Source organism: Deinococcus aquaedulcis (assembly GCF_019693445.1).
Classification (GTDB): domain Bacteria; phylum Deinococcota; class Deinococci; order Deinococcales; family Deinococcaceae; genus Deinococcus; species Deinococcus aquaedulcis.
On sequence record NZ_JAHRBL010000002.1, the window covers coordinates 112,931 to 167,960 of the forward strand.

At 68.7% G+C, this 55,030-nt stretch carries 55 protein-coding genes and 1 pseudogene (2 of these 56 cut by a window edge); 22 read left to right on the forward strand and 34 right to left on the reverse strand.

Going from position 1 to position 55,030, the window contains the following annotated elements; translation table 11 throughout:
• On the forward strand, positions 1–157 hold the final stretch of the coding sequence (locus KMW22_RS03480; RefSeq protein WP_221088643.1) for a hypothetical protein. Its footprint begins 254 nt before the window's first position; 157 of the gene's 411 nt are visible here — the last part of the coding sequence; the start codon falls outside the window, past its left edge; it ends in the stop codon at positions 155–157.
• Positions 158–400: 243 nt separating this feature from the next.
• Here KMW22_RS03480 and KMW22_RS03485 read toward each other — a convergent pair whose 3' ends face one another.
• The 5 genes from KMW22_RS03485 to KMW22_RS03505 form a co-directional block, all read right to left on the reverse strand.
• The gene (locus KMW22_RS03485) at positions 401–1,492 is read right to left on the reverse strand and encodes a sensor histidine kinase (protein ID WP_221088644.1); all 1,092 of its coding nucleotides are present in this window, start codon (positions 1,490–1,492) and stop codon (positions 401–403) included.
• 49 nt (positions 1,493–1,541) lie between these two features.
• The gene (locus KMW22_RS03490; RefSeq protein WP_221088645.1) at positions 1,542–2,210 is read right to left on the reverse strand and encodes a winged helix-turn-helix domain-containing protein; all 669 of its coding nucleotides are present in this window, start codon (positions 2,208–2,210) and stop codon (positions 1,542–1,544) included.
• A gap of 115 nt (positions 2,211–2,325) precedes the next feature.
• Positions 2,326–2,907 carry a DUF305 domain-containing protein gene (locus tag KMW22_RS03495; RefSeq protein ID WP_221088646.1) on the reverse strand — a complete coding sequence of 194 codons (582 nt, stop codon included), beginning with the start codon at positions 2,905–2,907 and terminating at the stop codon, positions 2,326–2,328.
• A gap of 63 nt (positions 2,908–2,970) precedes the next feature.
• A complete protein-coding gene (locus KMW22_RS03500; protein WP_221088647.1) occupies positions 2,971–3,879 on the reverse strand; it encodes a complex I NDUFA9 subunit family protein in 909 nt (302 codons plus the stop codon).
• Positions 3,876–4,835: a MerR family transcriptional regulator gene (locus KMW22_RS03505; protein ID WP_235692548.1), complete on the reverse strand. Its 960-nt coding sequence runs from the start codon at positions 4,833–4,835 to the stop codon at positions 3,876–3,878. Before KMW22_RS03505 ends, KMW22_RS03500 begins: the two co-directional genes overlap by 4 nt.
• A gap of 115 nt (positions 4,836–4,950) precedes the next feature.
• Between KMW22_RS03505 and KMW22_RS03510 the strand changes: the two genes are divergently transcribed.
• Genes KMW22_RS03510 through KMW22_RS03520 form a run of 3 tightly spaced genes read left to right on the forward strand, consistent with a single transcriptional unit; the run spans position 4,951 to position 9,158 of the window.
• Positions 4,951–5,832 carry a UbiA family prenyltransferase gene (locus tag KMW22_RS03510; protein ID WP_221088649.1) on the forward strand — a complete coding sequence of 294 codons (882 nt, stop codon included), beginning with the start codon at positions 4,951–4,953 and terminating at the stop codon, positions 5,830–5,832.
• Positions 5,829–7,202 (forward strand): phytoene desaturase family protein, encoded by a 1,374-nt coding sequence (locus tag KMW22_RS03515; protein ID WP_221088650.1) that lies wholly within the window; start codon positions 5,829–5,831, stop codon positions 7,200–7,202. Before KMW22_RS03510 ends, KMW22_RS03515 begins: the two co-directional genes overlap by 4 nt.
• An 18-nt stretch (positions 7,203–7,220) precedes the next feature.
• Positions 7,221–9,158 (forward strand): hypothetical protein, encoded by a 1,938-nt coding sequence (locus KMW22_RS03520; RefSeq protein WP_221088651.1) that lies wholly within the window; start codon positions 7,221–7,223, stop codon positions 9,156–9,158.
• Positions 9,159–9,425: 267 nt separating this feature from the next.
• On the opposite strand, the gene KMW22_RS03525 is transcribed toward KMW22_RS03520, so the two are convergent.
• The 6 genes from KMW22_RS03525 to KMW22_RS03550 all read right to left on the reverse strand — a co-directional run bounded on the left by KMW22_RS03525 (position 9,426) and on the right by KMW22_RS03550 (position 16,371).
• Positions 9,426–11,186 (reverse strand): S8 family serine peptidase, encoded by a 1,761-nt coding sequence (locus tag KMW22_RS03525; protein WP_221088652.1) that lies wholly within the window; start codon positions 11,184–11,186, stop codon positions 9,426–9,428.
• A 510-nt stretch (positions 11,187–11,696) separates the two neighbouring features.
• A complete protein-coding gene (pruA, locus tag KMW22_RS03530) occupies positions 11,697–13,268 on the reverse strand; it encodes an L-glutamate gamma-semialdehyde dehydrogenase (protein WP_221088653.1) in 1,572 nt (523 codons plus the stop codon).
• A complete protein-coding gene (locus KMW22_RS03535) occupies positions 13,265–14,140 on the reverse strand; it encodes an SDR family oxidoreductase (RefSeq protein WP_221088654.1) in 876 nt (291 codons plus the stop codon). The genes pruA and KMW22_RS03535 overlap by 4 nt, the downstream gene beginning before the upstream one ends.
• Positions 14,140–15,072 (reverse strand): proline dehydrogenase family protein, encoded by a 933-nt coding sequence (locus KMW22_RS03540; RefSeq protein ID WP_221088655.1) that lies wholly within the window; start codon positions 15,070–15,072, stop codon positions 14,140–14,142. Before KMW22_RS03540 ends, KMW22_RS03535 begins: the two co-directional genes overlap by 1 nt.
• Positions 15,069–15,722, reverse strand: a complete 654-nt coding sequence (locus KMW22_RS03545) for a GntR family transcriptional regulator (protein ID WP_221088656.1) — start codon at positions 15,720–15,722, stop codon at positions 15,069–15,071. The genes KMW22_RS03540 and KMW22_RS03545 overlap by 4 nt, the downstream gene beginning before the upstream one ends.
• Positions 15,723–15,900: 178 nt before the next feature.
• The gene (locus KMW22_RS03550) at positions 15,901–16,371 is read right to left on the reverse strand and encodes an MgtC/SapB family protein (protein ID WP_221088657.1); all 471 of its coding nucleotides are present in this window, start codon (positions 16,369–16,371) and stop codon (positions 15,901–15,903) included.
• 210 nt (positions 16,372–16,581) lie between these two features.
• Between KMW22_RS03550 and KMW22_RS03555 the strand changes: the two genes are divergently transcribed.
• Entirely contained in the window at positions 16,582–16,851 is a 270-nt protein-coding gene (locus KMW22_RS03555; RefSeq protein ID WP_221088658.1) for a cold-shock protein, read from the forward strand.
• A 75-nt stretch (positions 16,852–16,926) separates the two neighbouring features.
• Here KMW22_RS03555 and KMW22_RS03560 read toward each other — a convergent pair whose 3' ends face one another.
• Positions 16,927–17,346 carry a hypothetical protein gene (locus tag KMW22_RS03560; RefSeq protein ID WP_221088659.1) on the reverse strand — a complete coding sequence of 140 codons (420 nt, stop codon included), beginning with the start codon at positions 17,344–17,346 and terminating at the stop codon, positions 16,927–16,929.
• An 86-nt stretch (positions 17,347–17,432) separates the two neighbouring features.
• On the opposite strand from KMW22_RS03560, the gene recO reads away from it, so the two are divergent.
• Both recO and KMW22_RS03570 read left to right on the forward strand, forming a co-directional pair.
• The gene (gene recO / locus KMW22_RS03565; protein WP_221088660.1) at positions 17,433–18,161 is read left to right on the forward strand and encodes a DNA repair protein RecO; all 729 of its coding nucleotides are present in this window, start codon (positions 17,433–17,435) and stop codon (positions 18,159–18,161) included.
• Positions 18,162–18,506: 345 nt separating this feature from the next.
• Complete coding sequence (locus KMW22_RS03570; RefSeq protein ID WP_221088661.1) at positions 18,507–19,358, forward strand: hypothetical protein; 852 nt, start codon at positions 18,507–18,509, stop codon at positions 19,356–19,358.
• A 179-nt stretch (positions 19,359–19,537) separates the two neighbouring features.
• On the opposite strand, the pseudogene KMW22_RS03575 reads toward KMW22_RS03570, so the two are convergent.
• The 3 genes and pseudogenes from KMW22_RS03575 to KMW22_RS03585 form a co-directional block, all read right to left on the reverse strand.
• Positions 19,538–20,305, reverse strand: a pseudogene (locus KMW22_RS03575) (IS5 family transposase).
• A 98-nt stretch (positions 20,306–20,403) separates the two neighbouring features.
• A complete protein-coding gene (locus tag KMW22_RS03580) occupies positions 20,404–21,054 on the reverse strand; it encodes a 16S rRNA (uracil(1498)-N(3))-methyltransferase (RefSeq protein ID WP_235692589.1) in 651 nt (216 codons plus the stop codon).
• A gap of 50 nt (positions 21,055–21,104) precedes the next feature.
• Positions 21,105–21,917, reverse strand: a complete 813-nt coding sequence (locus tag KMW22_RS03585) for a 50S ribosomal protein L11 methyltransferase (RefSeq protein ID WP_221088662.1) — start codon at positions 21,915–21,917, stop codon at positions 21,105–21,107.
• Between the two features lie 80 nt (positions 21,918–21,997).
• Between KMW22_RS03585 and proC the strand changes: the two genes are divergently transcribed.
• The 3 genes from proC (at position 21,998) to KMW22_RS03600 (ending at position 24,880) form a co-directional block, all read left to right on the forward strand.
• The gene (gene proC, locus KMW22_RS03590; protein WP_221088663.1) at positions 21,998–22,789 is read left to right on the forward strand and encodes a pyrroline-5-carboxylate reductase; all 792 of its coding nucleotides are present in this window, start codon (positions 21,998–22,000) and stop codon (positions 22,787–22,789) included.
• Between the two features lie 474 nt (positions 22,790–23,263).
• A complete protein-coding gene (locus KMW22_RS03595; RefSeq protein WP_221088664.1) occupies positions 23,264–24,319 on the forward strand; it encodes a LacI family DNA-binding transcriptional regulator in 1,056 nt (351 codons plus the stop codon).
• A 6-nt stretch (positions 24,320–24,325) separates the two neighbouring features.
• Positions 24,326–24,880, forward strand: a complete 555-nt coding sequence (locus KMW22_RS03600; RefSeq protein WP_221088665.1) for a hypothetical protein — start codon at positions 24,326–24,328, stop codon at positions 24,878–24,880.
• 241 nt (positions 24,881–25,121) lie between these two features.
• On the opposite strand, the gene KMW22_RS03605 is transcribed toward KMW22_RS03600, so the two are convergent.
• Positions 25,122–25,772, reverse strand: a complete 651-nt coding sequence (locus KMW22_RS03605) for a glycosyltransferase family 2 protein (protein ID WP_221088666.1) — start codon at positions 25,770–25,772, stop codon at positions 25,122–25,124.
• Between the two features lie 125 nt (positions 25,773–25,897).
• On the opposite strand from KMW22_RS03605, the gene KMW22_RS03610 reads away from it, so the two are divergent.
• Entirely contained in the window at positions 25,898–26,398 is a 501-nt protein-coding gene (locus tag KMW22_RS03610; RefSeq protein WP_221088667.1) for a hypothetical protein, read from the forward strand.
• 176 nt (positions 26,399–26,574) lie between these two features.
• Here the strand turns inward: KMW22_RS03610 and KMW22_RS03615 are convergent, their stop codons facing one another.
• On the reverse strand, positions 26,575–28,359 hold the full coding sequence (locus KMW22_RS03615; RefSeq protein WP_221088668.1) for a hypothetical protein: 1,785 nt from the start codon (positions 28,357–28,359) through the stop codon (positions 26,575–26,577).
• Between the two features lie 234 nt (positions 28,360–28,593).
• On the opposite strand from KMW22_RS03615, the gene KMW22_RS03620 reads away from it, so the two are divergent.
• The 4 genes from KMW22_RS03620 (at position 28,594) to KMW22_RS03635 (ending at position 32,899) form a co-directional block, all read left to right on the forward strand.
• The gene (locus KMW22_RS03620) at positions 28,594–30,678 is read left to right on the forward strand and encodes a protein kinase domain-containing protein (protein WP_328774582.1); all 2,085 of its coding nucleotides are present in this window, start codon (positions 28,594–28,596) and stop codon (positions 30,676–30,678) included.
• A gap of 12 nt (positions 30,679–30,690) precedes the next feature.
• The gene (locus KMW22_RS03625) at positions 30,691–30,963 is read left to right on the forward strand and encodes a glutaredoxin family protein (protein ID WP_221088670.1); all 273 of its coding nucleotides are present in this window, start codon (positions 30,691–30,693) and stop codon (positions 30,961–30,963) included.
• 175 nt (positions 30,964–31,138) lie between these two features.
• Positions 31,139–32,095: a signal recognition particle-docking protein FtsY gene (gene ftsY, locus KMW22_RS03630; RefSeq protein WP_221088671.1), complete on the forward strand. Its 957-nt coding sequence runs from the start codon at positions 31,139–31,141 to the stop codon at positions 32,093–32,095.
• 249 nt (positions 32,096–32,344) lie between these two features.
• Positions 32,345–32,899 carry a hypothetical protein gene (locus KMW22_RS03635; protein ID WP_221088672.1) on the forward strand — a complete coding sequence of 185 codons (555 nt, stop codon included), beginning with the start codon at positions 32,345–32,347 and terminating at the stop codon, positions 32,897–32,899.
• 514 nt (positions 32,900–33,413) lie between these two features.
• On the opposite strand, the gene KMW22_RS03640 is transcribed toward KMW22_RS03635, so the two are convergent.
• The 10 genes from KMW22_RS03640 to KMW22_RS03685 form a co-directional block, all read right to left on the reverse strand.
• A complete protein-coding gene (locus KMW22_RS03640) occupies positions 33,414–34,181 on the reverse strand; it encodes a serine aminopeptidase domain-containing protein (RefSeq protein ID WP_328774583.1) in 768 nt (255 codons plus the stop codon).
• On the reverse strand, positions 34,178–34,744 hold the full coding sequence (locus KMW22_RS03645) for a DinB family protein (RefSeq protein WP_221088673.1): 567 nt from the start codon (positions 34,742–34,744) through the stop codon (positions 34,178–34,180). Before KMW22_RS03645 ends, KMW22_RS03640 begins: the two co-directional genes overlap by 4 nt.
• A gap of 15 nt (positions 34,745–34,759) precedes the next feature.
• Positions 34,760–35,287, reverse strand: a complete 528-nt coding sequence (locus KMW22_RS03650; protein ID WP_328774584.1) for a histidine phosphatase family protein — start codon at positions 35,285–35,287, stop codon at positions 34,760–34,762.
• On the reverse strand, positions 35,284–36,735 hold the full coding sequence (locus tag KMW22_RS03655; protein ID WP_221088674.1) for an FAD-dependent oxidoreductase: 1,452 nt from the start codon (positions 36,733–36,735) through the stop codon (positions 35,284–35,286). The genes KMW22_RS03650 and KMW22_RS03655 overlap by 4 nt, the downstream gene beginning before the upstream one ends.
• A gap of 28 nt (positions 36,736–36,763) precedes the next feature.
• A complete protein-coding gene (locus KMW22_RS03660) occupies positions 36,764–37,108 on the reverse strand; it encodes a hypothetical protein (protein ID WP_221088675.1) in 345 nt (114 codons plus the stop codon).
• Complete coding sequence (locus tag KMW22_RS03665; RefSeq protein ID WP_221088676.1) at positions 37,105–37,461, reverse strand: hypothetical protein; 357 nt, start codon at positions 37,459–37,461, stop codon at positions 37,105–37,107. The genes KMW22_RS03660 and KMW22_RS03665 overlap by 4 nt, the downstream gene beginning before the upstream one ends.
• A 13-nt stretch (positions 37,462–37,474) precedes the next feature.
• Positions 37,475–38,011, reverse strand: coding sequence for an NUDIX domain-containing protein (locus KMW22_RS03670; protein ID WP_221088677.1), 537 nt, complete (start codon positions 38,009–38,011; stop codon positions 37,475–37,477).
• Entirely contained in the window at positions 38,011–38,943 is a 933-nt protein-coding gene (locus KMW22_RS03675; RefSeq protein ID WP_221088678.1) for a carbohydrate ABC transporter permease, read from the reverse strand. The genes KMW22_RS03670 and KMW22_RS03675 overlap by 1 nt, the downstream gene beginning before the upstream one ends.
• Positions 38,936–39,868 carry a carbohydrate ABC transporter permease gene (locus KMW22_RS03680; RefSeq protein WP_221088679.1) on the reverse strand — a complete coding sequence of 311 codons (933 nt, stop codon included), beginning with the start codon at positions 39,866–39,868 and terminating at the stop codon, positions 38,936–38,938. Before KMW22_RS03680 ends, KMW22_RS03675 begins: the two co-directional genes overlap by 8 nt.
• Before the next feature lie 89 nt (positions 39,869–39,957).
• The gene (locus tag KMW22_RS03685; protein WP_221088680.1) at positions 39,958–40,191 is read right to left on the reverse strand and encodes a hypothetical protein; all 234 of its coding nucleotides are present in this window, start codon (positions 40,189–40,191) and stop codon (positions 39,958–39,960) included.
• Between the two features lie 356 nt (positions 40,192–40,547).
• Between KMW22_RS03685 and icd the strand changes: the two genes are divergently transcribed.
• Positions 40,548–41,804, forward strand: coding sequence for an NADP-dependent isocitrate dehydrogenase (gene icd, locus KMW22_RS03690; protein ID WP_221088681.1), 1,257 nt, complete (start codon positions 40,548–40,550; stop codon positions 41,802–41,804).
• A gap of 167 nt (positions 41,805–41,971) precedes the next feature.
• Here the strand turns inward: icd and KMW22_RS03695 are convergent, their stop codons facing one another.
• Positions 41,972–43,207: a serine hydrolase domain-containing protein gene (locus KMW22_RS03695; RefSeq protein ID WP_221088682.1), complete on the reverse strand. Its 1,236-nt coding sequence runs from the start codon at positions 43,205–43,207 to the stop codon at positions 41,972–41,974.
• Between the two features lie 33 nt (positions 43,208–43,240).
• Here KMW22_RS03695 and KMW22_RS03700 point away from each other — a divergent pair, with 33 nt between their 5' ends.
• Positions 43,241–43,720, forward strand: a complete 480-nt coding sequence (locus tag KMW22_RS03700; protein WP_221088683.1) for a hypothetical protein — start codon at positions 43,241–43,243, stop codon at positions 43,718–43,720.
• A 206-nt stretch (positions 43,721–43,926) separates the two neighbouring features.
• On the opposite strand, the gene nadA is transcribed toward KMW22_RS03700, so the two are convergent.
• From nadA to KMW22_RS03715, 3 genes are all read right to left on the reverse strand, one after another.
• Positions 43,927–44,931 carry a quinolinate synthase NadA gene (gene nadA, locus KMW22_RS03705; RefSeq protein WP_221088684.1) on the reverse strand — a complete coding sequence of 335 codons (1,005 nt, stop codon included), beginning with the start codon at positions 44,929–44,931 and terminating at the stop codon, positions 43,927–43,929.
• Positions 44,928–45,770 (reverse strand): carboxylating nicotinate-nucleotide diphosphorylase, encoded by an 843-nt coding sequence (gene nadC, locus KMW22_RS03710; protein WP_221088685.1) that lies wholly within the window; start codon positions 45,768–45,770, stop codon positions 44,928–44,930. Before nadC ends, nadA begins: the two co-directional genes overlap by 4 nt.
• A gap of 100 nt (positions 45,771–45,870) precedes the next feature.
• Positions 45,871–47,409 carry an L-aspartate oxidase gene (locus KMW22_RS03715; RefSeq protein WP_221088686.1) on the reverse strand — a complete coding sequence of 513 codons (1,539 nt, stop codon included), beginning with the start codon at positions 47,407–47,409 and terminating at the stop codon, positions 45,871–45,873.
• Between the two features lie 90 nt (positions 47,410–47,499).
• Between KMW22_RS03715 and KMW22_RS19270 the strand changes: the two genes are divergently transcribed.
• The 4 genes from KMW22_RS19270 (at position 47,500) to KMW22_RS03735 (ending at position 50,460) form a co-directional block, all read left to right on the forward strand.
• Entirely contained in the window at positions 47,500–47,814 is a 315-nt protein-coding gene (locus KMW22_RS19270) for a hypothetical protein (protein WP_235692550.1), read from the forward strand.
• Between the two features lie 97 nt (positions 47,815–47,911).
• Positions 47,912–48,400, forward strand: coding sequence for a Panacea domain-containing protein (locus KMW22_RS03725; RefSeq protein ID WP_221088687.1), 489 nt, complete (start codon positions 47,912–47,914; stop codon positions 48,398–48,400).
• Between the two features lie 2 nt (positions 48,401–48,402).
• A complete protein-coding gene (locus tag KMW22_RS03730) occupies positions 48,403–48,813 on the forward strand; it encodes a hypothetical protein (protein WP_221088688.1) in 411 nt (136 codons plus the stop codon).
• Between the two features lie 114 nt (positions 48,814–48,927).
• Complete coding sequence (locus KMW22_RS03735) at positions 48,928–50,460, forward strand: B12-binding domain-containing radical SAM protein (protein WP_221088689.1); 1,533 nt, start codon at positions 48,928–48,930, stop codon at positions 50,458–50,460.
• Positions 50,461–50,698: 238 nt separating this feature from the next.
• On the opposite strand, the gene KMW22_RS03740 is transcribed toward KMW22_RS03735, so the two are convergent.
• From KMW22_RS03740 to KMW22_RS03750, 3 genes are all read right to left on the reverse strand, one after another.
• Complete coding sequence (locus KMW22_RS03740; RefSeq protein WP_221088690.1) at positions 50,699–51,202, reverse strand: hypothetical protein; 504 nt, start codon at positions 51,200–51,202, stop codon at positions 50,699–50,701.
• Positions 51,203–51,522: 320 nt separating this feature from the next.
• A complete protein-coding gene (locus KMW22_RS03745; RefSeq protein WP_221088691.1) occupies positions 51,523–52,827 on the reverse strand; it encodes an erythromycin esterase family protein in 1,305 nt (434 codons plus the stop codon).
• Positions 52,828–52,948: 121 nt separating this feature from the next.
• Positions 52,949–54,307 (reverse strand): esterase/lipase family protein, encoded by a 1,359-nt coding sequence (locus KMW22_RS03750; protein WP_221088692.1) that lies wholly within the window; start codon positions 54,305–54,307, stop codon positions 52,949–52,951.
• A 330-nt stretch (positions 54,308–54,637) separates the two neighbouring features.
• On the opposite strand from KMW22_RS03750, the gene KMW22_RS03755 reads away from it, so the two are divergent.
• On the forward strand, positions 54,638–55,030 hold the start of the coding sequence (locus KMW22_RS03755) for a 3-isopropylmalate dehydratase large subunit (RefSeq protein ID WP_407928420.1). Its footprint extends 834 nt past the window's final position; only the first 393 of its 1,227 coding nucleotides appear in the window; it begins with the start codon at positions 54,638–54,640; its stop codon lies beyond the right edge, outside the window.

Here is a 55,030-nt window from a genome sequence, read left to right on the forward strand (position 1 = left end):
CGGCGCCTACCCCCACCTGAAACTGCAAGGCGGCGGGCAGGAGGTGGCGGCCGTGCAGGACTGGAGCAACATGGGCATGGTGTTTGTGCGCCCCGGCTACGAGCGCGCCGAGGAACTGCTGCGGCGCCTGCGGGACGTCCTGGCGCCTCAGGGCTGAACCCAGGGCGGCTCCGGGGAGAGCCACGAGAGCGCCTGCGAACAACAGCAGCGTGGGCGGAATGGAGGGGCCGCTTTTCGGCCCCAAGGTGCAACGGCCAGCCACGGTCAGAGTGAAGCCCGGAGCCGCCTCGGAGAGAAGCCGGGGCGGCTCTGGCACGGATAGAGAGGGGCTGGAGTGGCGTTGAGCGGCGGCTTACTGGTACCAGGGTGGAACAGACGGCTGTTCCCAGGACCCCGCCTGTCAGGCCCCCTCGGCCGCTGGCAGGGTCAGGGTAAAGGTGCTGCCGCCGGGGCCAGAGGTCACCTGCAGGTCCCCGCCCATCTGGTGGGCCAGCCCCCGGGCAATCGTGAGGCCCACGCCGCTGCCGTCGCCCCGGGTGCGGGCGGGGTCCACGCGGTAAAAGCGCTCGAAAATGCGCTCCAGGTGCTCGGGGGGAATGCCGCTGCCGGTATCCGTCACCTGCAGGGCCACCTGGGCGGGGTGGGCGTGCGCGCTGAGGGTCACGCGGCCTCCGCCCGGCGTGGCGCGCAGGGCATTGGCCAGCAGGTTGGACAGCACCTGCAGCGTCCGTTCAAAGTCAGCGTGCAGGGGCGGTGGGCGGGGTGGCAGGGGTGCCACCTCCAGGGCCACGCCCCGGGCCTCGTAGGCGTCGGCAAAGCGCTCGGCTGCCGCCTGTAACAGCTCGGCGGCGCTGAAGGTGCCCGGCTGCAGCGCCACCTGCCCCGCTTCCACCCGCGACACCAGGCTCAGGTCGGCGGCGAGGCGTTCCAGGGCGCGCAGCTCGCGGGTCATGGCGGGCGCGGCCTGTTCAGGGGGCAGCACGCCGTCGCTCAGGGCCTCGGCGTAGCCGCGCAGGGCCGCCAGTGGCGCGCGCAGTTCGTGGCCTACATTGCCAATCAGGGCCACCCGGTCCTGCTCCACCCGGTCCAGCGAACCGGCCAGCACGTTGAAGTGGTGGGCCAGTTGCGCCAGTTCGTCGCGGCCCCCTTCCGGCAGGCGCCGGGCATAGTGGCCGGCCGCCAGCGCCTGACTGCCCGCCGAGAGCAGCCGCACTGAGCGCACAATGCGCTGCGAGGTCAGCAGGGCCGTGATGGCCGCCACCAGCGCGGCAAACGGCAGGGCCGCCAGCAGGGCGCTGGTGAGGGTGCCGCGCATCCCACGTTCCAGATCCGGTTGCAGTGCCCGCCCTTCCGGGCCCAGCAGCGCCACCATCTGCTCGACATGGTGGCGGTAAAAGGCCGGCGCGCTCAGTTCGGCCAGAGCCAGCAGGGCACCCAGCGCCACCACGGTCACCAGCAGGTGCCCCAGAAACAGGCGGGCGAAGAGGTTCATGTGGGCGTCCGCCGGGTGAGCGGCCCTGCCGGCGCCCTCCCCGCCGCGCTCATCCGTCCTCCCGGAAGCGGTAGCCCACCCCACGCACGGTCTCGATAAAGCGCGGCTGGTCGGGCTGCTCGCCCAGTTTGCGGCGCAGGGCGGCCATATGCACGTCCACCACGCGCTCCACACCTGGAAAATCCGGGCCCCACACCCGTTCAAGTAAGCGGGCGCGCGACCACACGAAGCCGGGGTGGCGCGCCAGGGTCAGCAGCAGGTCGAATTCCAGCCGGGACAGGGGCAGGTCCTGGCCGTCCAGCTGGGCGGCGCGCCGCCCTTCGTCCAGCGAAAGCCCGGCCACCGCCACGCTGGGCCCCAGGCGGGCGCGGCGCAGCAGGGCGCGCACCCGGGCCACCACCTCGCGCGGCGAAAAGGGCTTGGTGACGTAGTCGTCGGCGCCGGCGTCCAGGCCGCGCAGGCGGTCTTCTTCCTCGCCCCGGGCGGTCAGCAGCAGCAGCGGAAAGTCCGGCTGCGCGCGCCGCTGCTGCCGCGCCAGTTCCAGCCCGCTCTGGCCCGGCAGCATCCAGTCCACAATCGCCAGATCCGCGCCCGGCAGTTCGCGCTGGGCGTGCAGACCGTCGCGGGCTTCGAGCACCGTGTGGCCGTCGGCGCGCAGGTAGGCCCCCAGGATGTCCAGAATCGCGGGGTCGTCGTCAACAATCAGGATGCGGGCCATGCGTGTGTCCCCAGAGTAAGGCCGGGGGTGCTCCCCCAGGCGAAAGGGCGGCGCAGGTGGGGGCCACGTGCCCACCATCCTGGCCGCCGCAGCGGACGTCTGGCCGGAACTCCTTTTACTTCTGGCGCAGCAGCCACACCTGAAAGGCGTACATCTCGCCGGCCTGCGCCGTGACGATGTCGCGCGAGAGTTTCAGGATGCGGCTGTCCCCGCTTTTTTGCAGGGCGAGGCTGGCCATCTCCAGCGCCGAGGCGTGGTGGGGACGCATGCCCTGCACGAAGGCGCGGTCTGGGTTGGCGGCCGTTTTCAGGGGCGTGACCATGCTCTTCATGTGCCCGGCCATCTGGTCGCGCCGCGCGGTGTCCAGGCCACCCAGTGGGGCGAGCCAAGCGGTCATGGTGGCGATCTCCTTGTTCTGGTCGCGAATCACGGCGGCCACCCAGGCTTTCACCTGCGCGTCTTTCACCCGGCCCTGCACCGCGCGGGCCATGTCCACGGCGCCCTGGTGGTGGGCGATCATCATGGACAGGTAGGCGCGGTCAAAGGCGCGCCCGCTCAGGGTCGACAGCGCGGCGGGGCTGGGCACGGTGCCCGTCATGGCCGCGCCGCCGTGCATGCTGTGGTCGGTCTGGGCCAGGGCGGGCAGGGGTGAGAGCAGCAGGGCCAGGGTGGTGAGGGCCAGGAGCTTAAGGTTCATGGCCCCAGGCTAGAAGGGGCGTGTTCAGTTTCTGTAAAAGGGGACGGGGAGGGGGCGCGGCGATCAGCGCGCGCTGGCCGCCGGGCGGCGACTGGCCTCCGGCGCCACGATCTGCGGCAGCACGTCCTGCAGCCGCTGCATGGACAGGCCAAACACGCTTTTTGCCGGCTCGTTGGGCGCCGTGTTGCCTTCTTTCAGCATCGCGTACTGGTCGCGGGTGATGGGGGGCCTGGGTAGCACCTGCATCAGCGGCACAGCCAGATTCATCAGGGGCAGCGGCACCGGCACAATGGGCTTGCGCTTGCCCAGCGCCTGCAGTTCCAGTTCCAGCAGCTGCCGGAAGGTGAATTCCTCGGGACCAGTCAGTGCGAAGGTGTCGCCCAGGCCCACATCGCTCTCGGCGGCGGTGGCGAAGGCGCGCGCCACATCGGCCACGCCCACGGGCCGGAAGGGAAACGAGCCGTCGCCAATCTGCGGCACCACGGGCGCCGTGCTCACCAGTTCGCGCAGCACCCGCCCGAAAAAGTCGTCGCCCGGGCCAAAGATCAGGCTGGGCTGAAAGATGGTCCAGCGCAGGCCGCTGGCGCGCACCAGGGCCTCGGCGCGGCCCTTGGAACTGGAGTAGCCGCTGGCACTGTCCTCGCGGGCGCCCAGGGCGCTCATGTGCACGTAGCGCGCGTGTCGTGGCGTGGCCGCCAGCACATGCCGCGTACCCGCCACATGCACCCGCTCAAAGGTCTGCGTGCCCGTTTCGGCAATGATGCCCACCAGATGCACCACCGCCGCCGGGTCGCTGGCGCCCACCGCCCGCTCCACACTGCCCGGATCGGTCACGTCCAGCGTCAGGCCCTGGGCCCCAGCCACCGCTTCGCCCCGGCGTGAACCTGCCCAGACCGTATGCCCACGCGCGACCAGTTCGCGCACCACCGCCTGTCCCACAAAGCCGCTGGCCCCTGTGACGAGTATGTTCATGTCTCTCCTTGCTGGGCGCCGCTGTCCGGCGCCTCTGGGCGGTGCAGGTGCGCCGCGATGGCCTGGGCGGCGTGCGGGGCGTCCGGGCCGGCATACAGGCCGCCCAGTTCGGCCGCCAGTTCGGGGCGGGCATTGAGCAGCGCCCCGCCCAGAAACAGCGGCGCCCCAAGGCCGTCGAGGTCGTGCAGGTGCGCGCGGGTGGCCTCCAGCGCCCAGGGGCCGTTCAGGGCCAGCAGCACCGCCCTGGCCCGGCGCTGGCGGGCGAACACCGCCAGATCGCCCAGTGGCACGTTGGCGCCCAGGTACGCCACGCGCACGCCCCGGCGCCGCAGGGCCAGGGTCAGCATCATCAGGCCCAGTTCGTGGGATTCGCCCGGCGCGCAGGCCGCCACCGCCAGCGGCCCAAAGCCTTCCTGCACCCCGGCAAGGTCCATCAGGTGCGACAGCCGGGCGCGCACAAAGGCGCTGGCCTGATGCTCGTGGGCCACCGTGATCTCGCCGCGCTCCCAGCGCTGCCCGATTTCCACCAGGGTGGGCGAGATCACGCCGGTCAGCACGTCCTCCACAGGCAACTGTGCGTGAATCTGCCCCAGCAGGGCCGCCGCCTCGTCCATGTCCGAGGCCAGCAGCGCCTGGGTGAGCAGCGCGCTCCATTCGGCGGGGGTGCGGCCCAGGCGCCCATCCGGGGGCGGGGCGGGCTCGGGCACCAGTTCGGCGCAGGTCAGCTCGGCGGCGCGGCTGGCGGGCACACCCGCGTTCAGGTGCGCCTGCATGCGCTGAATGGCCGCCACGTCCTGCGGCGAATACAGCCGGTAGCCGCTGGCGTTGCGCTCCGGGTGAGGAAAGCCGTAGCGCCGTTCCCACTGCCGCAGCGTGGTGGCCGGCACGCCGGTTTGCGCCTCGACCTCCGAGGCGGTAAACATGGCGGTCTGTGACCACCCGGCCGGTGTGCTCATTGTGCTCATTGTGCGTGGTGCTGGGCGTGCAGACCGTAAGCGTGCCCGCAAGAGGCGGCGGCTGGGGCAGAGGCGCGGGGCATCTGCCTGCCCGGGGCGCGTACCATAAGCAGCCGTGCCTGCCCGGCCTGCCCCTCCCCCCACGCTGCCCCTGCGGCGGGTGCTGGTCGTGTCGCGCCCGGCGCTGTGGGTGAACACCGTGGGCACCCTGATTACTGGCACGTGGCTCAGCGGGCACCTGTACAGCCTGCACCCGGGCCTGCTGGCGCTGCTGGCGTACCTCACGCTGCCCTTTAACCTGCTGATCTACGGCCTGAACGACCTTTCCGACCGCGAAGAAGACGCCCGCAGCAGCCGCAAGGGGGGCTGGCAGGGCGCCCGGCTGGCCCCGCACGAGGCCGCGCCCCTGCTGCGCGTGACCGCGTGGCTGAACCTGCCGGCCCTGGCGGCGCTGGCGCTGCTGCTCCCTCCGGCCGCCACAGGGGTGCTGCTGCTGTCGGCGGCGCTGTTCGTGGCCTACAGCCTGCCGCCCCTGCGCCTGAAGGCCCGCCCATTTCTGGATGGCCTGAGCAACGTGGCCTACGCCCTGCCGCTGGCGCTGCCCGCGCTGGTGCTGGGCGAGACGGTGCCCACATTGCCCCTGCTGGCCCTGATGGCGTACTCGGTGGGCAAGCACGCCTTCGACGCCGCCCAGGACATTCCCGCCGACCAGCAGGCAGGCACCCACACCGTGGCCACCCGGCTGGGCGCGGGCGGCACCGCGCGCTACGCCCTGGCGTGGTTTGTGCTGGCCGCCGCCCTGCTGTGTCCGGTGTCCCGGCTGACGGCCGGGGCGCTGCTGCTCACCTGCGGCGGGATGAGCCTGGCGCTGGCCCTGCGTCCGGGCCCGGCGCAGGCGGCGCGGCTGTACCCCCTGAGCATCGTGACCCCCTGGATCGTGGGCGCGGTGGCGGGGGTGCAACTGGTGTACCTGCTGGCGCGGGGGCTGTGGCCATGACCCGCTGGGCGGGCCGCTCGGTGGGGATTCTGGGCGGCGGGGTGGCAGGCCTCGCCCTGGCCGCATTGCTGGCGGGGCAGGGCCACCGGGTGACCGTGTACGAGCGCGACCAGCTGGGCGGCAAGCTGCGCCGCCTGCGGGTGGGCGGGGCCACCTTCGACACCGGGCCCAGCCTGTTCACGTTTCCGGCCGTGTGGCGCGCGTATCTGGCGCGGCTGGGCGAGACTGATCCCCTAGACCTGCGTCCGCTCCCTGGGGGGCTGGGGGTGCACCACACGCCGCACGGCCCGGTGCCGCTGCCGGTACCGCCCGGCCATGCGCTGTGGCCGCACTGGCAGCGGTACGTGGGGGCAGCGGCGCCGCTGGTGCCCCACCTGCCCACGCTGCTCACCACCCCGCCACGCCTGACTGCCCCCGCGTTCGTGCAGGCCAGTGCGGCGCTCCTGAGGGCCACGCGGGGCCACCTCACGGCTCAGGGGTGGCTGCGGGCCCAGGGGCTGCCCCCGGCGCTGACGCACGCGGTGGCCACTCACGCCCTGAACGCCGGGCTCTCGCCCCAGGACGCGCCCGCCCTGTACGCCCTGATTCCCGCCCTGGTGGGTGAGGAAGTGTACCGCCCGGCCCAGGGCATGGGCACCCTGCTGGACATCCTGATTGGCTTTGCCTCGGCGCGCGGCGCCGTCCTGCGGGAAGGGGCAGAGGTCAAGGCCGTGCGCGGCCGGTCCCTCATCCTGGCTGGGGGCGAGGAAGCCCGCCACGACCTGCTGATCAGCGCCCTGGACCCGGCGCGGTTATCGGCGCTGCGGGGCCAGCCGGTGCGCTCACCGCCCGCCCGGCGCACCGTGAGCGGCGTGGCCCTCTACGCCGAGCTGCCCCAGCCTGCGCCCCTGCCGGCCACCAGCGTGCTGCCGCCCCACGACTTTGGGGTGTTCCGGCGCTTCACCCGTGCCGGCGCTCTGCCGCCCAGCACCCTGGCCCTGGTCCACGCCGAGGGCCCGCGTCTGAGCGTGCTGCTGGCCGCGCCCGCCACCGGGGCGGCCCTGGGGGCAGAGCATCCCTGGGTGCAGGCGCAGCTGCGGCGGGTAGAGGCCGCGCTGGGGGTGCCGGGCCTGTGGCGCTCGGCCCGCGCGGTGGCCGCGCTGCCCCCGGCCCATTACGCGGCAGGCGGGCACCCCGGGGGGGCGCTGTACGGCGCCGCGCTGCCCCCCTGGCGCGGGGGGCCGCTGCACCCACAGCCGTACCGCGCCGCGCCGGGGCTGTGGCAGGTGGGCACCGGCGTGCATCCGGGCGGGGGGCTGCCGGCCGTGCTGGGCGGCGTGCTGATCGTGGACACCCTGCTGCGCGCAAGGCTTCAGGCAGGATCAGCCTGAAGTGGATAGCCTCCGCGCATGCGCCCGCTGCTCACCGTCCTCCTGCTGTCCGCGCCTGCCGCTGCCGCGTCCCTGTCGTCCTCTTTCACCGTACCGGGGCATGCCCTGGGCAGCTTCGGGCAGCCTGAATCGGCCACCGAAGAGCTGGGCGGTGGGGCCGCGTGGTCTGCAGACGGCGCGCAGGTGTACACCCTGGACACCACCCGGGTCCTGAACCACTGGCGCGTGGGCGACGGCGTCCTGCTGGGCACCCGCCGCCTCGCGCCCCCCGCCGCCCTGCCGGACGCGGGCCCGTGGCCGACCACCGCGCTGCGCCTGAACGGGGCCCAGGGTGGGGCGCTGCAACTGGAAGCGCGGGGCTTTCGCCAGGGCCAGCCGGCCGCGCTGTCCTACACCCTGAAGCTGCAGGGTGGGGCCAGTGCACCGCCACCGCCCTGTCCCTCCAGCCGCCGGGTGCCCCAGGTGTGTGCTGGGGGCGCGGTGCTGCGCGCCGAGGGCCGCACCCTCACCTGGACGGCCGGCGGCGTCACCCGGACGCGCACCCTGCCGGCATCCGGCCAGCCCATCGCCCTGGCCCTGAATCCCGGGGGCACGCAGGCGGCCTTGCTGGTCGTGGAACCCCAGGCAGAGTGGGGCCGCCATGGCCGCGCCGCCCTGCTGCTGTGGGCGGGGGACAGCCTGCGGCGCCTGAGCCTGGGCCCCGTGCTGTCGGGCACCGCCGCACGCCTGAACTGGACCCCGGCCGGCTGGCTGCTGGCCGCCCCGCTCTACGACGACCAGACTGGCGGCGTGCAGCCCGGCGAGTGGCTGAGCCTGCACGGCCCGGACGGCGAACGCCGCTGGCAGCTGTCCCCGGACGCGGGCCTGCGTGGCCTCTGGCCCTCGCCGGATGGGCAGCGCTTCGTGACCTTCCGGGGCGGCAGCGTGCCCGAGGTGCGCCGCACGGTGGACGGCACCCTGGTGCGTGGGTTGGGCGAGGCGGTGGCGGCGGCTGTGCCCCTAACCGGGCAGCGCGCGCTGCTGGCGCTGCAGGGGGGGGGCGGCGCCGGCCGGGTGGCGCGGCTGGAGCAGGGAAGCCTGCGCACCCTTAGCCCTCTGGGAGCAACGGCCCTGGCCGCCCACCCGGATGGCGGGCGCTTTGCCGCTGCCCAGGGGCAGGACGTGCGCCTGCACGGCCCCCGGGGCGAGGTGCTGCGGCGCTGGAAGGCCCCAGCGCCTGTGGTGGCCCTCGCCTTCACGCCGGATGGCCAGGCCCTGAGCGCCTGGACCCAGAGCGAGGCGCGCGGCCAGGTGCTGGCGTGGCGCCTGAACGGCACGCCGCTGCCTCTGCCGGCTGGCACCGTGTTTCCGCTGTCCAGCGTGGCGCTGGCCGTCACGGGCGATCAGGGGGGCCCGCAGCAGACCCACCGCGAACGCCTGAGTGCCCAGCAGCCCGGCGGCCCGGCACAGTGGCAAACCCCTTGGCGCCGGGGCAGCCTCTCGGTGTGGCCGGCGGGGGACGGCCGTTCGGCGGCACTCTGGAGCCAGCACCCGAACAGCCAGAGCGACCCGGTCATCACACAGTTCTGGCGGGTGGCCCTGCAGAGCGGGCAGCCGGGGCCCGCTTTGAACATGGCGCCCACCACCCGCGACCCCAACAGCGGCTGGACCCTGGCGGCCCTGCGGGGCGACGGCCGCCGCGCGCTGCTGCAAGAAAGCACGGGTGACGGCTGCGGCTGGGGCCTGTACGGCTTCGCCCTGGCTGATTTGTTCACGGCCCAGCGCCTGCCCACACCCCCGGGACTGGGCAGCGGGTACGCTCGCCGGGGCGGCTGCGGGTTCGACGTGCCCTTGCCTCAAACCACGTTTGACCCGGATGGCCGCCTGGTGGTGCAGGACGGCAACCGCCTGGACTGGTGGACCTTTGCGCAGGGCGTGGTGCCGCCAGCGCCTGCAGGGAACAGGGGAGAGCCTTGAGTAGAGGCCGGGAGAGGAGAGGGCAACGGCGAGAGGCGACTCGGGCCGCTTGCCCAGCACAGGGAGAGGAACTGACTCCGGTGGGCTTCGCTCTGAGGCAGGGCGTTTGGCCATTCTCTGGTCCTCACGACGAGCTTTGACGCCGCCCACACATCGCTGAATCCTTCAAGGCGTAACCGCCCGTTCCTGTCAACTGTCTGCTTCCCCACAACCAGAACCCCGCCCCGGCCCGGTCAGGGGCCAGCGGCGGGGACGGTTGTGGGCGCTTTACTGGCCGGTGATGGCCTTCAGGGGGTCCACCAGACCGAAGCCGAAGTTGTTGTCCTTGCCCGCAGTACCCAGGTCCTTGGCGGTGCTGGTCAGCAGGTTCAGCAGGCCCGCGTTGGTCAGGGTAGGCTTGGCGGCCCAGACCACGGCGGCAGCGGCCGACACATGGGGGGTGGCCATGCTGGTGCCGTTGTACGACTCGTAATCGGCGCCCGTCACGGCCACCGTGCCCGTGGTGGGCAGCTTGCCCAGCAGCGCCTGTCCATCGGCCTGCAGGATGCCCACGACCGGAATGCTGTAGCTGTTGGTCAGGCTCAGGCCCAGTGCGCCCGCCGCGTTGTTGTAGATCATGACGGCCTTGGCGCCGCTGCCCGCCGCGTTGGCCACCTTCTCTTCAAAGGAGCAGGTGCCGCGCGAGATCAGGGCGATGTTGCCGCTCAGGGCCGCGTTGCGCACGCCTGCGCCGCAGAATTCGTTGTTGGTGCCGCCCGCTGCCACCACGTTGCCGCTGAAGGTGGCCTTGGCGCTCAGGTCCGCCGACTTCACGTCGCTGAAGGTCACGCCGCCGCCCGAGGCGCTGGCGCGGGTGCCCTGACCCAGCGGCACGGGGCTGATCACGTCCACGCCGGGGCCCACCAGATCCACCTGGGTGCCGAAGTTGCTGAAGTCGGCCTTGAGCAGGTTGCTGTCCACGGCGCCCACGCCCACCACGTTGGTGTAGGCAGCGGGGTAGGACACGGCCGCGCCGTCGTTGCCGGTGGCGGCGATGGTCAGGGCGCCCTTGTTGTACACGCTGGTGTAGGCACGCTGCTCGGTCTGGCTGGCGCGGCCACCACCCAGCGACAGGCTGATCACCACCTTGTCTTCAGTGCCGCCCTGGCTCTTCAGCTGCGCGGCGCACCAGTTCACGCCGTTGATGATGCTGCTCGACGAACCCGAGCCGGTGTCGCCCAGTACGCGCGCAATGTACAGGTTCACGCCCGTGGACACGCCCACCACGCCGTTGGCATCCATGCCACTCTGCAGCCCCGTGGCTCCGGTGCCCGTGCCCAGCTGGGCGAACACCGTCCCCGCCACATGGGTGCCGTGGTGCGACACGTCGTTCAGCTGGTAGGGGTCGTTGCGGTTGGCTTCCGTGGTCACGAAGTTGCGGAAGCCCTTGATCTTGCGGGCAAATTCGGGGTGATTACCGTCAATGCCGGTGTCGCCCACGCATACCGCCACGCCTGCCCCGGTGTAGTTGCCCGCGCGCAGGTTCTGCACGCGCAGGGCGTTGTCGCCCCAGGTGTACTCACCGCTGGCGCTGTACAGGGCCTGGGCGTTCAGGGCCTGCCCGGTCACGGCCTGGGCGCTCAGGCCCGCCGACACCTTGCTGTCCGTCACGCCGCTCTTGAAGCCCATGGCGCGGCGCACCAGATCGGGCTCCACGTATTCCACCAGAGGGTTGGCCTTCAGGCGGGCCAGGGCGGCGCTGTCCAGCTTCACAGCCGCCGCGCTGATCTCGGCCCACTGGCTGGTCAGGGTGCCGCCCGCCGCTGCAATGGCCTGCGCCTGCAGCGCCGCCTGGGCTTCCAGGGCCTGGGCACTCAGGCCCTGGGCGCTCACGGCTTCCTGCTTGAACCCCACGAGGTAGGCCCCGGCAATCGCCTCGGCGGCGGGTGCGCCTGCTCCCGGGGCGGCGGCCACAGGCGTGGTCTGCTGCCCGCAGGCGGCGAGGGTCAGGGCGAGGGTGGCGGCCAGCAGGAAACGTGCGTGGGTCATGAAGGCTCCAGAAATCAGGGAAAAAAGGGCGGTGCTCCCGGGCGAACGCGGCGGGGAACAGGTCAGGGACATGAACCGCACAGCGCGGCCGGGAAGCGGCAGCGGGGCAGGCACCAACTTGAAAGCGAAACGGAAATGTTGGAGCGGATACTAGAGTGCTGCTCACGCCCCACCAACGGCATGTCTAGCCTGCTCTGATCTGGGTGTAAAAGAAGAGAAAATGGAGGTATGGGTGCGCCTCCGAACCTGACCACAGGCTGACTGGGCGTTAAGTTGTGGCAACGGCCCCGCGTCCGGCAACGTACGATAGATCTTTCGAGGAAAAAGGCGGGATGGGGTTCCAAACTGCTCTGGCGAGACGACGGGTCGGCCCCGAATTTTTGGAAGCAGAAAGTGCTGCTCTGGCCCCTTGTTGCTGGCTTTTTCGTCGGCCGAGAGGGGTGGTTATGCTTGCCACCAAAAAAACGCTGGGGGCCTAGAAGACCGCCCAGCGTCTGCAGGAAGATTGGTTTACCAGCGCTCGGTCACAGTTTTGAGCTGCATGAAGTTCGCCAGGTAATCCGGGCCGCCCGCCTTGGAATCCGTGCCGCTCATGTTGTAGCCGCCAAACGGCTGCACCCCCACGATGGCGCCTGTAATCTTGCGGTTGAAGTACAGGTTGCCCACCTCGAACTCGGCGCGGGCCTGTTCCAGCCGCTCGCGCGAGTTGCTGCACACCCCGCCGGTCAGGCCGTACTCGGTGGCGTTGGCAATAGCAAGCGCGTCCTGCCAGTCCTTGGCGCGCAGCACCGACACCACCGGCCCGAAGATTTCTTCCTGCGCCAGCCGGGCGCCGCGCTGCACGTCGCCCACGATGGTCGGCTGGATGTAGTACCCCTTCTTGCCGCCGCATTCGCCTGGGGCCTGCCCGCCCAGCAGCACCGTGCCCTCGCTTGGGGCCAGCTCCAGATAGCTGCTGATCTTGTCAAAGCTCATCTGGTTCACCACGGCCGTGACGTTGGCGTTCTCCTCGCCGGTGCCCACCTTCAAGGCCTTGGCGCGCTCCACGAAGGCATTCACCACCGCGTCGTACACCTCGTCCACCACGATCAGGCGGCTCATGGCGCTGCACTTCTGGCCGTTGAAGCCAAAGGCACCCTGCACGGCGGCCGTGACCGCCACGTCCAGATCGGCGGTTTCATCCACGATCATGGCGTCTTTGCCGCCCAGTTCCATGACCACGCGCTTGATCCACTTCTGCCCAGGCTGCACCTTGGCCGCCACCTCGTTGATGTGCAGACCGACCGCGCGGCTGCCGGTAAAGGTGATGAAGCGGGTCCCCGCGTGGGTGGTCAGGTACTCGCCAATCTCCTTGCCCACACCGGGCAGGAACTGCAGCACCCCGGCGGGTAGCCCGGCTTCCAGCATGATGTCCACCATGAAGCCGGCGATCAGCCCGGCGTCCTCAGCGGGTTTGACCAGCACGCAGTTGCCCGCCACGATGGGCGCCGCCGCCATGCCAATGAAGATCGCGCAGGGGAAGTTCCAGGGGCTGATGCTGACCCCCACGCCCAGCGGAATGGACATCAGGCCGTTTTCCTCGCCTTCAAACCATGTGGTTTCGCTGCTGCCAAAGCCCGCGTACTTCATGGCCGAGCGGGCGTAATACTCCAGAAAGTCAATGGCCTCGGCCACTTCGACATCGGCCTCGGCGTAGTTCTTGCCCACCTCAATGCTCATCAGGGCGCAGGCTTCCAGGCGGCGGCGCTTGAGGATGGCGGCGGCTTTCAGCAGAATGCGGGCCCGCGCGTCCATGTCCCACTTCTTCCAGCCCTCAAAGGCCTTCCAGGCGCCCTGCAGGGCCCGCTCGGCGTCCTCGGTGGTGGCCTTGGCGGTGGTGCCCACCACCTCGCTGGTGTCGCAGGGGTTGAGGCTTTGCAGCTTCTCGGCGGTGTCCACCCGCTCGCCGTCAATGATCAGGGGGTAGTGCTTGCCCACCAGTTCGGCGCGCACCTTCTTCAGCGCGGCCTGATACGCGGCCACGTTTTCGGGCTGGGTAAAGTCAATGAAGCTCTGCGGGCGGTAGTCCTGAACTTTGATCATGGGGTGTCTCCTTGCAGCAGGGGTCTAAGGTCGTGGGCGAAGTCCTGCGCGGTGCGGGCCGGGCGGCCCAGCAGCCGGGGCAGGTCCTGCGAGACGTGGGCAGCGAGGCCAAAGCGGGCGGTGGCGTAGATGGCTTCCATCACCAGAATCTGTGCAGGCGACACGCCGCGCGCCCGCAGCAGCCGGAAAAAGGCCAGGGGCGAGGGGTTGGTGTAGTGCACAGGGCGGCCCAGCGCCCCCGAGAAGACCTCAGCCAGTTCGCCGTAGGTCAGCGCCTGGGGGCCCGTCAGTTCATAGGCCCGGCCCGCATGCCCGGCCTCGGTGAGGACCACGGCCGCCGCTTCCGCCACATCGCGCACGTCCACAAACGAGGTGCGGCCCTGGCCGGCGGGCACGGCCAGCTCGCCCCGGCGCAGTTCGGGCAGGTGGGTGGTGCTCAGGTTCTGCAGAAAGAAGCCGGGCCGCAGAAAGGTCCAGTCGGCGCCGGTGCCGCGCAGGTACACTTCAAGCTGCGCGTGTGGCGTGACCGTCAGGCGGTCGGCGCCCTGCAGCGACAGCAGGGCAAAGTGCCGCACCCCGGCTCCCAGGGCCACGTCCAGCGCGGGCACCAGATCGCGCGTCACGCGGCTCAGCTGCGGCGGGCGCAGCACAAACAGCCGGTTCAGGCCCTGCAGGGCGCGGGCGTAGGTGGGCCGCTCCCCGAAGGTCAGCGGGGCAAATTCCACCTGGGCCGCCACATCGGCCAGGGCCTGCCGCGCCACCTCCGGGCGGCGGGCCAGCACCCGCACCCGCGCGCCCCGGCGCAGCAGTGCCCGCACCAGCGGCGTGCCCACGTTGCCGGGCGCGCCGGTCACGCCGATCAGGCCTGTCATCAGCCCTTCAGCATGCCGCGAATGACGAACATCGCGTTGCGCGGCGTCTCGGCAATGCGGCGGCTGAAGTAGGGGTACCAGTCGCGGCCATAAGGAATATAGGCGCGCACGCGGTAACCCTCCTGCACCAGGGCTTTTTGCAGGTCGCGGCGGATCCCGTACAGCATCTGGAACTCAAAGGCGTCCTTGGCAATGCCGTGCGCCAGCGCAAACATCTTCACGTCGTCAATCAGGTGCTCGTCGTGGGTCGCCACGTTCACGTAGTTCCCGGCTTTCATGTGCGCGTACACCAGGCGGCGATAGGCGGCGTCCACATCGGCCTTGTCGGGGTAGGCCACCGTTTCGGGTTCCAGATAGGCGCCTTTCACGATGCGCAGGTTGGGGCGCAGGTCGTCCAGGGCGGCGCGGTCTTCCTCCGAGCGGTAGAGGTAGCTCTGCAGCACGGTGCCCACATGCCCGTGCCCAAATTCGCCCACCAGCTGCCGGAATTGCGCCAGCGTCTGGTCCACGCGGGGGTGGTCTTCCATGTCCAGGCACACGAAGCCGCCGTAGCCCCCCGCCCGCCCGATGATGCGCCGCGCGTTGCTCAGGCCCAGGTCCTCGCCGTTCACAGTCTTGCCCTGGCCCACGCTGGACAGCTTGATGCTCACGTACGGCGTGATGCCGGCCGCATGCGCCGCCTCAATCATGGTGAGCACGTTGTCGGCAAAAGCGGAGCACTGCTCCGGCGATTCGATGAACTCGCCCAGCAGATCAAGGTTGGCCAGAATGCCGTCCTTGTGCAGTTCCTGCACGGCCGAAATGGCGGTCTGGGGCGTCTCGCCCGCCACGAAGCGCTGCGCCATGCCCCAGCCCCGGGCGCGCACAAGGTCTTCAACGGTCTTCTGGCCGGCCACCGTCAGGACGGCCTTGCGGTAAATCTGGTCAATCATGGGTTCTCTCCTAGGTCACTCAGGACGAGGGCAGCGAAGGTGCGCACATGCAGCCGGGCCGCTGCCCGCGCCGCGTGGCCGTCGCGCGCCAGAATGGCGTCCAGCAGCGCGGCGTGCTGGGCATCGGTCTGCGGGTGGGCGTTGTAGGTGCGGGTCTGGTGCTTGATCAGGGCCACGCGTTGTTCCAGATCGCGCGCCAGTGGGGCTAGGGCGGCGTTGTGCGCGGCGTGCGTGATGGCCCGGTGAAAGGCGAGGTCCAGCCGGGTCTGGGCGCGGTAGTCGTCGGCCGGGGCGGCGTGCAGTTCGGCCAGGGCGGCGCGCAGGGCCTCTGCATCTTCAGGGGTGTGGTGCTGGGCCGCCAGGGCCGCCGCAAGGCCGTCAAGCTCCTCGCGCACTACGTAGGTGTCGCGGGCCTCGGCGGCGCTGAGCAGGCGCACCCGCACACCCTTGTTGGCTTCGGCCACCAGCAGGCCGTCCTGGGTGAGCCGCATCAGGGCCTCGCGGATGGGGGTGCGGGACACGCCCAGTTGCTGGCCCAATTCCACCTCGCCCAGCCGCTCGCCGGGGGCGATGTCGCCGTCCAGCACGGCGCGGCGCAGGTGTTCATACACACCGTCGCGCACCAGGGTGGGTCGTTCAAACGAGGTCATTGTGGATATTGTATACAATATTCGGACGCGTAGGGGAGGGACTCGTGCAGTTTCTCTTCATACCTGGAGTAGAGCCGATCACGGTCGTCAGCTGGGCCCCAAGACAGGCGTTTGGGAAATGCAGGAGCATGGGTAGAAGCACTGCCTTTAAACCACCGGAACGAAACGTAGTTCTTCCTCAGCGGTGCTCGTTGCCCCCCTCGGCCAGGCGGTGGAGCGGGCGCAGGATGAACAGAAAGAGCAACGTGGCGCCCAGTGCGAACACGTACAGGTGCAGGCCGCAGGCCACACCCACCCCGGCGGTCGCCAGCAGGCTGGCGGCGGTGGTCAAGCCCCGGGTGCGCTCGCCCTTACCCGACGAAAAAATGGTGCCTGCGCCCAGAAAGCTCACGCCGCTGACCACGGCGGCCAGCACGCCCACCATGTCGAAGCGCACCGCCGTGTTGTCGTTGCCGAATTGCCGGATCAGGGCCTCGGCGAGCACCACAAACAGCGCCGCGCTGACGCCCACCAGCATGTGGGTGCGCAGCCCCGCGCCCGCGCGGTGGGCTTCCCGCTCCCAGCCGATCAGGCCGCTGAGCACCGCTGCCACCAAGAGCCCCGTAAGGAGCCCCACCTGGGCCAGACTGTCGCGCCAGAGGGCATCCATGTTCTGACCCTAGGGGCCGGCGCCTTCTGGGACAAGATGAATGGCCTTAACGTTTCTCCACAGGCGGTCAAAAGTGATCCAGGGCACGTTTGGTCTGGGCGGTCCCCCCCTAAACTGCTCTCATAGTTTTCCTGGGTACGCACATAGAGAAGGGGCGCGCAGGCAGATTCTGAGCGTCCCGGATCGCCCTTGAAAGCTAAGGAGTGCATTATGGCAGTAGGCAAAGTAAAGTGGTTCAACGCGGAAAAGGGTTACGGCTTCATTCAGACTGAAGGCAGCCCCGACGTCTTCGCGCACTTCAGCGCCATCCAGGCCAGCGGCTTCAAGAAGCTGAACGAAGGCGACGAAGTCGAGTTTGAAATCGAAGAAGGTCAGCGCGGCAAGGGCCCCCAGGCCAAGAACATTGTCGTGACCAAGGCTGCCCCCGTGAGCGAGTACGGTGGCGCCGGCGGCGGCAACCGTCGCAACGACCGCTGGTAAGCCCCAGGCTTCTGCAGAGGCACCTCCCGCGTGGGGGTGCCTCTGACTTTGGGTGGGAATGCGCCCCCAGGAGCTTCACCGCTCGTCTGGGCCGATAGGCTCAATGGGGAAAATCCGCTCGGCCAGTTTCAGCAGGCCGCGCTCGCCGGCCCGCGTCACGCAGGCGGCCGAGCCCAGGCACAGCGTGACGTAGCGCGTGCGCCGCGCCGCCACATGCACGCGGTACAGGGCGGCCTCGCTGCGGCTGCGGGTGTAGTGGCACAGGTCGCAGTGCAGGGCCCGGGCGCCCTTGGGGTCCAGCGGCGTGAATTCTGCCAGCTGGTCGCCGTGCACCAGGGCCAGGCGGCCGTCGGCCACCTCGTACAGGCCCAGGGTGGGGGGCTGGTGCTGGCCCGGGGCCGCGCCAAACAGTTCGCGGTGGGTGTCTGGAAACAGTTCGCGCAGCAAGTCCTGCACGCTGTGGTCTTCGGGTTTCCGGCGTGGGGAGTCGCTCATTGCCCCGCAGTGTAGGGGCCGCCTCCCGGGCCGAAGGTGGACAGAGGCACAGCCCAGCTGTGCGGCCCAGCGCTAGACTGCCCGGCGTGAGGTCGCGCAGCGCCAACCGCAGTGGCATCGTGATTCGGCGCCGGGTGACCCCGGCGGGCGACATCATCGTGACTCTGCTAACCCCGCAGGGCAAACTGAAGGCCATTGCGCGCGGCGGCGTGCGCGGTCCGCTGTCCAGCCGCCTGAACCTTTTTCACCATGTGGGCGTGCAGTTGTACCAGACGCCCGGCAATGATCTGGCCACGGTGCAGCAGGCGGTGCTGGAAGGGGCGCTGCCCAGCCTGGCCCAGCCGGGGCGCTACGCCTTTGCCCACCTGATGGCCGAATTTGCCGACGCCCTGTTTCAGGAAGGCGAATTCAGCGAGCAGGCCTTTGAGCTGTTTGCCGGCGCCCTGCGCGGCGTGGCCCACCAGCCCGACCCCGAGTGGGTGGCGCTGGTCATGAGCTACAAGCTGCTGGCCCTGGCAGGTTTTGTGCCGCAGACCGCCCGCTGCGCCCGCTGCGGCGCCCCCGAACCGGCCCACCCCGACCCCCTGGGCGGGCAGCTGCTGTGTGCGCGCTGCGCCGCCCTGCCCGCCTACCCCCCCGAAGCCCTAGATTTTCTGCAGGGCGTGGTCCGGCGCACCGTACGCGAGAACATGGCCCACCCCCTGAGCGCCGAGCAGCGCCCGGCCCTCTGGCGTGCGCTGGAACGCTTTGTGACCGCCCAGGTGGGCAGCGTGCACTCCTGGCGCCAGCTGGTCCCCACCACCCTGAGCGCGTAGGGTAGAGGTGATCCGGAAATTCGGTGACAGTGTGGAGCCCGGTCGGGCGGCCTTATATTGCTCAACATCAAGGCGGCCTTTGGGTCGCCTTCTTCGTTTCCCGGGTCGCCCTACACGGGATTTTTTGGCGGTGAAAAGAGAGCGGCCTCTGGTATATACGCAGACCGGGGCGGTGTCCAAAACTACCCCTGCTCTCCGGGGTAAAGGCCAAGTAGACCAGGAGCAATACTCTAAAAGGTTCGGAGCGCGGTTCAAGCCATTCCGCCGGGCCAGCAGTGCGTCCTCCCATGTGCTGGGTTCATAAGTAGGACTGTGGGAGACGACCTCATCTACTACAATGAGGAAGTGAAAGCTCTGTGTAATCTTGCTTGGTTGGTCCTGCTGAGCGCAGGCCAAGCCGGTGCATCGTGGTGCGTGTCTGGCCTTTTTCCTGAGACATTTCACCTGGATAAGGTTGCCAATATCAGCCAAGCCTATGAGGTTGGCGGCGACCCGAAAGAAGTTGAAAAGGAGATGGAGACATACGTTTCAGGGCTGTTACGCACGGTGTCAGAAGAAACTGTTTCTGATCTGTTTGGCAACTCGAGCAGTCAAGGCACCTATAGCTACACGAAGGATGGGACGCTGGCCAACGTAGATTATGTGGAACACACACTGCGTGGGGTGCGCACTTGGAGGCGTACCTACGATTATGACAGCCAAGGTCGGCTCATTCGCGTCAGTAGGAACCAGGGCCCAGGAACTCCATCTGTGATCCAGGCAACTTGTACGTATGGCCCGTCGAAGATATTCGAGAAAGAAGGCGGCGTTTCATATCCAAGGTCTTATGAATACACGTTGGGGAGCGACGGCAAAGTTATCAACTACTCGATGATTGTTCAGGGGTCTGATGTAGAGGAAAATACGATCATCACCTACCGCAATGGAAAGCCCATTCGTAGAGAAGATCGTAGAAAAGATTCTTCCGATCCACTGCAAGTGACCGTGACCGATTATAACGACATAGGATTGGCGATAAAAGTTGTGGTAACCGAGTATGGCCAAAACATGAAAATACATAGCCAAGACACTCAATCGTACGAATACCTGTTGGATTCGACGGGAAATTGGATACAAAAACGCCGCTACAATTATGAAAATGGAGTAAAAATCCTCAAGTTGACGATAAACCGCGTAATTGTTTACAAGAACCTGTAAACACGCCAGAAGCTTTAATTACCATGTAATCTCATTTGTCCTGGTTGCCATCCGACCAAATTTCCTCAAGGTGACTGTCAACCTTCATCGTCCAGATCAGTTTAGCTTGGGGTGACAGCAGGCGGCGGGCATCATCCCCATGTGGACCGGCCAGACAGAACGTCTCATATGGGTACAGGTCATCCGGAAATCACGCGGAGCAAGATGACAATGCAGGCGAGCTGAACCATCCCCAGAAAATTCTGGGCTTTGACCTCGTCCCGTGTGCGGACCGCCGGAAGCTCAGCAGCCACGCAATGGTCCGCTCCACCTTCCAGCGCCGCTTGTACCGGCGCAAAGGTCGTCCATCCTGGGTTTGCTTTCGATTCTTGCGATTGGGCGCGATCATTTCGATCCCGAGCACCGCGAGCTCCGCATCCAGACCGTCGCTGTCATAGGCCTTGTCCCCAATCAGGCGTTTGGGGAAATCCATGCCGAAGGAGGCATCCAAAGTGTCGTGGACGAGTGTCACCTCGGCTGGACTCGCGCTACAGGTGTGCACCGCGAGCGGCACGCCGCTCGCATCGACCATGATCTTATTTTTGGTGCCTTTGCCCTTCTTGGTGTGGCCGACGTCAGCGCCCCCTTTTTGGCGGCACTGACGGTGCCGTCAATAAACGCTTCGCGCAGGTCGAGGCGCTGTTGCTCCTCGCTCAGTTCATAGAGCGTGGCCAGGATGGCCGGGAAGACCTGCCGGTCGTTCCATTCCTGAAAGCGGTCATGACAGGTGGTCTTGGGTGGGTATTCACCCTTCGGAAGGGCGTCCCACTGCGCGCCGGTACGCAGCACCCAGAGGATGCCTCTAGGACGTCACGATCGGGCCGACGTGGCCGGCCACGCTTGATGCGCTTGATGGGTGGGGGGATCAAAGGTGCCAGCACGGCCCAGTGGTCGTCGTTCAGCCGCATTACAGCAGTGTGCCGCCCAATCGGGCTCCACACTGTCAGCGAATTTCCGGATCACCTCTAGGCCGTTTCATATCAGGGCGGAGGGCCCAGAGTTTTCTTTATAGCCCCAGCGCCGCAATGGCACCCAGCAGCGCCACCGGGGCGGTTTCGGCGCGCAGGATGCGGGGCCCCAGGGTCACGGTGTGGGCGCCGCGTGCGCTCAGGGCGGCCACCTCGGCGTCAGTCAGGCCGCCTTCGGGGCCGGTGATGACGGTCAAAGGCGCGTGCCACGCCACCACCTCGGCCACGCGCGCGGCGGCGCCCGGCTGCGCCACCAGCACCTGCCCGGCCGGCTGAAAAGCGGCCAGGGGCACTGGGGCCAGCACCGGGGGCACCACCGCGCGGCGCGACTGCTTGCTGGCCTCCTGCGCCACGCGGTTCAGGCGCTTGAGCTTCTGCGGCCCAATGTCGCGCACATCGGCGCGGGCAGTGACCAGCAGCTGCACCTGTGCCACGCCCAGTTCGGTGGCGGCGCGCACCACATCCGCCAGTTTGTCGCCCTTCAGCAAGGCGGCGCCCAGCGTAAGGGGAAAGGGCGTTTCGGCCGCGCCGCTGACCGGTTCGCCCAGGGTCAGTACCGCGCGGGCCTCGTCCAGTTCGGCCAGGATGGCGCGCGCCTCGTGGCCCTGGCCGTCAAACACCCGCACCTCGTCGCCGGCGCGCAGGCGCAGCACATGCAGGTGCCGGGCCTCACCGGGGCCCAGGACCATCGTGGGCACCAGGGCGTTCACCCGCAGGCGGTGGCGGGGCAGGCCGGCGCTCACGCGCCCGCGCGGGCCGTCACCAGCGCCCACTCGCCGTCCTCGCGCACGGTGACCTCTGTAAAGCCTTCGCGGTCCAGCGCCGCGCGTACCAAAGGCAGCTTGCTCAGCAGAATGCCGGTCAGGATCAGTGGGCCACCCGGACGCAGGTGCGAGACATAGGCCCCCGCCAGCAGGTCGTGCAGTTCGGCGTACAGGTTCGCCACCAGCACGTCGTACACGCCGTCCTCCACCACGTCGCCGGGCAGGTCGTCGCCCAGGGTGCCTTCCATAAAGGCCGCGCGGCCCGCTGGCACCCCGTTCAGTTCGGCATTTTCAAAGGCAATCGGAATGGTGATGGGGTCAATGTCCACCCCCAGGGCGTAGCGCGCGCCCAGCAGCGCCGCTGCAATCGCCAGCACGCCGCTGCCGGTGCCCACGTCCAGCACGGTGCGGCCGTTCAGGTCCAGTTCGCCCAGCGCCTCCACGGCCAGCCGGGTGGTGGCGTGGTGGCCGGTGCCAAAGGCCATCCCCGGCTCGATGATCAGCGGCACCTGCGCGCCCGGCACCTCGGCGCGCAGCCACGGCGGCACGATGGTCACGCGGCCCGCCTGCACCGGACGCAGCCCCGCCTTGAACTCGGCCAGCCAGTCCTGGTCGGCTTCCTGGCGCCACTCGCCGTCGCGCACGGCCCCGGGCAGTTCGGTTTCCTCGTCAAAGTAGGCACGGATCACGCCCGCGCGCTCCTCCAGGCCGGTGGCGCCTGCCTGCCACAGCAGGTCCAGGTGGTCGTCTCGCGTGTCGAAGGTTCCGGGAAGGTGGTACACCAGCATCGCCCCGCAGTGTACCTGCGCCCCGCACGTCTGCACGCCGGGCCCCGGGCGGGGGAGGGGCCGCACCTATACTGACCGGGATGAAGCTCGCCATTGTTGGAGTGGGAAAACTGGGTCTGGCCCTGCTGGAGGGGGTCACCGCGCGCGGCGTGCTGCCGGCTGCCGACATTGGCCTGCTGGACGCCAACGTGCCGCGTGCCCAGGAGATTGCCGCGCGCACCGGCGCCCGCGTGATCGCGCAGGCGGAACTGGGCCGCGCTGAGCGCATTCTGATCAGCCTGCAGCCGCGCGTATTTCCCGAAGCCGCCGAGTGGCTGGCGCAGGAAAACGCCGGGTACATTTCCACGATGGCCGGGGTAAACGTGGCTGCCCTGGCTCGGCGCCTGGGCACCAAGCGCGTGGTGCGGGTGATGCCCAACCTCGCTGCCACCATTGGCCTAAGTCAGACCGCCATTGCCGGCCCGCGCGAGGCCGCCGACGCAGGCGATCTGGCCTTTGCCCGCACCCTGTTCGGCGCGGTGGGCGACACCTACGACCTCCCCGAGCACCTGTTCAACACCTTTACCGGCATGAGTGCCTCTGGCCCCGCCTACGCCGCCGTGGTGGCCGAGGCCCTGGCCGACGGCGGCGTGCGCATGGGCCTGCCCCGCCCGCTGGCCAACGAACTGGCCGCCAAGCTGCTGGTGGCGACCGGCGAACTGCTGCAGCGCCGCGCCCACCCGGGCCTGCTGAAAGACGAGGTGGCCAGCCCCGGCGGCACCACGATTGCCGGGCTGGCCGCCCTGGAAGCAGCGGGCGTGCGCGGCGGCCTGATTGAAGCGGTAGTGCAGGCCACCCGGCGCGGCAACGAACTGGGCCGCGATCAGGATTGAGGGCCGGGGAGGAGGGGCTGGAGGCGTGTGGCTCGGCCTCTTGCACGGCGTTGGCTTTGGGATGAGAGAGCTCACACGCTCTCCCGGAAACAGGACGCTGCCCTGAGCAGGCGCTTTGGGAGTCGCAGCTCTGGACGTTCGGCCAGTGGGGCGCAGAGGCTGTCGAGTCGTCGCGGAGCGTGAGGGAACCTGAACTCGGCTTCGCAGGCAGTGACCCAGTGCGTTAGCGCCGCTGAGCCCCATCGTTCGGGCAGAGCATCAAACGGGGGAGGGGCTCCTCGCAAATGAAGCTCCCTTGGCTGCCGTCGTCCCACCCCATCAACTCCCCGCCCGGCGTTTGCGTAGGACACCTTGTCTCGTTGCTTCGGCACGCCTTGCCGTGTCCTTCAGCCCTAGCATCTGAAAGCGCTTTCATCTACACTGGCGTATGGATCAAGCTGCGCCAGTGCGGCCCCACTCCTGGGGGCGGCGTCCATGACCCGTGCCGTTACCCTCACCGAAGTGGCGCGCGAGGCTGGGGTGTCGCCCAGCACGGTGTCGCGCATTCTGAACGGCACCGCCCGCGTGGGCGATGACAAGGCCACGCAGGTGCGCCGGGCCATTGAGAAACTGGGCTATACGCGCAACGCCTTCGCGCGCAGCCTCGCCACGGGCAGCTCCGGCATTATCGGGGTGCTGACGCCGGACATTGCCAGCCCCTTTTACAACGACGCCCTGAGCGGTATCGAGCGCGGCCTGATGGGCAGCGGGTACTCGCCCCTGATGATCAGCGGGCACTGGCGCACGGGCGAGGAGGAGCACGCCGTGGAACTGCTGCTGGGCCGCCGGGTGGAGGGCCTGATTCTGCTGGGCGGCCAACTGCCCGACGCCGAGATTCGGGCGGTGGCCGCGCAGGTGCCCGTGGGGGTGCTGGGGCGCGTGGTGGACCTGGAGGCCTGGGGCGGGGTGTCTATTGCGCTGGATCAGCGGCAGTCGGCGCGGGACCTCGTGACGTATCTGGTGGGGCGCGGGCACCGGGTAATCGGGCACATCAGCGGGCCGCCCGACCATGCCGACGCCCGCGAGCGGCTGGCCGGTTACCGCGAGGCGCTGGAGGACTGCGGCCTGCGCTTTCAGCCCTCACTGGTGGTGGCGGGCGACTTTCAGGAGTTGTCGGGGCTGATTGGGATGCAGCGCCTGTGGCAGCGTTGCCCCCGCCTGACCGCCGTGTTCTGCGCCAACGACCAGATGGCCTACGGCGCCCGGCTGGCGCTGCACCGCCTGGGCCTGCGCGTACCCGAGGACCTGTCGCTGATCGGCTTTGACGACCTGCCAGGCTCGGCGTACACCACGCCGCCGCTGTCTTCGGTGCGCCAGCCCATGGCCGAGATGGGCCGCTGGCTGGCACGCGCCGTGCTGGCCCGGCTGCGCGGCGAGGCCATCCCGCCCTTTACGCCGCGCCAGGAACTGATGCTGCGTGAGTCCGTGGCGACCCGCCGGGTGGGACCCGACCCCGCCCACCCCCCGCTGCGTCCAAAGCCGCTACCCTGAAGCCCGATGATCGCCCTGCGCCCGGCCCACCTTCTTCTGTTGCTGCTGCCCCTGCCGCTGGCGGGCGCCCTGGCGGTGGACACCAGTTACTACCCCAAGCGCCCTGGCATGCGCTGGACCTACAGCAGCGGCGAAACCCAGGTGGTGGGCGCGCCCGTGGTGCACCGGGGCGTGTCGGTCACGCCGGTCAGCCACCAGTTCGGGCAGACGGTCTTTACCCAGGACCTGCTGGAGCACCGCGCCGACGGCAGCGTGTGGCTGCGCGGCGTGAACACCGGCGGCCGCCTCACGTGGTACACCCCACCCCTGAACATTTACCCCCCAGGGCCGCTGCGTCCGGGGCAGACCTGGACGGGCGTGACGGCGGGGCTGCGCCAGCGCTCCACCGTGGTGGGGGTGGCGCCGCTGCGTACGTCGGCGGGGGCCTATAACACCCTGAAGATCCGCATTGAAACCGTGGCGGCGGGCAAGCTCAGCGTGCAGACCACCTACTTCGTGCCCACCGTGGGCGTGGTGCGCTATGAAACTGCCGACGGCAGCGTGATTGATCTGGTGAAATAGGACTGACACTGCCAGCGGTTCAAGTTCGCGGAAACGGCTGTGATGTAAAGACCGGCTGGGACGCTTTGGCTGCTTCCCTGTTGCAACCTCTATGGCGCAATTTTGCGAGGCTCAGGCAAGGGGTTAAGGCTAAAAAGCTGTGTTTATTGAGGCGGGCCTATTGAACTGTTGGACCTGCCCGCACCAGTGCTGTAGGCAGAGTCCGAGGGGTGTGTGCAGTGGCTGAATGCGGCTGGGGCCTCTACTTTCGGCGGCGGGCGCGGTAGGTCAGCAGGGCGGCGTACATCTTGGTGCGCGCCTGGGCCCCGCGCCAGAAGCCCCGCTTCTTTTCCTTGACCACCTGGGCCACATGGGGCAGTTCCACATAGGCCCAGCGCGCGCCTGTGGCCTTCAGGTGCTGGGTGATGGCGGGTTCGGGCCAGCGTTCGGCCCCCAGGTCCGGCACGCCCAGCAGCCACGCGCGGCGGCAGGCGCGCTGGCCACTCAGGTGCGGGGTGAGCTTGTTGCCCCAGTCGGTCACGAAGCCCCCGCCCTCAAAAACGCCAATGCTCATGTCCAGTTCGCCGCTCAGCACCGGGGCGCACAGCCGCTGCAGGTGGGCCAGGGTCAGGCCGGTCAGGTCGGCGTCCAGCAGCACCACGGTGTCGGCGGTGGCGGCCTGCACGGCCGCGAGCAGCGCCGCGCCCTTGCCCGCGTTCTGGGGCAGGTCCACCACCTGCGCCCCAGCCTCACGGGCGGCCTGCGCGGTGCCGTCGGTGCTGCCGTCGGAGACCACGATCACCTGCGGGGTCAGTTCCAGCGCCACGCGCACCACCGTGCCCACCGTGTCGGCTTCGTTGAACGCGGGGATCAGCACAGCCAGGGCAGAGGCGGGTGGGGGGGACGCCAGCATGCCGATCATGGTAAGCGATGAACGGGAACCGGACGCAGCTGGGCGTATGGCGGGCCGTTAAGCCTAAGGCGGTGAAGCTCTGTTGGGCGTACTTGCCGGGTGCGGCTGTGGTTTCATCACTCGGGATGTCGCCCTTCCTGTTCACGCAGGCTCGGTGCTGGGGACTGGCGCTGCTGCTGGGTGGAAGCGCGCTGGCGGTGCCGTCACCTGTGGCGTTCCAGAGCGCGGCGAACCCCGGCCCGGCCCCAGAGGCGCCTGATCTGCGGCTTGTGGCGCTGGCCTTCTCGCCCGTCACCCCAGGCAATGTGGGCGACCGGGTGCGGCTGTGGCTGGTCAACTGGGGGCCCGCCGCCCATAGGGTGGAGATCGGCTGTGACGCCCTGGTCTTGACGGTGACTGACCTGGCTACCGGGCGCGACGTGACCGCCGATGTCCCCGAGGCCTTGGCCTGCGCCCTGGGCCTCCCGGAGCTGGAGCTGATCCCCTTTCGTCCCGTGGCGGTAGGGCAGGGCTTTCTGCTGCCCGCGCTGGCGCACCTGCCTTCGGGCCTGTACCGCCTGACAGTGGTCTCCACGGGCCCGTCCGGCACGCTGAAGGCCGACACCATCCTTCAGTGGCGGCCCTGAAGTGCAGTAGCCCCTTTCATACGGACTGCCGTCCATCTCCGGAACATTCAGTTCTTTTCTGGATGTTCCTTCAATTCCCGAAGATCCGTTTTCTTTCTTTCTCCCTCTGCTGCGCAGCTGGGTCAGTCCGGGCGGAAACATTCCACAACGTCTTATGGAATGTTTCGGAAGTCGTCTCAGTGGGGCTGTTCGGCGCTAGCCGCCAGACGGAGGGTGGGCACCACCTCGTCGTTGCCAGCGGTGGCGGCCAGCCATGAGCCGTGGCGCACGAGCAGCAGGTGCAGTTCGGGAACGCGCACCACCAGCAGGTCGTGCAGGATCATGGGGGCCAGGCCCGGCAGGACCACCACCAGTTCGCCCTTGTAATCCTGGCGCAGGGTCACGGCGCGCCCGCCCGCTTCCAGGGTCAGCGGGTCGTCGCCCAGCTGCACGCTGAGGAAGGTGCCGGGGCTCAGTTCAAAGCGCTCGCCGCTGCGCGGATCGGGCAGGGGTTCGGGGCGGTGTAGCGCAGCGTGCAGGGCGCCGTGTAGGCGCTCGGCGGCCAGGGGGTGCAGGCCCAGGTGGGCGGCGGCCTCGGCAAAGGCCCCCGCCGCCTGGGCTGGGTCGCTGCGTTCCAGGCGCGCCGACAGGGTCTCTACGCCCTTGCGCGCAAAGGCCAGCAGCACATCGGGCGTGGCGGCGTGGTACTTCTGGGCGCTGTCAGGCCCCAGGGTCTCCAGGTTCAGGGGCCCGCCGCGCAGCAACTGGGCAGCGGCGCGGGCCAGCCGCAGATAGGCGAAGGCCTCCTGGCTGTCCAGCAGCAGCGACACGGCGCGCGCCAGCGAGGCGCGGCGGCCCAGTTCGGCGGCGGCGTGGCTGTCCACATGCAGCAGCAGGTACGCGCCGCTCAGAAAGAGGCGCAGGTGGGTGCCGGGCAGACTCAGCGTCTGGGTGCGGTCCAGGGGTCCCAGTGCCGGGCGCAGCAGCGCCACCTGGCCCCCCACCTGCAGCTGCCAGTTGGGCCCAATGGGCTGCCAGCGCAGGTCCAGGCCGCGCCAGTGGGCCGCCTGGGCTCCGCGCAGATGAATGATCAGTTTGTCGGCGCCGTCGTCGGGCACGCGCATGGCGTTGGTGGGGTGCTGGGCGTACAGCACACTGCCGTGCGGCACGGCGCCCAGGGCCCGCTGAGGGGCGCTGTCCAGCAGCGGTTCCAATTGCTCGGCCACCTCGCGCGCCGCCACCCGGATCACCGAGCGCTCGCGGGGGTCGCGCGGCATGGGGTACTCGGCCTTGAGTGCCCGGATCAGGGCGTCTTTGGCTTCAGCCGAAAGGGGCTCGCGCTCGGCGGCGGCAATGCGCGCGGCCAGCACGTCCTCGTCGGGGTGGCGCGGAAAGGGCTCGGCCTGCACCTGCGAGAGCGCCGCGCGCACCTGCACCCGGCCGGCCTCGGTGTACAGCAGGGTGCCCAGGGCGCGGGCGATGGCCTGGTTTACCTCCGGGTCGTGCAGGTCCATCAGGGGGTCGTTGGCTTCGGGGACTGGCACCGGCTGGGCGGTGCCCGCGCGCTCGGCGTTTTCCACCACCGCGTACAGCACCCGCAGGCGCTGCAGCGTGGCGTCGCGCTGCCAGTGTGCGGCCAGCTCCTGCAGGCGCTGCGTGGCGCGGTGGTGCCACAGCAGGGTCTGCAGTTCGTCCCAGGCCAGCGCCTCTTCAGAGGCGGCGGTGACGGGCGCTTCCCAGACCGGGTGGGCCTGCGGGGCCGGGCGGCCCCGGTGCAGGTTGGGCGCGCGGCCATTGGTGCCGCCCCGGAACAGGCGGTCGGTTTCCATCAGGCGCCGCAGCAGGGCCGGTTCCAGCGGCGCCGAGAGCAGTTCCTCGCGCAGTTCGGCCACCGAGCGGCGGCCCCCGCGTGGCGTGCGCCCTTCTAACAGGTCCGTCACCTTGTATTCAAACAGTTCAACCAGTTCGGCCCAGTGGTTCACAGCGCACCTCGCAGCGGGCGGGGGGGACAAAGGAGGCAGGGCGGCCACGTCCCGCTGCCGGGGCGCGGCGCCTGGGCGCAGGAATCAGGGCAGGGGGGGCGCGGCATCCCCTTCAGTATGCCGCCTTGGCCGGGGCCGACAAGGTTCGCCCATGTAAGTTCTCCGCAAGGGCCGCCCTGTATAACTGAGGATGATGAAGCCGACCCTTCAACTTCCCCCGCCCGGCGGCGCGGCGTGACGTGGCTGCTGCTGGGCGCTCTGTTCATCGTGGGGCTGCTGCTCTCGGTGCGCGCGCCCGAACGCGTGCTGGGTTTCGTGTCGGCGGGGGTGGTGGCGGTGCTGGCGCTGCTGCTGGGCGCCCTGGCCATGGGCGCGGGCACGGCGTCGGCGCCCTTGAGCCTTGCGGGGCTGGGCCGCGCCCAGGGCGTGCTGAGCGTGGCCGCCTTTGTGCTGGCCACTGCCGCCTTCCGCCTGGGGCGGGTGCTCACCCCCAGCCTGCACCGGGGCCCCCGCGACGCCCGGGGCCGCCCCGTGCGCGTGCAGCGCACCGCCAACCCCACGCTGGCTGCCCGGCGCAGCACCCTGACCCAGACCTCGGCGGACCTGCGCTTTCAGGACTATGAGGTGCTGGACCGCATTGGGATTGGGGGCATGGGCAGCGTGTACCGCGCCCGCCGCCGCCAGGACGGCCGCATCGTGGCCCTGAAGGTGCCGCAGGATAAGTATCTGGCCGACGCCAAGTTCGTCAAGCGCTTTTACCGCGAGGCCGAGGTCCTCAAGCGCTTCAACCACCCCAACATCGTGCGGGTGTACGACTACCGCATGCAGGACCCCGAGCACTACATTGCCATGGAATTTCTGGACGGCGACAGCCTTGAGTCCCTGCTGGAAAACCGCACCCTGAGCTTTACCGAGGGCACGCAGATTATCCGCGCGCTGGCCGACGCCCTGCGCCACATTCACATGCAGAACGTGGTGCACCGCGACATCAAGCCCGCCAACGTGATGATCCTGAAAAACGCCTTTACCGACAACGTGCTGCGCGACGGCGGGGTCAAGCTGATGGACTTTGGCATCGCGGTGGGCAAGGTGCTCACCCGCCTCACCATGACCGGCGCGCGGGTGGGCACGCCCATCTACATGGCCCCCGAACAGGCCAAGGGCAACCGCGTGGACGCCCGCAGCGACGTGTACTCGCTGGGCCTGCTGGCCTACGAGATGGTGACCGGCCAGACCGCCTTCAAGGGCAGCTACGAGGCGGTGGTGCACCAGCAGGTGTTCGAGTCGCCCAAGCCGCCCAAGCAGGTGCGCCTGGAAGTGCCCGGCAAGCTCAACGACCTGATTCTGCACATGATCGAAAAGGACCCTGCCCAGCGCCCCACCCTGGATGAGGTGATTGCGCGCATTGACGCGGGCGTGCTGAGCGACGAGGCTTTTAACGACCCGGTGGCCCTGGCCCTGAGCGTGCAGGAAAAGCGCGGTACCGTGCGCCTGCTGGACCTGAAGTGCAAGCTGCGCGCCAGCCTGCGTGACCAGTCGGCGGCCTCGGGAGGCATGCCCGGCGCGCCCAACGCCATGGCCAGCGACCCCCAGGGCCACCTGTACGTGACCCTGCTGGACTACCGCCAGGGCAAGGCGGGCGCCCTGGTGCGCAAGCTGAATCCCGAGGGCAAGGAACTCCTGAGCTTTGGCCCCTACGGCCTGAACGACGGCGAACTGCTGCAGCCTGTGGCGATTGCCGCCACCGAATCGCAGGTGTTCGTGCTGGACGCCGAGGCCCACCATGTGGTGGTGTTCGATACCCAGGGCCGCTTCGTGCGCCGCTTTGGGGGCAAGGGGCAGGGCCTGGGCCGCTTTGAAAAGCCGCGTTCGGTGGTGGCCTCCCCGGACGGCCACGTGTACGTGCTGGACGTGGGCACCAACGAGGTGCAGCGCTTTACCCCGCAGGGCGAGTATCTCAGCCGCTATGCCTTCCGCTTAGACCGCACCACCGACAACCTGCGCCCCCTGGAGGGCCTGGGCGTGGACCAGTTCGGCGCCGTGTACATCGTGGACGCCGTGGCGCGCAAAGTACGCAAGATCGAGGCCGACGGTACCCCGGGCCTGACCTTTCCGCTGGATACCCTGGTGGGTGAACCCACTGAGGCGCCGTGGCTGCTGCAGATTGGCCCCGAAGGGCAGCTGTACGCCGTGCGCCAGGGCGGGCAGGTGCTGCGCACCTACTCGGGCGCGGGCGACCTGCTGAGTTCCTGCGACATGTACGCCCCGGTGCAGGCCATGACCATCCTGGCGCGCCCCCACGCCCTGCAGCCTGCCTGAGCCGGTGATCCTGTGCCGCTGCCCCGCCTGACCCTGTACCACCGCCCCGGCTGCCACCTGTGCGAACTGGCGGCGCAGGGCCTGGATGCCCTGGGCTTTGCCTACGACGCGGTGGATGTGGACGGGGACCCGGCTCTGCGCGCCCGCCACGGTGACGATGTGCCGGTCCTGGCCTGCGGTGAGCGCGTGCTGGGCAAGGGGGCCTTCAGCCGCGCCCGGCTGGGTGGCATCAAACTGCTGCTGCTCAGAGAGGCACAGGGGACTGGATCAGCTCCGCCGCCCTGAAACTGAATGACGCCCCGCTACGTCCAGCGGGGCGTTGTTTCTGTCTCGCTCGCCAGACCCGAACAGGTGCCACGCGGTGGAGAGTCTCTCTGCGCCGCTTCCGGGCCTTTTGCTCGCGGGCTGGGCGCTATGGTGGGGCCATGACCAAGACCGCCTCTTTCCCCGGGGTCCACGCGTGAGCTGGCTGGAGCGCCTGCGCGACGGGCTGAGCAAGACCCGCAAACAGATCAACGACACTGCCGGGTTCCTGGGCACTGATGTGCGCGACGTGTTTTCCAATCGCCTGGAAACCATTGAGGACCTGGAATACGCCCTGATTGCCGCCGACGTGGGCCGCGCCGCCACCGAAGAGATTCTGGAGGACATCCGCGCCAGCGAGGGCAAGAACCTGCAGCAGGCCCTGATGGACGCCCTGACCCTGCAACTGGAACCCGACAGCCGCCGCGCCGAGTTCCGCAAGCTGGGCTTTACCCCGGATGCCCGGCGCAGCTCCGTGGACCCCAGAGGGCACGTGGTCATGGTGATCGGTGTGAACGGTGTGGGCAAAACCACCACCATTGCCAAGCTGGGCCAGTACTACCGGGGCCGGGGCAAGAGCGTGATGTTTGCGGCGGGCGACACCTTCCGCGCGGCGGCGGGCGCGCAGCTGGGCGTGTGGGGCGAGAGGTTGGGCATTCCGGTGGTGCAGGGCGTGGACGGCGGCGACCCCGCTGCCGTGGCCTTTGACGGAGCGAGTGCCCGCGTGGCCCGGGGCACCGACCTGCTGTTCGTGGACACCGCTGGGCGCCTGCACAATAAGCACAACCTCATGGAAGAGCTGAAAAAGGTGCGCCGCGTGATTGACAAGGCCGACCCCGGTGAGCCTGCCGAGGTCTGGCTGGTGCTGGACGCGGTGACCGGGCAAAACGGGCTGCAGCAGGCCAAGAAGTTCCACGAGGCCACCCCCCTGACCGGCGTGATCGTAACCAAGCTGGACGGCACCGCCAAGGGGGGCATTCTGGTGCCCATCGTGCGGGAACTGGGCGTGCCTATCAAGTTCATTGGGGTGGGGGAGGGCGCCGCCGACCTCCAGCCCTTCGACAGCCGTGAATTCGTGCGCGCCCTGTTCGATGTGAATATTCCGCGCGAGTAAGCCGGGTGCCGTGGCCCCACGGCCAGCAGCTACAACCCCAGGAGAAGACAGCGGCGCCGACGAAAGAGAGGCGCCGCTCCCTGGTCTTGGGGTGGAACAGGCGCGGAAGGTTGGCGTGCCAGACAGTCAACTGCAGAGGGGCGAGTGGGCAAGCTGGCGGAAAGCTTGGCGGCTGGATCGTCCCCGATTCCGCTGCCTCTCTCCATGTAGGGCTCATATCGGGGCGGCCTGGGCGGGCCACACTCGGGCATGGTCAAAGCGTTGCTGTGGACAGTGGCCCTGGTGGCAGTAGGCGGGGCCGGGGCCCAGACGACCCCGTTCGACGCGCTGTTCCCAGGTGCTCAGGTGGTGGCGCGCACGGGTGACCGGGCCGCCCGGCAGGGCATGGGGTCCTTCGCCTACGCCCTGCCGGGCCGTGGGCGCTTCACCGTGGGCTACCTGCTGACACTGACCGCCCAGAGCCCCGCCCGTGTGATGGCCGTAGACCTGGACGCCACCGGGGGCCAGCCGGAAGTGGCCGCCCTGCAGCCGGCGCAGATCGGTGCGCTTCAGCAGGTGGTCGGACGCACAGCGGGGCGCTGCTTTGGCGCGACGAGCGCGCAGCAGGCCGCCGTCCAGGCGTGGGTGGGGCGCACCAACGCCGGCAAAAGCGACACGGCGCAGGCCAGCTTTGGCCCTGTGACCGCCCGTTTCGAGCGGCAACAGAGTTCGGGGCTGGGTTACTTCACCTCCACCTACCGCCTGGAGCGCAGCAGACAGCCCGGTGCAGGGACCTGGCAGGCCAGTTGCACCTTCAAGTTTTAGGGCAGATGCAGCGTATTTCTGGAATGTCCCTGGCCTCTTCCGCTGGTCGACACAATGCTGGAAGGCCTCTGGGCATTTGAGGTAAGTGGGATGAGCGGCGCGCCCCAGACGAGCGCGCGGCGTGGTTGAGGGCCACTGCCCGCTTTGGGCTGGGTCTGGTCACGCCCTTGAATCCCCCTGGGTTCCGCTGAGATACGGCCTGAAAATGACTGGCTTCTCGCCTGATCCCTTGCCGTGTACCCCTCTCCCCTGGTGGGAGAGGGAGGGAGGAGCGGAGCGACGGAAGGGTGAGGGGGCCACCAGTGGGCTCGGATGGGTGTGGCATCCATTGAGTCCCGTCTGATACGGATTCCGGGTCATGCGTGACAGCCCCTCCGCGTCGCTTCGGTGCGTCCACGCCTCTCCATCACCGTTTTTCCTTCTCTGCTGCGCAGCTCTGCGAGCCCCTCCGGTCGGGTTCATGCGTGATGGAAGAACTGATGAACCGCAACGCTTATGAGAATGCTGCGCGCCTTCAACCCAGCAGGAACGCCACCGCGTCGTCGCGCATGCGGCGGCTGGTGTAGTGGCCCACACCGGGGTAGGTGCGCGCCTGGACGTGTTCTGGGTAGCCGGCCTGGGCATAGGCGGCGCGGTACGCCTGGGCGGTGGGGACATGGTGGGCGGCCAGCGCAAAGGTGTCATCGGCCTCGCCGCTGGCCAGGAGCAGGGGCGTGGGTGCCAGGTCACCCGCGTGGGTCAGGGGGCGGTGGGTGTCCAGAAAGGCGCGCAGTGTGGGCGCCCGCACTGCGGGTTCGTGCCACACGCCAGACGTAATCAGCGCGGCCACGCGCGCGACGCGGGGTTCGGTGCGGCCCAGCGTCTGCGCCACATAGCCCCCCATGCTGGACCCCACCACCCAGACGGGAACGGCGCCGTAGATGGCCTGGGCCGCGTCCAGCAGGGCCGGGGCTTCGGCCACGGTGCGGCGCACGCTCTCCCACACGTATTCGCGGGCATTCAGGCCGGGCGGGGTGTCATCCTGCCGCTCGCCGTGCAGGGCGCTATCAGGCAGAACGACGGCCGCTCCGGCCGCTGTCAGGGCGCTGTACACGCCCAGTTTGCCCTCCTTGGTGGCCCAGGCGCCGTGGTACACGACGCACAGGGCACGCACCGACTGCCCTTCCGGGGGCCGCTCCACCAGACAGGGCACCCCAGCCAGCACGCGGCGCTCGACGGTGTAAGGCACGCCCCCGGTCATGGGCGTGGCGTGGGGATCGCCGGCAAAGGCAGGGCGGCTCACTGGGCCTCTCCCCGCAGCAGGCGGCGAATCAGGCGCATCTGGCCCCGGTGGCTGACCTCGTCTTCCATCACGTGAAACCAGGCCCAGTGGTGGTTCAAGCTGGGATCGGCCGGGACGGGCTGGGTCAGCCACTCATCGTCGCGCCCGGCCAGTCCAGCCAGCGTCAGGGCCATCGTCTCGCGCAGGTCGGCCTCGTACCACGCCAGATCGTGGCCGCAAAACTGGGTCCGCGCCGCCTCGCCCAGGTCCAGGGCGGCGCGGTGGGGGGCAAACGCCCCTGTGTCGTAGGGGTCATGACCTTCAAAGCTCAGGGCGTGGTAAATGCGGTGCACCGCTGCCAGATGCGCCAGCAGCATGCCGCAGGAATTGCCCAGCCCCGGCGGCACGGTATCCAGTTCTTCGGGGGTCATGTCGGCCACCGCCTGCAGGGTGGTCAGGCGGGCATACGTGAGCATGTCGACCAGCGCGGCGATCTGGGGGGTGAAGGGCGCCGGAGGACCGGTGCGAATCTGGAACGCCCGGTCATCTTTCAGGGTGGTGGCCAGATGGGCAAAGGCGGTCATGCCCCAGGGTAGCGGTTAGGGGCTCAGCCGCCGGGGCGGGGTGCCGGGCGACCATACCCAGACGTCCGGGTTGCGGAGGGTCGCCCACTCGGCAAAACCCAGGCCCAGTGCCAGAGCCAGCAGGTTGCCGTGGGTGACGACCACGCAGACGCCCTCTGGATCGCGTGCTTCGGCCAGCGCGGCGTGTACGCGGGCCCCGGCCCGGCGCCCGGATTCCCCGCCCGGAAAGCGCAGGAGAGGCAGCCGGAAGCTCAGGCGCAGGGCACTTTTCCACCAGCCCACTGGACGAGCGGTCAGCACCCGTTCTGTCAGGCGGGGGTCGGTGTGGATGTCCAGGCCCAGGGTCCCGGCCAGCGGCTGCGCAGTGCCCACCGCGCGGCCCCAGGGACTACTCACGATCCGCGTGACGCCCAGAGGGGCAAGGTGCTCGGCCAGAGCCTGTGCGCCCGCCCGGCCCTCGGGGGTCAGGGGGGCATCGGGCGCTTGCCCAGCGGCCTTCGCGTGGCGCACCAGCAGGAGGGTGCCCGGGGGCAGGGCGGTCACACGTTGCCCCCCCGCGCCCGCATCTCGGCTTGTAGGGCGTCCACGTCCACCGCGCGCACGTTCCCGCCGTGCCGCAACGCTGCCCAGGCCGCCGCAATCCCCGCCGCCTCGCCCATGGTGTGGCAGTTCTGCTGCACCCGTATGGCTGATTGCGCTTCAAAGGTGCTGCTGGCCGCGCGCCCCGGCACCAGCAGGTTCGGCACCCCCACAGGCAGCAGCGCCCGGTACGGAATCTCGTGGTAGGCGTCCGGGGCAAAGTAGGGGGCGCGGCCCTCGCGCTCATGAATTAGTTTGGCGCCGCGTGGGCTGTGAATGTCCACCGGATAGTGGTTGCGGCAGATACTGTCGGGAAAGCGGGCGCAATCCAGAATATCGGCCAGCGTGAGGGTGTAGTCGCCCACGATGCGCCGCGTTTCGCGCACGCCCACCATCGGCGCCACCACGCCCAGATAGGCCGCCTCGCACCCGGGCAGCGAGGCCCGGCAAAAGGCCAACAGGCGCGTGATTGCCTGCCGCCCGTCCACCTGCGCCGCGCTGAGGTGCCAGGGATCGGTGCCGTCGTTCAGGTCGGCGCGGATGCGCGGGCAGTTGAAACTGAGTTCCCCCGGGCGCCCCGGCACGCTAAAGGCCTGGACATAATCGCCGTCGCGCTCCAGCAACTGCCCTGCCGCCACCGCCGCCCGGAACAGCGGTTCCAGCGTGCTGCCCCGCCCCCAGACCATCCAGAAGTGCAGAAAGGCCGCGCTCTCCTGCCACTGCCCCTGGGCGTTCAGGAAGGCGCGCAGCCGCGCCGTGTCCACCCCGGCCAGCGTAAAGCGCAGGCTCATGGCCTGATGCACTCCGTCCGCGTCCCCGGCGTGAAAGGGCACCCCCGCCCCCGCCGCCACGTCCGCGTCCCCGGTGGCGTCAATAAAGATGCGCGCCTGCAGCGCCTGCAGGCCGCCTTTGTTGTGCACGACGAGGGCGGTGATGGGGTGTGGGGGGGAAGCGGGGAGCGGGGGGCGGGGCGCGGAATGAAGCTCCTCCCGCCCCCCGCCATCACCCATCACCCATCCACCATCCCCCCCCAACGGCGCCACCACCGCCGTGTGGTACAGCACCTCGCCGCTGGCCTCCAGCAACAGGTCCTCCAGCACGAACTTCAGGCCCTCGGGGTTAAACCAGTTGTCATTGCCGCTGGCGTCGGCGGCGCCGTCGCCGCGTGCGCGCAGGCGGGCCTTGATCTCGGTGGTCAGGCCCAGGTTCAGATTCCGGCCGCCCGAAACGTTGCGCATCAGCGGCGTCACCCAGGCGTTGGTGCCGCTGCCCCCCAGGCTGCCCTGGGCTTCCACGACCAGCACCCGGGCCCCGGTGCGGGCCGCCGCGATGCCGGCCACCGCGCCTGCCGTGCCGCCGCCCGCCACCAGCACGTCCCAGTCGCGGTCCAGCGTGCGGTAGGGGAGGGTCATTGGCCAATCCCCCCGAACGTCTGGTCATTCACGCGCAGGTCACCCGGTCCCCGCGCCACAGGGCGGCGGGCAAGGTCATGCCCATGCGTTCCCAGTGGGCGGCTTCCGTGGTGCAGGTCTGCGGGCTGGGCGGGCCCTGAACGCGCACCTGCACCTCGTGGCCAACGCGGCTGACGCCCAGGTGGGTCACCGCTTCGCAGGAATGGACGCGCACCTCCCAGGAAATCGGCAGTGGCTGTCCGGGCGGGGCCGTCCCCACCTTCACCTGCTGCACCGCCCGGTCCACCAGGGGGTCAGGCTCGATCGGCAAGGCCGGGTCCCGGGGCTGAGGCGTGCAGGCCACCAGCCCCAGCAGCAGGCCCAGGCGTTTCACCGCACCTCGACGGCGCCCCAGACGCGGCCACCAACCAGCACCGCGAAGGGACCCGTGCGGGGGGCCTCGCCCGAATCCGTCACGGTGAAGGTGTAGGGCCGGACCACGGCGGCGCAGGCGGCGCCCTCTGGCCGGGTGCCCTGCACCTGCACCGAGAGCTGCGAGGGCGTGCGGCTGGTGGCAAAGCCCTCAAAGCGGCCACAGGCGAGGTCCACGGTGATCGTCACCGGCAGGGGCTCGGTTGCGCCAATCTGGGCGGGCAGTTGAACCCCCAGCACGGTGGGGGTGGTGGGCAGGTCGGGGCGGGCGCAGGCGGTGAGCAGCAGGCCTGCAGCCAGAAGCAGCGGTTTCATGGCGTTCCTCCCTTCATGGGGCCAAAACAGGATCGGGTGCAGCGGCCTCGTCGCGCCACGCGTGGGCGAACAGATGGCGCAGGGCCGCCTGGGTCAGCCAGTTGAAGCCCGCCGGGTCGTGGTCCAGCTGGCGGCGCACCTCTGTAAGGGGCACCCAGACGTGCCCCTGCGCGTGGTCGCCCTGCTGGGTCAGCTCGCCCGCCGCCTGCACGCGGAAAAAGAAGCCCACGCTGTCCACTGGGCCGCGCAGGGTCTGGTACACAAAGGCCGGGGTCAGGCATTCCACCTCGGCGCCGGGCATGACCGTATGGGTGCGGTTCAGGTCGTCCAGAAAGGCGGTGACGCTCAGGCCGGTTTCCTCTTGCACCTCGCGGGCCAGGGCCTGTGTGATGCCTTCAAAGGGGTCCAGCTGGCCGCCCGGCAGCTCCAGGGTACGCGGCTCGCCGGGTTTGGCGCGCTGTTGCAGCAGGACCTCACGCGCGCCGGCGTGCTCACGTTCAATGATCGCCCGTGCGTTCACGTAAAACCGCTGCGTTTTGCGGCCCCACATCAGCCCTTCACCGCGCCTTCCAGCCCTTTCATAAAGTACCGCTGGCCCAGCAGAAACACGACCAGAATGGGCAGCACGGTGATCACCGCGCCCGCCATCACCGCGCGGCTGTTCGTGCTGAAGGTCCCCGACAGCTCCAGTAGGCCGGCCGAAAGGGGCAGCATGTTCTTGTCCGGCAGCATGATGCGCGCCCACAGAAACGAATTCCAGTACGCCACGAACTCCAGAATGGCAAAGGCGGCAATGGTAGGCATCGCCAGCGGCAGCATGACGCGGCGCCAGATGGTCAGTTCGCGCGCGCCGTCAATCCGCGCGGCTTCAATCAGTTCCAGCGGCACGTTCAGGTACGCCTGACGCAGCAGAAACAGCCCCACGATGCTGGCGGCGCCGGGCAGCACCACCGCGAGGTACTGCCGCACCGTATCGGCCACGGGGTTGGTCTGTTGCAGCAGCCCCAGCTTGATGGTCGTGATGAAGTTGACGATCAGCCCGGCCTCGTTGGGCAGGACCATCAGCACCAGAATGGCGTAGAAGACCAGGTCGCGCCCCGGAAAGCGCATTTTGGCCAGTGGGTAGGCGGCCAGCGTCGCCAGTGTGGTGCTCAGGGTGACGCCCAGCACGCAGATGACCACTGAATTCAGCACCAGCCGCCAGAACGGCACCGTGGTGCCCTGGAACATCTCGGTGTAGTTGCGCAGCGTGAACCCTTCGGGCCACAGCTTGGCCTCGTAGATGTTGCCGGTGGGCTCAAAGGACGTGATGAAGGTCCAGTAGAAGGGGTACAGCATGATCAGCGCGATGACGACCAACACGGCGTAGGCCAGGGCATTGCGCCAGCGCTCACGCCGCCGCCGCTGGGCTTTCAGCTGCGCGGCGAGGCGGGCGTGGGGGTCGGCCTGCAGCAGGCTGGCGGGCAGGGCGGATTCAGGCATCCACCCTCCCTCCCCGGGTCAGGCGGAAATTGATCAGGCCGAACAGCACACTGATCACCGCGATGATGATCCCCCCGGCGGCGGCCAGCCCGTACTTGTAATCCAAGAACGCCCGTGAGTAGGTGTAAAACAGCGCCGAATAGGTGCTGCCCGCCGGGCCCCCCTGGGTCATCACGTAAATCTCTTCAAAGACCTTGATGGCGCTGATGGTGCTCAGCAGGCTGCACACCAGAATGGTGGGCCGCAGCCCCGGCAGGGTGATGTGCCAGAACACCTGCGCGCGGCTGGCGCCGTCAATAGTGGCGGCCTCTTCCAGTTCGGGGCTGATGCTCTGCAAGCCTGCCAGATACAGCACCATGTAGTAGCCAATGCCCTTCCACAGGGTCACGAACATGACCGCGTACAGGGCGGTGGCGGGATTGTTCAGCAGGCTGCCGTCGCGCGGCAGGCCCAGCGCGCCCAGCACCGTGTTCACCGGGCCGCCCTGCTGGTACATCCAGTTCCAGATCAGGCCCACCACGGCAAAACTGGTTACCACTGGCACGTAGTAGGCCGTGCGGAAAAACCCGATGCCCTTCAGGGGCCGGTTGACCAGCAGCGCCACCAGAATGGCGATCACCTGAATGACGGGCACCACCAGGATGTACTTGAGGCTGTTGCGCAGCCCCGCCCAGAACTGCTCGTCGGCAAATAGCTCCCGGAAGTTGTCCAGGCCCACCCACTGCGGCGGCTGAATGATGTTGTATTTCGTGAACGCCAGATAGGTGCCGAACAGCACCGGCCAGGTGTGGTACAGCACCAGCAGGATCAGAAATGGCAGCATGAACGCGTAAGCGACCAGCGTGTTGCGCGCCGTGACCCGCGCACCCGTGCCGCCAAGGCGGTGTTGTTCCCGGCGCGAGGGGCGCCGCCTGATTGTGGTCATGCCCGGCAGTGTACCGGCCAGGGCGCACGCGGGCATGAAGAAACCAGCGCCTCTCTGTGTGGGGCGCTGGCTTAGGGAAGCGTCAGGTGTTAGTGGCCGTCGCCGTCAGTGGCTTCGCGCTTGCCCTCGCTGTACTCGGCGTGGGCCTGCGCGTTGTGCACTTCGGCCTTGGCGCGGTCTTCCAGGGCCTCGGCCTTGTGGTGGGCGTCACCCGTCACGGCGTGGGCCACGTTGTGCCCGGCTTCGCGGGCGCGGTCGGCGGCCTCGTTCACCTTGGCCTTGGCGGCGTCCAGCATGTTGCCAGCGGTGCTCTCGTCACTCATGGATGAAGTCCTCCTGTGAGGTGAATTCCCGGTCTGGGTCCTTCCAGAGTGCCGCGCGCCGGTGCAGAGCAGATGAGCAGCCCTTCAGGTGAACTGTGGGCTTCCCGCAGGATTTCCTTCATGTCCCTTAAGCCAGGGTACAGTGAAAGAGGAGAGGGGTATGGCAGCCAGCGTCAGGGTCAAGGGAATGGGTGCCCAGAGGTGGCGGCACTTTCTGGCAGACAAGGGCTTCCGGCTGCCCCGTTCTGCCCGCTCCCTAAGCGGCCCGCTGGTCCTTTCTTGAACCGTGTCTAAACCGTTCGGGTAACAGCTGTGGCGGGGCTGCTTTTCACCGGGTGGAGTACAGTAGGGCCGACATGGATAAGCACATTAAGGTGCCCGCGCAGGGCGAAAAGATCACCATGCAGAACGGCCAACTGACCGTTCCCAACCACCCCATCATTCCCTTCGTGGAAGGCGACGGCACCGGCCCCGACATCTGGCGCGCCAGCGTGCGCGTGCTGGACGCGGCGGTGGAAGCGGCCTACGGCGGCGAACGCAAGATCGAGTGGATGGAAGTCTACGCGGGCGAAAAGAGCCTGGAAGTGTACGGCGAGAACGAGTGGCTGCCCCAGGGCACCATCAATGCCTTCAACGAGTACCTGTTCGGCATCAAGGGCCCGCTGACCACCCCCGTGGGCACCGGCATCCGCTCCATCAACGTGGCGCTGCGCCAGGAACTCGACCTGTACGCCTGCGTGCGCCCCGTGCAGTACTTCGAGGGCGTGCCCAGCCCCGTCAAGCGCCCCCAGGACGTCAACATGGTGATCTTCCGCGAGAACACCGAAGACATCTACGCGGGCATTGAGTACAAGGCCGGCACCGATGAGGCCGACAAGGTGCGCGGCTTCCTGACCCGCGAAATGGGCGTCAAGAAGATCCGCTTCCCCGAAACCAGCTCGTTTGGCATCAAGCCTGTGTCCAAGGAAGGCACCGAGCGCCTCGTGCGCGCCGCCATCCAGTACGCCGTGGACAATGGCCGGGGGAGCGTCTCGCTGGTGCACAAGGGCAACATCATGAAGTTCACGGAAGGCGGCTTCCGCGACTGGGGCTATGAACTCGCCAAGCGCGAATTCGGCGCGGTGGAACTGGACGGCGGCCCCTGGCTCAAACTGCCCAACGGCATCGTGATCAAGGACGTGATCGCCGACAACTTCCTGCAGCAGATCCTGCTGCGCCCCACCGACTACGACGTGATCGCCACCCTGAACCTGAACGGCGACTACATCAGCGACGCGCTGGCGGCGCAGGTGGGCGGCATTGGCATCGCGCCCGGCGCGAACATCAACTACGTGACGGGCCACGCCATCTTCGAGGCGACCCACGGCACCGCGCCCAAGTACGCGAACAAGGACGTCATCAACCCCTCCTCCGTGATCCTGAGCGGCGAGATGATGCTGCGCTACATGGGCTGGACCGAGGCCGCCGACCTGATCCTGAAGGGCCTGGACGCCACCATTCAGCAGAAGACCGTGACCTACGACTTCGCCCGTGGTATGGACGGCGCCACCGAAGTGAAGACCAGCGAGTTCGCCGACCGCATTATCGAGAACATCAAGGGCAACAAGGCGTAAGCGCAGGGCCAATGGAGAGCGGGCGGGGGCGAAAGCCTCTCGCCCGCTTCTCATTGGTCAGGCCGGCCCGAGAGGTCAGGGGATGACACTCTGCCAACCGAACGCGAGAGCCAACGGAAGCTGGGTCGCCAGCCCTTCTTCTCTTTAAACGGCACAGGGACAACCCATCAGTCTGTGCGAGCCAGATCTTCCACCCGCTCAAGAAAGTCGGGCCAGCCTGTTACAGGTGTCTGAGCTTCTGGGTGATCCCAGGCCACCTGCCGCACGGCCACGAGTTGCGCTTCCTCATGCACGGCCAGGTACTGCCCCAACCAGCCGTCATGGCAGAAGCCAGTGCGGGGGCCCAGGCATTCCTTGAACCACTGCACGCCTGAAGGGACTTGAGAAGGGTCAAAGTGGAACTGGCGCATCAATGTGGTCAGAGCCGACCGGGAGTGGTTGCCCTGCAGCTGTACCAGGGCTTTTGCCGGCCCCGGGGCGCCGGAGGCTCCAACGGCCTCAACATGGTCTGCGGTGATTTCGTAACGGGCCTGCGCATGCCACAAGGCCCACAGCAGCCCCATGCGCTGGGTGACCGTTGTGGCTGGCTGAATACTGTCATTCAGCCACGCGGCTGAGATCAGTGACCCGCCCCCTGCCCGTGCCAGTTCGCCTAAACGGGCGAGATCACCGCCTGTCAGCGCCAGCCCGCTCATGCCGTGTGGGTGGCCGGCCCGGTCCCGCGTCCAGTGCCACTCGGTGATCCCCAGGGGGCCGAACAGCTCAAGCGCCGCGAAGTCGTCGGCTTTTTGCCCGGTGGCCCGCTCCAGAACCCCACAGATCAGATTGACCGCCTTGTTGTTGTACGCAAAGGTGGTGCCCGGCGCGTGTGACAGCTCGGCACATAGCGCCAGTTGCACAAAATCAGGACTGGGGTAGATCTCTTCGGGCGCTGCTGGCACGTTCTGCAGACCACTGGTATGGGTCAGCAGGTGGCGCAAGGTGATGTGCTTCTTCTGGCCTTGCGCCCACTCTGGATAGAACGTACAGATCGGCACGTCAGGCCCCGGCAGGTACGCCAGGGTCACGGCCCGGCCGACCAGCAGGCTCAGCACCGCCTTGGTGACACTCATGGTTTCCAGAGGCCGCCGGCCTCTGCCGTCGCAAACCTCGTCAAGCAGCACTTGACCGCGCTGCATGACCACCAGGGTGCTGGTGTTGGTCGCTCGGGCTTTCTCCAACAGACGGTCCAGTTGGGCTTGGGTGGGCATCCTGACAGCCTTAGGCTGAGCAATGTGATCGCCAAGGCCCAGAATCAGATTGAAGGCCCACCTGATTTTTCTCTGCTGCTGAAAGCGGAGTACCGCATCCTCCTGGCCCGCTGTTACCTCCAGCCGCAGACCGTGACAGCCCTGGCCCGCCACAGTGGGGCCAAGCCCAATACCGTGTACAGGCGCGTGCAGAGGCTGGTGCAGGCGGGCGTATTGATGGTGGCGTACGAGCAGAAGCGGGCGGGGAAAATCGTCAAGGCCTACGCCCCCGCACAGGACACCTTCGATATTCCCTTCCACATGACGCCGTTTTCTTCCTTTGCGGAGTACATGACCGGTCGGCTGAGCGAGACGCTGCGCATGAATCTCGAAAAAGCCTATGAACGACTGGATCTTCAGGAGCCGCAGATCAGCCTTCGGGTCTTCTGCCGGCAGGGTGTGATGCAGCTTGATCCGGTCTGGGGGACATGGACGACTGCGGAGACCCATCACCACCTGTTCGCAGCGGCCACGACCCTAAGCCGCTGGGTCCCGTTGCAGCTGACTCAAGCCGAACTTCAGGCGCTTCAGGCTGACCTGGAGGCTCTGACAGCCCGCTACTACCGGCCGTTTGAAGAGGGTGACCGTCAAACAGCTGCCCTGGGCCTTTTTCTGCTTCCGAATTGACAGGCCACGAGGACAGGACCTGCGGATGGACAACCTTACCGCCCAAGCGGCGGCACAGCGCGGGTCAGCGCATGTTCAGAGGGCCACGCGGCCCCTTCGGCTCCATTGGCCTGAATGTGGTGGTCCAGGGCTGTGAACCGGCGCGCTGGCCTACGCAAGCGGGACCTGAGTCATAACGGCTCAGGTCCCGCTTTTTCCCAGCACTCTTAGCCAATCGCCAGCATGCGTTCAATGGGCTTCAGGGCCCGGACGCGAATCTCCTCGGGCACTGTCACGCGCGGCTGCAGGTTCACGAGGCTGTCGCGGATGTTCTCCAGCGTGATCATCTTCATGTACTCGCAGCAGGCCGTGCGGCTGACCGGAATGAAGGTCTTGTCCGGCACGTCCTTTTCCAACCGCGTGACCATGCCCGTTTCGGTCACCACAATGAATTCCTGCGCGGGGCTGGTTTTGGCGCGGCCAATCATCCCCTCGGTGGAGTAGAGCTGCAGTTCAGGAATGGCGCCCAGAATCTTGCTGGAGCAGCCGCATTCTGGGTGAATCAGCAGTTCGGCGTCCGGGTAGGCGGCCTGCTGGCCCTGCACGTCTTCGGGGCGGATGGCCTCGTGGACGTGGCAGGCGCCGTCCCACACGTCCATCTGGCGGCCCGTTTCGCGGATCACATGGGCGGCGAGGTAGCGGTCCGGGGCAAATAGGACGGGTACCCCTTCCGGGAGGCTCTGCACGACCTGCACGGCGTTGCCGCTGGTGACGCAGTAGTCCGAAACGGCCTTCACGTCGGCGGTGGTGTTCACGTAGGTCACGACCAGCCCGCCGGGGTTCTGCGCCTTCCAGTCGCGGATGCCTTGGGCGGTCAGTGTGTCGGCGAGCGAGCAGCCCGCGCGCAGGTCCGGCAGCAGGACGGTCTTTTCTGGGTTCAGGATCGCGGCGGTTTCGGCCATGAAGTGCACGCCCGCAAACACGATCACCTGGGCGTCGGTCTTCGCGGCCTGGCGGGAGAGGCCCAGCGAGTCGCCCACGAAGTCGGCGATCTGCTGCACCTCCGGGCGCTGGTAGTTGTGGGCCAGAATGACCGCGTTCTTTTCCCGGCGCAGGCGCTCGATATCGGCGCGCAGCGCGGCCTCATCGGGCAGAACTTGCAGCTGCAGCAGGTCGCGGTGCGGCACCTGGGGGCGCGGCACCACCGGGGTGGGTTCGTTGAGACTCTTCATGGTTGGTCCTCGGGCTGAAAGTTCAGGCTGATGTCCAGGGCGGGGGCCGAATGGGTCAGGGCGCCGGCGCTCACGAAGTCCACGCCGCTTTCCTGCACGCGGGGCAGGCGTTCCAGGGTCATGTTGCCGCTGGCTTCCAGGGTCACGTGGGGGGCCACGCGGTCACGCAGGGACACCGCCTCGGCCAGCAGGGCGTCGTTCATGTTGTCCAGCAGCACGCGGTCCGCGCCTGCGCGCAAGGCTTCTTCCAGCCCCGGCAGGTCCGGCACCTCGCACTCCACCTTCAGCAGGTACGCGTGGTCGCGGGCGCGGCGAATCGCCTCGGCAATGCCGCCCGCCGCCGCCACATGGTTGTCCTTGATCAGGATGCCGTCGTCCAGCCCGGCGCGGTGGTTGAAGCCGCCGCCGTCGCGCACCGCCTGCTTTTCCAGGTCGCGCCACAGCGGGGTGGTCTTGCGGGTGTCCAGCAGGCGCGTGCGGCCTTCGCCCAGCGCGTCCACATACCGCCGCGTCTGGGTCGCCACGCCGCTCAGGCGCTGCAGGAGGTTCAGGGCCAGCCGCTCGCCAGTGAGCAGGCTGCGTGCCGGGCCCGCCAGGGTGCCAAACACGCCGCGTTCGCGCGCCTCGCCGTCGCGGGCGGTCCAGGTGACGGTGACGCGCTCGTCCACCAGGGCGAACACGCGCGCCGCCACCTCCAGGCCGCTCAGTACCCCGGGCTCTTTCAGCAGGAACTCGGCGCGGGCCGGCTGGCCTGCAGGAATGGTCGCCAGTGTGGTGGCGTCGCCGCGCCCAATGTCCTCGGCCAGGGCGGCGCGCAGGCGGTCATCCAGGCTCAGCATGACCGGCCCGGGACAGGACGCGGGGGAAGAAGAGAGAGAGAACGCACGGGCAGAACCCTAGCGCATTCGCCGGAAGCGGGCATGCAGGTGTGCGTGCCCTTCACCGGACCCCCACCGCCAGCCCCACAGGAACCTCGCGCAGGACCGGCTGGCCGTCGCGGCCCTGCCCCCAGACGGTGTGCCTGGGGGGCGTGGTCTCGGCGGGAAAGTCGGTGCGGCAGTGTCCGCCGCGCGACTCCTCGCGGGCCAGGGCCGCGCGCAGCACCAGCTCTCCCAGGGTGGCGAGGTGCCCGGCTTCCAGGCTGGCGCGGGTGACGTGGGGCGCGGCCGGCCACGCCCAGTCCGCCAGCGCGGCCTCCAGGTCCACTGCGTTGCGGCGCAGCCCCGCCGCCCGGTCCATCACGGCGCGCAGCCTGGGCAGGCAGGCGGGGTCCACCCCGGCCAGAGGGGGCGCCTCGCCATCGTCCTGGGGCGTGCGCAACTCGGCCAGGGCAGCGCGGGCGGCCCGCGCGCCGAACACCAGCCCTTCCGAGAGGCTGTTGCTGGCCAGCCGGTTGGCGCCGTGCAGACCGCTGGACGCCACCTCGCCCGCCGCGTACAGGCCCGGCACCGTAGCGCGGCCGTCCACATCGGTCTGCACGCCGCCCATCGTGTAGTGCACGGCCGGGCGCACCGGGATGGGGTCGGTGCCCGGATTCAGCCCCCAGCGGCCCAGCGATTCGGTGACGGTGGGAAAGCGCGCGTGAACGAACGCCTCGCCCAGATGGCGTAGGTCCAGCCACACGCCGCCCGTGGCCGCCATTTCGGCGGCAATGGCGCGCGCCACCACGTCGCGCGGGGCCAGTTCCAGCGCCTCGTCGTAGCGGGCCATGAAGCGCTCGCCCCGGGCATTCAGCAGCTGTCCGCCCTCGCCGCGCGCCGCCTCGGTTACCAGCTGGGCCTCGTGGCCGCGCACCACGGCGGTGGGGTGAAACTGCACGAATTCCAGATCCCGCAAGTGGGCGCCTGCCGCCCAGGCCAGCCCCACGCCGTCGCCGGTGCCCTCGGGGGGGGCCGTGGTCACGCCGAACAGGCGCCCAAAGCCCCCGGTGGCCAGGAGCACGGCGCCCGCCCGCACCCGCAGCGGCCCGGCCGGGGTCAGCAGGTCGGCGCCCACCACCCGCCCGCCCGAGCGGCGCAGCGTCTGCACAAAGGCCCCCTCCTGGACCTGCAGGGCCGGCCCCTGCCCCGCGCGCAGGGCCGTGCTCAGCGCGAGGCTGACCGCGTGCCCGGTGGCGTCGCCAGTGTGGCGAATCCGGGCGCGGCTGTGGCCGCCTTCCAGCGTCACATGGGGGGAAAAGGTCACGCCCAGGTCGCGCAGGGTGTCCACCTGGGTGCGGGCCTCGCGCACGAAGACGGCCACCGCATCGGGTTCGCACAGGCCCCGGCCCGCCTTCAGGGTGTCGGCGGCGTGGCTGGCCTCGTCGCCGCTCTCCACGGGCGCGGCCACGCCGCCCTGCGCCCAGCGGGTCGAGCCGCCACTCAGCGCGCCCTTGCAGGCCAGCAGGACGTCCGCGCCGTAGCTGCGCGCCGTCAGGGCCGCGTAGGCCCCGGCCACACCGCCGCCCACCACCAAGAGCTCGGTCTCGACTGTGTTCACAACTGCCCAGGGTAGGGCAGACAGGGCCCGGTCAGGTGTCACTGCGGCGCTGAACAGTGGGTCAGGAGCACACACTGCTAGACTGCCCCCATGACGCGCGTTCTGCTGGCCCTGGCGGGCGTGGTGTTGCTGGCGGTTACGGCGCTGGCGCTGGTATGGCTGCTGGGCCAGCTGCTGACCGGGCTCGGCATCTTTATCGTGGGCGCGGCTGGCGTGCTGGGGCGCCTGCTGTGGTTCTTGCTGGTCGCGGGGGGGCTCTCGGGGCTGGTGTACTTCGTGGCCAGCGCGTGGCGCCCCGGCACGCGGCTCACCGGGACCCCGGCGCCCGGCGCCCGGCCCCACCGGGCGGCCCAGACGGTGCCCACCCCCGCCTCACCTGAACCGGCCCCCGAGGCCCGCTCCTGATAGGCGCGGCGTCCCTGCCCCGGCGTTCCCCCGGCGCCTGAGCGCAAGCCCTTCTGGCCCAAACGTGTTACGCTGCAGACAGAAAGGAGGCCTGCCCATGACCATCGCCATCACCAACCCGCAGCGCACCGGCTACGCCGCCGAAGTGGTGGCGAACGCCTTTCTGGAACTGGCCCGGGAAGAGGGCCGCCCCCTGACCCAGATGCAGGTGCACAAGCTGGTGTTTATCGCCCACGGCTTTACCCTGGCGCTGTTGGGCCGACCGCTGATTTACAACACCGTGCACGCGTGGCGCGGCGGGCCGGTGGTGCGCCGGCTGTGGCAGCTGTGGGGCGAGCGCGGCACCCAACCCATTGAGGGCCGCCTGCACGTGGCCCAGGGCGAACCCGAGCTGGGTGGCGACCCCGAGGCGCTGGACGTGATTCGCAGTGTCTGGGCCGCTTACGGCCAGATGGACGGCCTGGAACTGTCGCGCCTGACCCACCGGCCCGGCAGTCCCTGGTCCCAGATTTACGGGCAGGCCCCCGACCTCATTCCCGATCAGGTCACGCGCGAGTACTACACGGCCCTGGCCCGCAGCGCCTGACCGTGACGCGCCCCGACGCGGCTGCCCCACCTGCCGCAGAGCCGGACAGCACCTCGGCCACCATTGCGCGGGCCGTGCAGCACAGCCTGGAAGCCGAGCGGCGCGACCTGCCCACCCAGGCCGAACTGGAACGCCGCACCCGCGAACTGCGCTACCGCGAAGCCGTGGACCAGCGCTGGCTGCGCCTGGGGGTGGGGGCCATCGTGTTTCTGCTGTCTGCAGGCTGGCTGGCCGCCGACATCGTGCTGACGCTGGCCGTGGGCTGGGGACAGCTGGGGGGGCGGGCTTTCAAGCTCGATAGCACGGTCGTGGTGGCCTTTCTGACCACCAGCACCGCCACGGTCATTGGCCTGTTCCTGGTGTTCCTGCGCTGGCTGTACCCGCAGGGGGCCGCGCCGCCCGGCGGGGCGTGAGCCGCCCGACAGTTCATGTAGGAAAATGCGGTAAAATCGCAGATTGTGACGCGCGCCGCCTGAGCCCTCTTCTTCAAGGCTCCCCTTGGGCGCGGGCCACGTCCCGGAGGACCCTTGAGTTACTGGCGCACCACCTTAAAACCCCTGCTGGATGCCGAAACCGGCACCATCTTCAAACAGGCCCCCATCCGCGTGACCCTGGCTTTCCCCAACCGCTACAGCGTGGGCATGGCCTCGCTGGGCTATCAGGTCATCTACCGCATGTTCAATCAGGAAGAAGGCGTGGCCTGCGAGCGTGCCTTCCTGCCCGACGATGTAGATGCCTTTGAGCGCACCGGCCAGGCGCTGCCCACGGTGGAAACCGGGCGCGACGCCGGCGACTGCCAGCTGTTCGCCCTGAGCGTGTCCTTTGAGCTGGACCTGACGAACATCATCCGCACGCTGGACGTGGCGGGGCTGCAGCCCCTGCGCGAGGAGCGCGACGACACCGACGCCCTGGTGATGATCGGCGGCCCCTTCACCAGTTCCAACCCCTACCCTCTGACGCCCTTTGCCGACATCATCATCATTGGCGACGGCGAGCAGATTGTGCCGGTGATCAGCGAGGCGCTGCGCGAGGCGAGCAGCCGTGAGGACTTCTACGACCTCGTGGACGGCATGCCCGGCATCTTCCTGCCGGCGCGCCACGCGCACGAGCCCAAGTGGGCCACCGCGCCCAAGGAACTGCTCCCCGCCTACAGCCAGATCGTGACCCCGCACAGCGAGCTGAGCAACATGTTTCTGGTGGAAGCCCAGCGCGGCTGCCCCCGTCCCTGTACCTTCTGCCTGGCCCGGACGATGTACGGGCCCAACCGCAACAACCAGGCCCAGGAACTGCTGGACACCATCCCCGACTGGGTGGAGAAGGTGGGGCTGGTGGGCGCGGCCCTCAGTGACTTTCCGCATACCAAGTATGTGGGCCGCGTGCTGACCGACCGGGGCATCAAGCTGGGGGTCAGCAGCATTCGCGCCGACACTGTGGACGCCGAACTGGCCGAGATCCTCAAGGCGGGCGGCCTGCGCACCTTCACCGTGGCCAGCGACGCCCCCAGCGAGCGCCTCCGCCGCTGGCTGAAAAAAGGCATCACCACCGAGGACCTCCTCAAGACCGCGCACATCAGCCGCGACCTGGGCTTTAAAGGCATCAAGGTCTATATGATGATCGGCCTGGGCCCGGAGAACGACGACGACATCACCGAGCTGATCGAGTTCACCAAGGAACTGGCGAAGATCAACCGCATTGCGCTGGGCATCAGTCCCTTCGTGCCCAAGCGCCACACGCCGCACTTTGCCGACCCCTTTGCGGGCGTGCAGACCATCGAAAAGCGCATGAAGCGCATTCAGAAGGAGCTGCGCACCACCGCCGAACTGCGCAACGTGTCGGCCAAGTGGGCCTGGGTGGAAAGCGTAATTGCGCGCGGCGGCCCCGAGGTGGGTATGGCGGCGTACCAGATCTACCGCAATGAGAGCATTGGCGCCTGGAAAAAGGCCCTGGAAGAAGTGGGCTGGAGCGACGAATTCGAGGCGAACATGCCCACCATCGGCCTGCCGCCCGGGCAGTACGAGAGCAAGGACGTCAGCGCCCACGCGCAGGGCCTGGCGATTTAAAAGCCTTCCCAAGACACCTGTGTGAGAGCCCCGCCGAAGGTGGCGGGGTTTTTGCTGTCTGGGTCAGGCGGAGGCTGTGCCCACGCCAGTTGCACCGATGCTCTCCGTCTTCCGGGCAGACAGGCACTTCTCTGCACAGCCATGTTTTGAGGCTGCAGGAGTGGTGCGCCCCGCCCGGTACGCCATCGGCAACCCCAACCGGGCGCCGATGGAGGACACGGTCAACTGCCCGGCCGGCTCAGGATTCTTCCGCTGGGGCAGGTTCCACCTCGTAGGAAGCGCACACCCGTTCAGCATCCGCGCGGTCGGCGGCGCTCACCTCTGCCGACCGGATACGGACGAGGCAGGATTTCCAGAGGCCTAGGCCCGGCACGGGTTCGTTCCAGAGCAGGGTGGAATGGCTCCTGGCAAAGCGGTGTTCTTCCACCTGCGCCGCGCCCACGGTGCGCCGGATGACCTGGGCATTGCTGTACAGGGGCCAGGGCTTCTGGTGCAGCCCAAAGGTCACCTCGTCGAGAGAGGAATGCGTCAGGCCGTCGCGGCGCTCGTATTCCGTGCCCAGCGACCCCGCGCTGGTCTGGACCAGATCGGGGGAGAAAGTGGCGGTGGCAGGGTAACGTTTGCCTGTCTCGGACACCGTCACCTCGAAGGCGGTGGCCTGCCAGTCAGGCTCCTGACCGCAGGCCCCCAGCAGGGTGAGCAGGCCAAGCAACGCGGCGCCCAGGGCGTAGAAGCGCCTCATAGTGCTCCAGCCTAGCGGGGCCGCCGAGTTCTGTTGACCAAAGATGCCTGTCCCTCAGCGGTCAAAGGCCTAAAACCAGTGATCAGTGCCTCAGACCGTTTTTAAGTCTGCTGAAGGGGCCGTGACGAAAGGATTGTTTGGGAGGTTAACGCGCTCACCTTTCGCTGCGGCGCAGCTTTCCAGGCCCCGGGCTCTGCGGCGCAGTTCTCCAGGTACGTTGCAAAAGCGAAGAAAAACAGCGTGTTTGTCGGACCCAATTAGGCGGAATCCTGAACCTACCCACACTCTCAAGTAGCGGCCCGGTCTCTACAGTCTCACCCTCACTGCCCGCTGGGGTAGGTGTCGGGCAACTCGCCCTCATCGCTCCCACTCCCCGCGTCCAGCGGCACCAGCGCGGCTGTCTGGTCCAGGTGCAGTAGCGCGTCGTACTGCTCGGGCAGGCGGGTGTGGTAGTAGTGGCTCTGGCGTTCAGTTTCGGGGCGGTAGATCACGCCGATAAAGCGCTGCAGCCGCTCGGCCTGCAGGGCCCCGGGCACCTCGCCCTGCAGGTCCAGCCAGAAGTCGCCCACGCCCAGGTCATGCAGCGCGGCTTCTACACTGCCGGCCAGCGCTGGGAGCACCCCCTTAACCCGTCCAGGCTGGCCCCAGTCGTCGGCAGCCAGCACCTCGCCGCTGTGGGTGCTCTGGCCCAGAATGAAGGTCTGCCCTGCATGGCGCTCCCGCAGGTACTGACCCAGGTTTTCCTGGCCCTGGCGCCAGCTGACCTCAGTGGCCCGCGCGTCCCCCAGGTGCGAGTTGTGGGCCCACACCACGATCCGGGGCTCCAGGCCCTGGGCCCGCTGGTGCTCGGCCAGGGCGTCCACCGTGTCGGCCATGTGGGTGTCGCGCAGGTTCCAGGTGTCCACGCGGCCCCGGAACATCTCGCGGTAATAGCGCTCGGCGTTCAGGGCCAGCCGGGCGTTCTGCTCGGCGTAGAACAGGTCGTCGCCCGCCAGCAGGTCCGGGCCGTGGGTCTGGGCCTCGCGGCGCTGCAGCTCCAGCAGCTGGGCCACCGCCTCGTCCTCACAGGGCTCGTCCACCCCGTAGGCCGTGGCCAGCCCGTAACTCTGGGGGTCGTCGCCGTAAGGTTCAAAGCAGCTGTAGCGCTGCCGGGCACGCTGCGCGGCCGCTGGGTCCACGCCGTCCAGGTACGCCACCACCGCGTCCATGGAGCGGTGCAGGCTGTACAGGTCAATGCCGTAAAACCCCGCCTGTGCCTGCGGTCGGCGCTCGTTGTGGCCGCGCAGCCACGTGACGAAGTCGCGCACGTCCTCGTTGCGCCACATCCAGCGCGGAAAGCGCCCAAAGTCCCCCAGGGCCTGGGCGGCGCTGTGGTCGCCGTTCTGGCCGCGCACGTAGCGGTTGACCCGGTAGGCGTCAGGCCAGTCGGCTTCCACGGCCACGGCGGTAAACCCATGCTCCTCAATCAGGCGCCGGGTCAGCGCGGCGCGCTCGCGGTAGAACTCGTGGGTGCCGTGCGAGGCTTCCCCGATCAGCACGAAGCGCCGCGCCCCCATGCGGGCCAGCAGCGGGTCGTAGGCCCCAGGCTCACTCAGGGGATGCAGGCCGGGCAGGGCAGAGGACATGCCTCCACCTTGCCCAGCGCCTAGCCGGGTGCGGATCGGTGAAGCCTAAAGCCGGGCTGACCGAACGCCCACCGCAGGCCGCAAAGAGCTCAACGGTTCCCCAAGAGTGCCCCCCGGGCCGTCAGTTCTGGTTCGCCAGGAACGCCGCCTGGTTGCGGTAAAAGGCCTTGACGTCCCGGAACGACAGATTGCCCGTGATGTCAATGTGGTCGTAGCCGTTCACCCGGCCCAGGCGGTACCACGTGCCCGGCAGGGTGGCGCCGCCGCTGTAGGCCACGCTGCTTTCGTTCAGGGGCGCGTTCATGGATTTGCCCGGCACAATGCCGTCGTTGGCCCACCAGCTCCGGTCATAGGTCACGGCCCCGCCGGGGCTTCGTCCGCCGATGTTGCCCAGCCCCGGGTTCAGGGGGGGCGCGTAAGGAAAAGCCACGGCCGACAGCACCGGGTTCATGGTGAGGTTGGGGTAGTGCCAGCCACTGAGCAGGCCCGGAGTGGTGGCGTTCGTCTCCCAGGAAAAGTAACGGGTGGTGCGGCTGCGGCCCAGCCAGCGGTTGAGTTCGGCTGCGCCGTCGGGGCCCAGGTCCCAGGCGGCCTGGTCCTTGCTGGTCCACACGCGCGAGGCGAAGACGCGGTTCTGGTAGGTGCTGAAACGCTCGCCGGGCGCGCGGCTCAGGCCCCACTGCCCCAGGTCAAAGTTGTAGACAAAGTTCTCGGGGTCGGCGGCGCCCACGCTGGCGGCAAAGGCCAGAATCAGGTTCTTGAACATGGGCACCGCTGCCTGCAGGGTGTCGGCCGCCGGGCTGCCGCTGTTGGGGCTGCTGACGGTCATCACGCTGCGCACCCAGCCCGCGCGCCCGCCCGTGAACAGGCCGCCGCTGCCCGCGTTGACCGGATGGCCGTCGTCCAGCAGCTTGACCAGGGTGCGGGCGGTCTGGCCCCCCATCGAATGCCCCAGCAGGTTCACCGGGTGATTGGCGTCCCACTGCGGATAGAAGCCGGGGTAACACTTGGTGCTGTCGGTGCGGGCGTGGCCGTGCTGCGCCGCGTGCGCCGCGCCGTAGTCCACGCACCCGCCCTTGATCTGCGCGTACAGCTCGGCGGCGCGGTCCCAGTTGCTGCTCACCGGGCCCAGGCTGGCAGTAAAGACCCGGTAGCCCTGGGCGCGCAGATCTTCTTGCACATCCAGCAGCCCGCCCCAGTAGCGCAGCCCCAGCGCCTCGTCACGCCCGAAGCCCCCCAGGCCATGCACCAGGATCAGCGGCACGCTCTTGTCCAGCACCTGCGCCGTCATCCCCCGGCCGCCCGGGTAGGTGCGGCTCAGGTCGGTCATGGGCGCGGGGGTGGCGGTGGGCTCGGGCGGGGTGGGGGTGGCCGCCGCGTGCAGGGCGGGCTCGGGGGCCGCCGCCGGGGTGGCGCAGCCAGCCAGCAGGCCAGCCGTGACGGTCAGGGCAAGGAGCAGGAAGGAACGTGAACCAGTCATGGGGCTCCCAGGGGGCCGCCCACCAGGGCACGGTGCAGGCGCCCGCGCCGGTCACCGCTGACCACACGCAGCCGCGCGCCCCGGGGCGGCGAGGTTGGATTTTTGGTACAGGATGCACTGTGGCACACAGCTGACCCGCTGTCTTGACCCGGGTTCAAAACAGAGGAAAAGCGCACCGTGGGTGGGGGAGGGGGCGCGTCGGCCATGACAAGAGCCCATTCTTACCTTGGCGATTGAAAACAATTTTGTTCCTATTCCAATCAATCTCACGCTCCTGGCGTGGGCAGGCGGCATTATGGGCGCATGACAGGTGTCAGCAGGCCGCAAACCATGGCGGAGAAAATTCTGTCCAGGCGGGGCGGGCGTCCGGTGTATGCCGGGGACCTCGCCGTGGTGGAAGTGGATCAGGTGATGGTGGTGGATTCCATTGCCCAGAGCTTTATTGAGCGCATGACGCGCGACCTGGGGGCCCAGCCCAGGTTCCCAGAGCGCGTGAGCATCGTGATTGACCATGTGGCCCCGGCCAGCACCGTGAGCGTGGCGCAGGCGCAGAAAGAGGCCCGCGAATACGCCGCCCAGACCGGCGTGCGGCTGTTCGACGTAGGGCGGGGCATCTGCCATCAGGTGCTGGTGGAAGAGGGACTGGCGCGCCCGGGCTGGATTGTGCTGGGCAGCGACAGCCACTCCACGACCTACGGCGCGGTGGCGGCGTTCGGCACCGGC

Coding starts and splice junctions, on each gene's coding strand:
- KMW22_RS03485 (WP_221088644.1), bottom strand. CDS start 1,492: ATGAACCTCTTCGCCCGCCTGTTTCTGGGGCACCTGCTGGTGACCGTG.
- KMW22_RS03490 (WP_221088645.1), bottom strand. CDS start 2,210: ATGGCCCGCATCCTGATTGTTGACGACGACCCCGCGATTCTGGACATC.
- KMW22_RS03495 (WP_221088646.1), bottom strand. CDS start 2,907: ATGAACCTTAAGCTCCTGGCCCTCACCACCCTGGCCCTGCTGCTCTCA.
- KMW22_RS03500 (WP_221088647.1), bottom strand. CDS start 3,879: ATGAACATACTCGTCACAGGGGCCAGCGGCTTTGTGGGACAGGCGGTG.
- KMW22_RS03505 (WP_235692548.1), bottom strand. CDS start 4,835: ATGAGCACACCGGCCGGGTGGTCACAGACCGCCATGTTTACCGCCTCG.
- KMW22_RS03515 (WP_221088650.1), top strand. CDS start 5,829: ATGACCCGCTGGGCGGGCCGCTCGGTGGGGATTCTGGGCGGCGGGGTG.
- KMW22_RS03520 (WP_221088651.1), top strand. CDS start 7,221: ATGCGCCCGCTGCTCACCGTCCTCCTGCTGTCCGCGCCTGCCGCTGCC.
- KMW22_RS03525 (WP_221088652.1), bottom strand. CDS start 11,186: ATGACCCACGCACGTTTCCTGCTGGCCGCCACCCTCGCCCTGACCCTC.
- pruA (WP_221088653.1), bottom strand. CDS start 13,268: ATGATCAAAGTTCAGGACTACCGCCCGCAGAGCTTCATTGACTTTACC.
- KMW22_RS03535 (WP_221088654.1), bottom strand. CDS start 14,140: ATGACAGGCCTGATCGGCGTGACCGGCGCGCCCGGCAACGTGGGCACG.
- KMW22_RS03540 (WP_221088655.1), bottom strand. CDS start 15,072: ATGATTGACCAGATTTACCGCAAGGCCGTCCTGACGGTGGCCGGCCAG.
- KMW22_RS03545 (WP_221088656.1), bottom strand. CDS start 15,722: ATGACCTCGTTTGAACGACCCACCCTGGTGCGCGACGGTGTGTATGAA.
- KMW22_RS03550 (WP_221088657.1), bottom strand. CDS start 16,371: ATGGATGCCCTCTGGCGCGACAGTCTGGCCCAGGTGGGGCTCCTTACG.
- KMW22_RS03555 (WP_221088658.1), top strand. CDS start 16,582: ATGGCAGTAGGCAAAGTAAAGTGGTTCAACGCGGAAAAGGGTTACGGC.
- KMW22_RS03560 (WP_221088659.1), bottom strand. CDS start 17,346: ATGAGCGACTCCCCACGCCGGAAACCCGAAGACCACAGCGTGCAGGAC.
- KMW22_RS03580 (WP_235692589.1), bottom strand. CDS start 21,054: ATGGTCCTGGGCCCCGGTGAGGCCCGGCACCTGCATGTGCTGCGCCTG.
- KMW22_RS03585 (WP_221088662.1), bottom strand. CDS start 21,917: ATGCTGGTGTACCACCTTCCCGGAACCTTCGACACGCGAGACGACCAC.
- proC (WP_221088663.1), top strand. CDS start 21,998: ATGAAGCTCGCCATTGTTGGAGTGGGAAAACTGGGTCTGGCCCTGCTG.
- KMW22_RS03595 (WP_221088664.1), top strand. CDS start 23,264: ATGACCCGTGCCGTTACCCTCACCGAAGTGGCGCGCGAGGCTGGGGTG.
- KMW22_RS03600 (WP_221088665.1), top strand. CDS start 24,326: ATGATCGCCCTGCGCCCGGCCCACCTTCTTCTGTTGCTGCTGCCCCTG.
- KMW22_RS03605 (WP_221088666.1), bottom strand. CDS start 25,772: ATGCTGGCGTCCCCCCCACCCGCCTCTGCCCTGGCTGTGCTGATCCCC.
- KMW22_RS03610 (WP_221088667.1), top strand. CDS start 25,898: ATGTCGCCCTTCCTGTTCACGCAGGCTCGGTGCTGGGGACTGGCGCTG.
- KMW22_RS03635 (WP_221088672.1), top strand. CDS start 32,345: ATGGTCAAAGCGTTGCTGTGGACAGTGGCCCTGGTGGCAGTAGGCGGG.
- KMW22_RS03645 (WP_221088673.1), bottom strand. CDS start 34,744: ATGACCGCCTTTGCCCATCTGGCCACCACCCTGAAAGATGACCGGGCG.
- KMW22_RS03655 (WP_221088674.1), bottom strand. CDS start 36,735: ATGACCCTCCCCTACCGCACGCTGGACCGCGACTGGGACGTGCTGGTG.
- KMW22_RS03665 (WP_221088676.1), bottom strand. CDS start 37,461: ATGAAACCGCTGCTTCTGGCTGCAGGCCTGCTGCTCACCGCCTGCGCC.
- KMW22_RS03670 (WP_221088677.1), bottom strand. CDS start 38,011: ATGTGGGGCCGCAAAACGCAGCGGTTTTACGTGAACGCACGGGCGATC.
- KMW22_RS03675 (WP_221088678.1), bottom strand. CDS start 38,943: ATGCCTGAATCCGCCCTGCCCGCCAGCCTGCTGCAGGCCGACCCCCAC.
- KMW22_RS03680 (WP_221088679.1), bottom strand. CDS start 39,868: ATGACCACAATCAGGCGGCGCCCCTCGCGCCGGGAACAACACCGCCTT.
- KMW22_RS03685 (WP_221088680.1), bottom strand. CDS start 40,191: ATGAGTGACGAGAGCACCGCTGGCAACATGCTGGACGCCGCCAAGGCC.
- icd (WP_221088681.1), top strand. CDS start 40,548: ATGGATAAGCACATTAAGGTGCCCGCGCAGGGCGAAAAGATCACCATG.
- nadA (WP_221088684.1), bottom strand. CDS start 44,931: ATGAAGAGTCTCAACGAACCCACCCCGGTGGTGCCGCGCCCCCAGGTG.
- nadC (WP_221088685.1), bottom strand. CDS start 45,770: ATGCTGAGCCTGGATGACCGCCTGCGCGCCGCCCTGGCCGAGGACATT.
- KMW22_RS19270 (WP_235692550.1), top strand. CDS start 47,500: ATGACGCGCGTTCTGCTGGCCCTGGCGGGCGTGGTGTTGCTGGCGGTT.
- KMW22_RS03725 (WP_221088687.1), top strand. CDS start 47,912: ATGACCATCGCCATCACCAACCCGCAGCGCACCGGCTACGCCGCCGAA.
- KMW22_RS03740 (WP_221088690.1), bottom strand. CDS start 51,202: ATGAGGCGCTTCTACGCCCTGGGCGCCGCGTTGCTTGGCCTGCTCACC.
- KMW22_RS03745 (WP_221088691.1), bottom strand. CDS start 52,827: ATGTCCTCTGCCCTGCCCGGCCTGCATCCCCTGAGTGAGCCTGGGGCC.
- KMW22_RS03750 (WP_221088692.1), bottom strand. CDS start 54,307: ATGACTGGTTCACGTTCCTTCCTGCTCCTTGCCCTGACCGTCACGGCT.